Genomic DNA, 57,671 nt, shown 5'->3' with positions numbered 1-57,671 from the left:
ATCGAGATCACCAAGGACTCCGGGGTGTGGCGCAAGCTCTCCGGACCGGACGCACCCGCGTGGGCCAGGCTCGTCGCCTCGCACATGGCGCAGTGGTTCGACCGCTTCCACCCCGGCACGATCCAGCACGACGCGCTCACGCTGGCCGCCGCGCTGCAGCTGCCGTTCGTGGCGCTGCGCCGGGAACGCGTGGTGCTGGACGACATCGGCCGGATGACCACCGCACCGGACGGGCACCTCGTCCGGCTCAGCGTCAAGGCCGACTACCCGGCGTTCAGGACGTGGCTGGGCGGGAAGCTGGCCGCCGCACTCGAAGGGACCCGATGAACCGCGAGGAAGTCCTCCAGAAGGCCTGGGACTGGATCGTGCGCACGCACGGCGCCGCGTCCGAGGGCTTCCGGATCCTCACCGACGACGTGGTGCTGGTGCGCGGCCAGTGGTACGTGCCGTACGACGCGGTGGACGACGTCCTCGTCCCGCTGCCCGCGGTCGAGGTGCCGGACGACGGCGGCGAGCCGCACGCGTACGTCCCCGCCGGCCCGCCGTCGCCGTGGAAGCGGGGCGTGCCGCGCGGAAACCCCGGACCCGGCCTGTCGATCGTGGACCCCGAGTGGGACCAGGAAGCCTTCGCGCACCTGGGCGTGCCGAGCTGCGCGATCCTCGGCTGGCTGCGCGAGGAGGGCTCCGACGAGTTCCGCCCCAACAGCGAGCACACCATCGGTCCCGGCGCCCGCGGGTGGCCGCTGCCGCAGACGCCGGCGGACAAGGTCTACGCCTACTACCAGTGCGGCTGGCTCGACGAGGACGCCTCGTTCCTGGCCGGCCTGCTGGACGTCGTCGTGTACACGGCGGACGAGGTCGGCCAGGACGAGAACGGCCGCACCTGGCTCGCCGCCTACACGTCGGAACGCCTCCTGCCACCCGGCATCCGGCGGTGGCGCGGCGCCGGCGTGCGGGAGCTGATCACCACGACCACGGCCGACGAGGTGCGGATCAACCCCGGCCACGCGCTGCAGACCCCGCTGGGCAAGGACGTCCCGCTCGACCGCTGGCCCGCACCGTTCGACCTGCCCGCCTTCGAACGCGAGGAGCAGGGCAGCCCCGCGCTGCTCCAGCGCGTGGACGAAGCCAGGGCGCACGAGTTCGTGTTCACCGACGAGGAACGCTCGACGCTGGCAGAAGCCCTGCGGTGGCACGAGAACGGCCGCCCGGACCCACTCCCGTCCGGTGTCCAGCGCACCTGGGACAGCGACGGCGCACCCGCCTGGCAGGTGCCGACGTTCGGCAAGGCGAGCGGCTTCCCCGCCACACAGCCGAACGGCTGGCCGTGGGTCGCGGGCGTCTACGCGGGCTTCGCCCTCGACGGGAACCCGCACGCGGCAGGCCTGTTCAAGCTCACCGACAACCTCGTCCGCGCCGTCGCACAACGGTCACCGCGCCTGGCCGCCGAACACCCGTGGCTCCCGCGCCGCGAGGACTGGCTGCCGAACGCACCGGAACCCGCACGCGAGGTGCTCGCGCTGGTGGCCGGTCTCGGCGCCGGACACCCCGCGGTGAGGAGCACCGGCTGGGACGACGAGATCAGCCCGGTGTTCGCCCGCGCGGTGTCCCGCGACGCGTTCTCCCGGGCACCCCACTACATCCTGCAAGAACTCGGCATGCCGTGGCCGGACTCGACCACCCCGTGGGGCCAGGCCGTGCGCATCGTGAGCACGTACGGCCACCACCCGGCCACCGCGCTGGAAATGGTCAAGGTGCCGCTGGTCCGGGCATTGGTCGGCGCACTGCTCGGAGCCTGGCACGGCATCCCCGGCCTGCCCGGGAGCGACGACCGCGACCTGGCCGAATGCGTTGCCACGGAAGCGTTCCTCGCGTTCGACCCGAAGTACGCACCCGTCGAGACGACGCATCCGGGCCTGCCCCCGATCTCGGACGGGATGCGCGCCGAGGCGCTGAAGTCACCGGGCGGCTGGCTGTACTGCGCCGACCCGGACATCGACCCGCGCTACATCGAGGGCGCACCGCTGCACACCCTGCTCGGCGCCTACGAGATCGGCGCCGACGGCCAGTTCACCGGCCAGACGTGGGTGAACGACGAGTACCGGCCCAGCCCGCGCCGGCTCGGCCTCCCCGCCCCGGAGAACGAGTTCGAGGAGGTCCTCAACCTCGTCACCGCGGGCTGGCTGCCGTACGAGGCGATCCTGTCCGCCGCCCTGGAGTCCGAACTGCTGGTCCCGCCCGCCCCGGACGGCGGCCTGGCCGTGCTCCGCGACGAGCAGGGCAACAACGTGCTCGCGGTCTACTCGTCACCGCGCTACCTCCCGGCCGACGCGGGGACGCCGGAGCGGTGGGCGTTGAAGGAGCTGCTGTCGGCGTTGCCGGGGCTGCTGGTGCTGGTGAACCCCGGCGGGCGGGTGGGGGCGGACCTGGTCGGCGACCACCTGGTGCAGCTGTTCACCGGCAGCACCGGCTGAGACCACTCGCCATGACGGGGTGAGCTGCCGCATCACCCCGTCAGCGATCGCAGGTGGTCCTGGGTCTCCTCGTCCTCGGAATAGACGCAGACACCGCGCATTCCCCTGGTGAGCAGCACCTTGTAGGTGTTGCGGATCAGCCGGGCGAAGTGGAGCTCGTCGGCCTTCTTCACCGCGGGGTCGTGCGAGTGCTCGCGGCACGCCTCCCAGTGGTCGCCGCGCCAGACGAAGTCCTTCCCGAAGATCACACCCGCCCAGTCGTACTCGAAACCCTGCGCGGTGTAGATGCAGCCGACCTGTCCGAACCCGCGCTCGTCGCTGGCCCAGAAGTGCGACGCCGGAGCGTCCGGCACCCGCTGTTCGGGCTTGGCGTTCCACGGCCGGTGCCAGTCACCGATCCGCACGTCCGGCACCAGCACCTTCGTCCCGTTCTCGGTGACGGGATCGCTCCACTTCCAGCAGTACCCGGCCGCGATGCGCGCGGTGCCACCCTCTTTGGCCTGCCGGTCGAGCAGCCACGACTCCATCTCGCGCGGCGACTCGGCACTGCGCACGACGAACTCGTCGTCGGTGCGCGTCACCAGCGTCGACCACCGCGCGGGCCGGCCCGTGATGCCGAGCAGCCGGGCGACCCACGCGTCGAAAAACTCCGAGCCACCGCAGCGGAACTGGCCGCCGAGCTGCACCACCTCAACGTCGCAACCTGCCGCCCTGGCAGCGGCTGTGATCTCCGCCAGCGAGCCCAACTCGCCGGGTCGCACCGCCTGGTTCTCGTCCAGCATGAACACCGGCACCTTTGCGGCGTCGATCAGTTCCTCGATCTGCCTGCGTGCATTCTCCCGCACCTCCTGCTTCGTGTAGCGGTTCACGCTGGACTCCCGGATGCGGTGCGCCTCGTCGCAGATCAGCACGTCGAGCCCCATCCGCTCAGCGTCGATGAAGTTGTTGAAGTATTTGAACATCGTCTGCACCCGACGGTTGCGTCGTCCCGCGTGCTTGCGCAGGGTGCTGGTGAACGAACTGGAGCCCGTGGCGTGGAGAACCGTTCGACCTTGGCGTGCGAGCTCCCCGAGCAGGTGCAGCGCGATGACGCTCTTGCCTGAGCCTGGCCCACCGACCACGACCACGACGGTCTGTGTGCGGGAGGCGCCTGCCTTGTCGACGGCCTTCATGACGAGGCTGCATGCGACTTCCTGCTCGTCCAGCAGTACGAACTGAGCATGTTCCTGGATCTCCTCGGCTGCCATGGTCAGTAGCGGCTTCGACGGAGTGTGGCGCGCACGGAGGAACTCATCGGCGGCCTGACGGGCACGATCTCTGGTGGCCGCGTCGCTGTCGAGCACCGCGCGGAGCCGATGGACCAGATTGCTCTTGCTATCGCGCGTGAAAAGTTCGCCGAAGTCGTCGACCAGGTATTGCGATATGCCTGAGATCCCGGCCTCGTGAGCGTTGTGCAGGTACGCCACGCCGTGCACGGAACCATGTTCTTCAGCGAGGATGGGCGTCAAGTCGACGAGGTACTCGCAGTACCTCCGCACCTGCTCTACCGGGTGCAACACCGGTTGCGCGGACTGGCCGATCCGCACAAGATCGTCGCCGCAGGAGTCCGCGTGCGACCACTGCTTGAGCGTGACGAGTACATAGGTCGGCCTACCGCTCCGAGGATGAGTACCGCACAAAACGACGTCTACCTGCTTCGGGCTGTGGGGGAGCCGGTGGTTCAACAGCACCTCGACGTGCCCCAGTCCAGCATCCACCAGGTCGGCTACCAGCTGCTGTACACCATTGCCCGAGGCGCTGAAGTGAGTGTCAAGGTTCAGGTAGAGCCGATCAGTCCGAACGTTCGCGTGCAGCTCGTCGGCGCTCAGCCGCAACCGTGCCATAGCGCGGGACGCCTGCCAGCCGGGTTTCTCATCAGCGCGGCTCAGCAGATCTTGGGCTTGGGGCGTCGGTACAGCCGGCGGCTCGGGCACTTTGCGGATCAGCTGAACAAGATCAAGCGCTAGACGAGCATGGCTGGACATAGCCAGTTCCGTCAGCGCTGTCCTGGACTCAGCGGACAGCTCGTTGGTGCGCGGGACGAAGATCTTCCAGCCGATGCCGGTACGCTGCGCGGTTGCTCGGGACACGTGCTGCCAGTACACCTGCCGGTCGAGGTGGTTGACCAGCATGATGAGCACTGGCATCGGGTACCGCAGCCAGTACTCGACGTTCCTGTGGTTCTTCGGACGGTAGAACCACCCCTCCGGCACCTGCTCCCTGAACTCGCTCAGGCCCGTCTTGATCTGCGCCGCCAAGTGCAGACCAGTCGCCTCGGCGGCCTCGACGATCTCGATCTGGCCGTCGATGCCGACATCGGCCTGCGAGATACCGCGAAAGATCCACTTGAGATCTGCGTGCACGAGGAAGCTGACCAACGCCTCGCCGGCCGCACCCGTCAACTGGTTGTCTGGCACACGCACTCCTACAGTGTGCCCGGTGGGTCTGACAATTTCCGGAGCGGCCGACTGCATGAAGCGCAGCTGCGGATTCGTTGCGTGCTGGAGTCGCACAGGGAGTTGTCGCCTGCGAACGCCGCTCCGGCCGGTCCGAGCGTGACCGTTGCCGGCACCTGCCTGACGAGTGATGGGCTCGCGGACAAGACCTTGGCCGCCCGCAAGACCATGTCGTCGAGGCGGCTGATGAACCGCAACCTTGAGCACGCTCGCCGGGCGGTGGTTGGCGACGTGGTACGCGTGCCGTGATCACGATGTGGTGAAACGGTGAGCGGCGTGAAGCCAGAAAAGCGTGCCGTTGCGCCGATCGGGCTAACCTCCCGGCCGTGTGGACGAGGCTGAACCCGGTGCAGCAGGCGGTCGTGGACGCCGGGCGTCCGTTGCCGCAGCTGACCGACCCGTTGGAGGTCGAGTTGCTGGTCAGCGCGTTCATCGGGCCGTTCGCACACAACGAGGAGCTGTGGGCGGTCGTCGTCAAGCACCTGGCTGAGCGGCCGAGTCGGCGCAGTGGGGCGTTGCTCACGGCGTTGGGGCACCTGTTGCCGGACCGGCCCGGGCGGTGGGCCCGGGAGGCGGCGCGGGAGCAGTCGGCGCCGCGGTGGGATCTCGGGCGGCTCACGTTCGGGGAGTGCTGGGTCGGGGATCGGTCGATTGACGCGGGATACCTCGCGTTGATGTGCACGTACGCATATGGCGATGAGCCGCACGCCATGGTTTTCATGATCGATGAAATCAGCGGCAGCCTCACGCGGCACGCGTTCCTGACGCGGCAGGTGCGGGAGACGTTGGTGCGGCTCAAAGAGCAGGTGCGGTTGCAGGCGATTCCACCGGAAGCGGCGCACTGGCTGCTTTCCCGCAGCTACGACCGGTTCGAGCGGCGGCCGGAGCTGGCCGTGAGTCCGGACGTGCACCACACGCGGCTGGTCGCGCGCAGGCGAATTGGCCTGGCGATGAATTAGGGCTGTGCGAATCGCAACGTGGTGATTCGCCCGACTGTGCAGATTGTCTGTAGCCCGATCGTGACTCCGCCATTACTGTCCGAGTTGTCGATCACTGGGGCGGAGGGACGATCATGGCCGCTCTTCTCGGGTGTGACGACCAGGCCCTCTCCCGTGTCCCCGAGCAGGCGCGGCACCCGTGGTTGTCGGTCGCGACCCAGCGCTTCGGGCAGTCCTCCGCGCTGAGCCAGTTGCTGCTCGGCGCGACCCTCGGGTTCGGCATGCGGTTCTGGGACGCGGTCCTCGCGTTGACGCTCGGGGCCTTGCTGCTCAACGGGATCGCGATTGCGGTCGGAGTGATCGGGCAGCGCGAAGGGCTCTCCACGGCGATCCTCAGCCGCTGGACCGGGTTCGGGCACATCGGGTCGGCGCTGCTCGGGCTCGTCATCGCGTTGTCCGCCACCGGGTGGTTCGGGGTGCAGACGGGGCTCGCGGGGGTCGCGCTCGCCGACGTCACGGGGGTGCTGCCGGCGCCGGTGTGGTCGTTGGGGTTCGGACTGGCGGTGACGGTTATCGCGGCCTATGGCGTGCGATGGATGGCGTGGACGGCCTATCTGACCGTGCCCGCGTACCTCCTCCTCGTGCTGTGGGTGGTTTTCGCGAACGTCGGTGACCTCGCGGCTGCCGTGTCGAGTGCGGCGCCGGGGCCGCGGATCGGCCTGCTGATGGCCGTCACGCTGGTGGTCGGCAGCTTCGTGGTCGGTGCGGCCATCGCGCCGGACATGACCAGGTTCAACCGGTCGTCGTGGGACGTGGTGAAACAGACCGTCCTCGGCATCACGGCGGGGGAGTGGGTGGTCAGCTGTGCGGGCGTGCTGCTCGCACACGGGCTGGGCACCGTCGACGTCATGGGTGCGGTCGGCCGGTCGAGCGGCTGGATCGGCGCGCTGGTCGTGGTCACGGCCGGGCTGAAGATCAACGACTGGAACCTCTACTCGGCCTCGCTCGGGCTGGTCAACTTCTTCGACGCGGTGTTCGACCTGCGGATCAGCCGGCCGCAGGTGACCGTCGTGGTGGGCTGCGCGGGCAGCTTCCTGGCCGCGGCGGGCATCGTCGGCCAGTTCACGCACTTCCTGGTGCTGCTCGGCGTGGTGTTCCCGCCGGTCGCCGGGATCATGATCGCCGAGTACTACGTCGTGCGGCGCTGGCGCAAGGAGATCACCTCCACCCGGCCGCGCGTACCGAGGTCGGCGCCCGCGTGGGTGCCCGCGACCCTGGTCATCTGGCCGGCCTCCGCCGTCGTCGGGGAGCTGGTGCCGTTCGGTCAGTCCAGTGTGAACTCACTGGTGCTCGCCTTCGGCCTGTACGTCTCAGCCGGCAGGTTGGACCTGCTTCAGGTGCGGTGTCGGAAGGCCACCAACCGTAAGGTGGTCGGGGAAGCGTCCGCTGCCTGAGGGGTTCGTAGATGCACATCGGTATCGACGTCGGCGGTACGAACACCGACGCCGTTCTGGTCGAGGGCCGGGAGGTCCTCGCCGAGTGCAAGAGGGCCACCACGGCCGACGTCACCACCGGGATCGTGGCCGCGGTCAGCGGGTTGCGGGCCGCGCGCGCGTTCGACCCGGTGTCCGTGCGGGCGGTCATGATCGGCACGACCCACTTCGTCAACGCCGTGGTCGAGGGCAGGGGGCTCGCCCAGACGGCGGCCGTGCGGCTAGGACTTCCCGCCACCAGGGCACTTCCGCCGTTCGTCGACTGGCCGGAGCGGCTGCGCCGGGTGATCGGCGGGCACGGGTACCTCTGCCACGGCGGCCACGAGTACGACGGCCGGGTGATCTCGCCGCTGGACGAGGGCGAGCTGCGGGCCGTGGCCGCCGACATCGCGGCGAAGGGCGTGCGGTCGGTCGCGATCTCCTCGGTGTTCTCGCTGGTCAACGGTGACCTGGAGCGCCAGGCCGCCGAGGTCCTCACCGCGGAGGTGCCCGGCCTGCTGGTGAGCTTCTCCCACGAGATCGGCCGGCTGGGCCTGCTGGAGCGGGAGAACGCGACGATCATCAACGCCGCGCTGCGCGAGCTGGCCGAGCAGATCGCCGACGGGCTCACGGAATCCCTGACGGCACAGGGCATCGACGCGCCGCTCTACCTCAGCCAGAACGACGGCACGCTGATGGACCTGGAGTACGCGCGCTGCTACCCGGTCGCCACGTTCTCCTCCGGCCCGACGAACTCGATGCGCGGCGGCGCGTTCCTGTCCGGGCTGGCCGACTGCGCGGTGGTCGACGTCGGCGGCACCACGACCGACGTCGGCATGCTGCACAACGGTTTCCCGCGCGAAGCCTCCTCCGAGGTGCTGATCAGCGGTGTGCGCACGAACTTCCGGATGCCCGACGTGCTCTCGGTCGGCCTGGGTGGCGGCAGCGTCGTGCGCACCGGTAACGGCGTCAGCGTGGGACCGGACAGCGTGGGGTTCCGCCTGGCCCAGCAGGCACTGGTGTTCGGCGGTGACACGGTGACGGCCACGGACATCGCCGTCGCGGCCGGGCTCGCGGACATCGGCGACGCCTCGCTGGTGCGCCACCTCGACCGCTCGCTGGTCAGCTCGGTGCTCGACCACGTGAGCGACCGCGTCGCCGGGCTGGTCGACCGGATGCGCACGGGTCCCGAGCCGGTACCCGTGGTGCTGGTCGGCGGCGGCAGCGTGCTGGTGCCGGAGAAACCGGCCGGTGTCAGCGAGTTGATCAGGCCGGAGCACCACGGCTTCGCCAACGCCATCGGCGCCGCGATCGCGCAGGTCGGCGGCGAGGTCGACCGCGTCTTCACGATCGACCCGGCACGCCGTGACGAGGTGCTCGACGCGGCCCGGCAGGAGGCCGTGGACAAGGCGGTGGCCGCGGGCGCGCGGGCGGACAGCGTGCGGATCGTGGAGGTCGAGGAGATCCCGCTGGCCTACCTGCCGGGCAACGCGAGCCGCGTGCGCGCACGGGCCGTCGGCGACCTCGTGCTGGAGGGCGTGCCGAGGAGGGCCCGTGCGTGAGATCGGGACCGAGGAGCTGCGGTACCTCGCCCGCGGCGCGGCGATCCTGGGCGCCGGCGGCGGTGGTGACCCGTACATCGGCCGGCTCGTGGCGGAGCGGGCGGTGCTGGAGCACGGGCCGGTGCGCGTGGCCGAGCCGCACGAGCTGCCCGACGACGCGCTGGTGGCCGGGGTCGGCATGATCGGCGCGCCGACGGTGATGATCGAGAAGCTGCCCGCCGGTGACGAGGCGCTGACGGCTTTCCGGATGCTGCAACGGGAACTGGGCCGCACGATCACGCACGTGCTGCCGATCGAGGTCGGCGGGATGAACTCGCTGGCGCCGTTCCCGGTGGCCGCCGCGCTCGGGTTGCCGGTGCTCGACGCCGACTGCATGGGCCGCGCGTTCCCCATGGTGCAGATGGTGGTGTGCACGCTCGACGGCGTGCTGGCGAAGCCGCTCGCGATCGCGGACGAGAAGGGCAACTCGATCGTCCTCGACGTGCGCGACAACCACTGGGCGGAACGGCTCGCGCGGTCGGCGGCGGTCAGGATGGGCTGCACGGCGTTGCTGAGCACCTTTCCCATGTCCGGCAAGCAGGCCCGTGACATCACGATCCCGGGCACGTTGACGCTGGCGGCACGGCTCGGGCGGCTCGTCGAGCAGGCCCGCCGCGAGCACGCTGACCCGTGCGCGGCCGTCGCGGACTTCCTCGGCGGCCAGGTGTTGTTCACCGGCAAGGTGGTCGACGTGCTGCGGTCGGCCGATCCCGGGTTCGCCAGTGGCGAGGCGCGGCTGGAGGGGTTCGCCGCGCACGACGGGACGAGCTGCCGGCTCGCGTTCCAGAACGAGCACCTCGTGGCGTACCGCGACGGCGCGGTCGTGGCGTCGGTGCCCGACCTGATCTGCGTGCTGGAGGCGGGCGGCGAGCCCGTTCCCACCGAGCGGCTGCGGTACGGGCAGCGCGTCACCGTGGTGGGCGCGCCGTGCCACCCGCGCTGGCGCACACCGGAGGGACTTGCGCTGGTCGGGCCTTCCGCGTTCGGCTACTCGCACGAGTACGTGCCGCTCGGGCCGCGTTAGACGCGCGGTCGCGGGAGCTTCTCGCCGGACGGGTGCGGCACTACTGTCTCGCGCATGCATCTGCTGCAGCCCGACGAGGTTGACCGGCTCGCCCTCGGCGTGGTCATGCTCGGCAGCGGTGGTGGCGGCGGCGAGCACGAGACACACGCCTTCGCCGCCATGCTGCGGCAGGAGATGCGGCAGAGCGGGCCGGTCACCGTCCTGTCGCCCGAGGAGGCGGACCCGGACGGGTACGGCGCGCGGGTCGGCCTGATCGGCGCGCCGACGGTGATGATCGAGAAGCTGCCGTCGGGCCTGGAGGCGGAACAGGCGCTGAACGCGTTGCAGGGGCACGACGACACGGCCGTGACCGCCGTCATCGGGTGGGAGGTCGGCGGGTGCAACGGCCTGCTGCCGCTCGTGCTGGCCGCGCGGCTGGGGCTGCCGTACGTCGACGTGGACGGGATGGGGAGAGCGTTCCCACGGATCGACCAGACGACCTACGACGCGGCCGGGCTGCCCACGACCCCGTTGGCCATCACCGAACCCAGCGGTAACCGGGCGGTGCTCGACGCGACCGGCATCGAGAAGCTCGCGCGCACGGTCATGGTCGACTTCGGCGGCTGGGCGATGATGGTCGCGAAGCCGTTGCGGCTGGGTGACGCGCTCGAAGCGGGCGTGCGGGGCTCGCTGACGCGGGCGCTGCGGCTCGGTGAGATCTGGTCGGGCAGGGCCGACTCCGTCGAGCAGCGGGCGGCGGCGTCCGGCGGATTCCTTGTCGCGAGGGGGAAAGTCGTCGAGGTGTGGCGCGAGTCGGTGGGCGACTTCCCGCGCGGAACGGTGGCGTTGCGCCGCCTGGACGCCGACGATGCTTATGTGCGCCTGGAGATGCAGGGGGAGTACCTCGCCGCGCTGGCCGACGGCGAGACGCTCGTGACGACACCCGACCTGCTGTGCTGCCTGGACGCCGAGTCGGGGGCACCGGTGTCGGCCGAACGGCTCACGTTCGGTGCGGTGATCGATGTGGTAGCGCTCCCATCACCGGAGCAGTGGCTGCGGCGGGAGGTGCTCGGGCGGGTCGACCCGCGGGCGTTCGGCTACGACCTCGACTACGTGCCGTTCCGGGTGAGCGCGTGATCGACGACGCCGACGCGCTGACCGTGCGCGACCTGCTGGAGATCGGCGTGCTCGGCGACGCCGGAGTGCTGGCCGGCCACCGCGGTCTCGACGTCGAGGTCGCCGACGTGCGGCTGGCGGCGGACCTCACGGCCGTCGAGGCGTGCTCGGCCGGCGACCTGGTGATCCTGACCGGGCAGCAGCCGTACCTCGTGGAGGTGGCGTTGCGCCGTGCCTACAGCGCGGACGTGCGCGCGGTGGTGCTGGTGCGGCCGGTGTCGGCCACCTACCACCCGCCGTCCGCCGCGACGCTGTCGTTCGCGAACCGGCTCGGCGTGCCGCTGCTGCAGACCAGCGCCGAAGACCCGCTGCTGGTCGCCGACGCGCTGCGCACGGCGGTCCGCCGCCCCGAGGTCGCCGCCGCCCGCCTGCTCAACGCCGTGACCGCGCGCCTGGGCCGCTCCCGGCCGGACCCGCGCTCGGTCATCACGATCCTGTCCGGCGAGCTGCACGTGACGTGCGCGGTGATCAGCGCCGACGGCACCGCGATCGAAGGTGTGGCACCACCCGGCCTGCCCGCCGAGCTGCTGATGGGCTCGGTCGCCACGACCGTGGAACTGGCCGAGGGCGTCGCCGTGGCCGTGCCGGTGGAGACCGACCGCACCGGCCACGTGCACCTCTGGCTCGTCGCGCACGCCCGCGGCCGCAACAAGCGCTGGGCCGAGACCGTGCTGCAGATCAGCCAGGTCGCGTCCTGGGCACTCGGCAACTGGGTGGCCGCCGAACGCCTCGAAACCGAACGCCGCGCCCGTTCCCGCGGCTCGCTGCTGACCGAGCTGCTGGCGTCCGGCGACGACGTGCCGCCGCTGCTGGTGCAGCAGGCCGTGCTGGCCGGCTGGCGCCTCGACGGCTGGCACACCGGCGTCTACGTGGTGCCGACCCCGCCCGTGCCCGGCGTGCACGACCCCGGCCACACCGAACGCCTGCGCGTCGAGCTCTCCCGCCGCGGCCTGCACGGCCAGCTCGTCGAGGGCGCCGAGGGCTGGTCGTTCTGGCTCACCAACGACTCCGAGCCGCCGCAGTCGCAACACCGCGAGCTGACGGCGAAACTGGCCGCCGCGCTCGGGTCGAGCCGGTGGGTGGCGGGCATCGGACGGCCGCACCCCGGTGCCGCCGGCGTGGGCCGCACGCTGGCCGAGGCACGCGAGGCGGCGGCGATGACCGGCTCCGCGAAGGTCGTGCACATCGACGAGCTCGGCGTGCGGCGGTTGCTGTCGATGGCGGCGGAGACGCCCGCGCTGGTGGAGCAGGCCACGCGGCTGCTGGAACCGCTGGTGGGCGTGGAGGACGGGCAGCTGCTGCGGACGCTGGCGGTGTACCTGGACGAGGAGTCGGTGACGTCGTCGGCCGCGGTGCGGTTGAAGGTGCACCGCAACACCGTGTCGCAGCGGATCAGCCGGGCCGAGCAGCTGCTGGGGGTGAGCCTGCTGAACCCGGACGAGCGGCTGGCGGTGCACCTGGCCTGCCGCGCGGCACGGGCGTCAGACGAGGGTTAGCTCTTCAACGAGTTTTCGTTGCAGGGTGCGGTGGATGAAGGCGTGGCCGTCGAGCTTGCGCTGGGTGATGACGCGGTCGTCGGTGTGGGCGAGGAAGGCTTCCAGGTCCTTCGGCAGCAGGTCCTTCTTCACCACCGCCCGCAGCGCCGCGCGGTTGCTCCACCAGCCGTACATGGACGTGCCGAACCCCGCGAGCCAGACACCGGTGGTCGCGGCGACGGTTGCGTACAACAGGATGGGACGGGACGGCCCTTCCACCCCGGCGACGAGCCAGGGCAGCGCCACCAGCACGGCGAGCGCGGCGGCACCCGCGCCGAGGCGGACCACCAGCGTGCGGCGCGCGGCGGACACCGGCCGGCCACGTCGGGCGACGCGGTCGCTCGGCCGGCCAGGCAGCGCCAGCACCCCGGCGGTGATCCCGGCGCACAACGAGGGCAGCAGTGGCAACGGCATCGTGTCGGTGATGAGGCTCAGCCACGCGGAGTTGCCCCAGAGCAATCCGCTGATGAGCAGACCGAGCGCACCTGCCCGCGCCGCCGCCGCTCGTGCCGCCGGCCAGTCGAACCGCCAGTGCGCGGACACGAACTGGGCGCTCTCCAGCCGGGACCGGCCCGTTCTCCTGTTCGGTCCCAGCTCCGTCAGCGTGCCGGCACCGAAGTACGTCAGCCACACCAGTGCGCAGACCGCGGCGGCATCCCGTCCTCCGGCCGACCACGCCATGCCGGTCAGCGCGGCGCCACATGCCGTGGCGGTGACCAGGTAGGCGAGGAACACGCCAAGGCTCGTGTCCCTCCTCAACCAGGACAGGTTCAGCGCGTCCACGGCGAAGCTGTCGTGGCCGGTCGACTCCAGCAGTGCGGCGAGCGATCGCAGGTAGTGCCGTGACTTCTCGTGGTCGTACCGGGTGTTGCTCGTCAGACCTCGTTGCCGCGGAAGGGCTTCTTCGAGGTACACCGACCACAGGTCTTCCAGCTGGTTCGCCAGCAGCTCGTCGACGGACCGGTTCCGGTACGTCAGCACGGCCACGGTCAGCGTCAGCGGCTTGTCCAGCAGCTTCGCCAGGGAGGGGTCGCGCCGACAGGCCTCGCGCAACGAGGCGAGGTCGGGGCCCGCGTCGCGCAGGTAGTCATCGACGTCGTCCGGGCTCAGCGGCATGATCTCGACCGCGGTGCCGAACGCGAGTCGCTGGTCGGACCGGAAGTACTCGTCGGTGCGGCTGCACACCACCATGCCCGGCTTGAGCCGGGACCGCAGCAGGGACAACACCTCGACGCACCGGTCGCGGGCCTCGGGGTCGTGGATCTCGTCCAACCCGTCGAACAGGAGCACGAGCGGGCTCCGGTCGGAGCACAGCCACCGTTCCACGTTCCGCGCCGGTAACCGGTAGAGCCGGCCGATCTCCCAGGCCAGCCACCGCACGGCCTCGTCGACGGTGCGCTTGATCCTGGCTTCCTCGCTCTCGTCCGGCGGCGTCGCCGGTCTGTTCTGCCTTTCGGCTCTGACCAACCGCAACCCTCTGCGCAGCCAGCCCAGCGTCAGCTTGTCCTCCTGCTCCTTCCACTCGCTGCCGTACAGCGGCACCACCACGGGGACGAGACCGCCGGGGGCGTTGAGGAGGTGTTCGGCGAGGCGGAGCAACTGGGTGGTCTTGCCGGCACCGGGCGCACCGAGCACGAGCAGGCTGCGTTCGGTGCGCGGGTCGGCGAAGACCGCTGCGATGTCGGTGGCCACCTCCGAGGTGCCGAGCACCTGCAACGGGCTGGTGATCGCGTCACGGCGTTCCTGGAAGCCGAGCCGCGCGTGCACGACCCGTTCGAGCGAACGGGACAGGAACTGGTCGATCCACCTGACCCTCACCCGCTGACGGAGGTCCTTGAGGAACCCGTCGGTGCCCGGGTCGAACGTCTGGTCGGGCGGGTCGTTCGCGGCCGGTTCGGAACGGGGCGAGCCCAAGATCCCGATCACCGCCATGACCAGCAGGAACAGGGTGGCGCCCCAGAAGGTGTTGTCCTTCATCCAGGCCTGACCGGGCAGCGGGTTCGCGGCCAGCCAGTCGCCCAGGGGCAGGAAGTACACGGCGGCCACCGGGCTGACGACGAGGGCCGCGGTCACCCAGCCGCGTCTCGCCATCGGTCACCTCCGCGCTTCGGGCAGCCAGCGTAGGTGTCGTTCGGCGTGGGCCAAACGTTTCCGGCAGATGATCACCCGAGCGGCCCAGGCGGGTCAGCTCGGCACGAACGCCGGCAGGACCGCGTCGACCTCGTAGCCGCCGTCGGAGGTGGGCCCCGCGGTCAGGGTGCCGCCGACCATCTCCACGCGGCCGCGCAGTCCCAGCAGACCGGTGCCGGGGCTGGTCAGCGCGTCCGGGAGCGCGGGCGGGGCGGTGTTGCGGATGATCGCGCGCACGGTGTTCGGACCACTGTGGACGGTGATGGTGGTCTCGGCGCCGGGGGCGTGCTTGTGGACGTTGGTCAGTGACTCCTGGACCACGCGGTACATGGTGCGGCGGACGGCGGGGGAGACGGTGTCGGCGTCGCCGTGCTCGGTGAGGGTGACGGTGAGACCGGTGGCGGCGACCAGGCTGGAGAGCTCGTCGGGCAGGACGTCGGGGATGCGGGCGGTGCGGCCCGCGCGCAGGACGCCGACCATGTCGCGCAGCTCCGCCAACGCCTTGAGGCCGGCGGCGCGGAGGTCTTCCGCGGCTTTGCGGACCTCGGCGGTCTGGGCGGCCACGCGCAGGGCTCCCGCGTGCAGCACCACCAGGTTCAGGCGGTGGGTGACGACGTCGTGCATCTCGGCGGCCAGGCGGGCGCGTTCGTCGGCGCGGGCCCGTTCGGTGAGCAGGGCGTGGTCGGCGAGCAGCGCGTGCTCGGCCTGGGTCCGCAGCAGGCGGCGGGTGCTCAGGTGCAGGCCGGTCAGCGCGGCGATGGTGATGAGCGCGGGGGTGGTGAGGTCAGCCGACCAGGTGCCGATCGACCAGCCCACGGGCAGCGCGGCGGCGAACCAGCGGTGGCGGGCGTGGGCGGCGACCGAGAACGCGGTCGCGAAGCTCGCGTAGGTCGGGGTGAGCAGGGACAGGAAAGCGATTGCCACGGCCGTCCGCAACGGGTGCTTGCGGCGCCACCACAGCGTGGCGGCGCAGAGCAGGTGGATCGCGAGGTAGCACGCGGCCGGTGCGGTCACCAGGTGGGGCGGCGCGGGCGGGGTGAGCTCGCGCCAGGCGCCCAGGGCTGCCACGAGCAGCATCAGTGCCAGGTCGCCCGCCGGTTTCACCTTCCTGACGATACTGCGCGGAAGTGGCCTGGATCACCTACGTCAGCAGGCTGTGGACCCTACTTTCGCAGGTGGCGAAAGAGGCTGTTTCCGCCTGTCGGACACCGTTGTCCGGCAGGCGGTGCGAAGTCCTGTGTGGACCTCAGCGGATCGTCCGCGCGAGGCCCGGAGGTGAGCGTGCCGTCCGGATTACGCTGGACCGCGCTACGACCTCGGGTCGGCGACTGTTCGGGGAACGGGGACATGAGGAATCTGCTGGTCTTGATCGCTGGTTTCACCACCCTGTCGGCGATGTACACGCCGTGGTCGCTCTGGGGCGACATCGAGTTCAGGCTGGTCGACCTGCCGTTCTGGTACGGCTACCCCGTCCTCGTCCTGGTGATGGTCCTGGCGGCGCGGTGGAGCCGCGTGGCGGCGGCGGTGTCCGGGGCGGTGACGCTCGCGGTGGCGGTCGCGCTGTACCTCCAGTACGACAACGCCGAGGTGCTGTTCCCCGGCGGCCCGGTGCCGGCGGTGGTGCCCGCGCCAGGGCCGGGCGGGACGATGGCGGTGGTCGGTGTGCTCGCCTTCTGGGTGCTGCTCGCCCTGCGACGAGCGGCACCGGCGGGTGCTACAGACCGCCCTCGCTGAGCCGCTTGCGGTAGCCGCGCGCGCCCTCGGAGCCGACGTTCTCGTGGTGGTCGATGCCGGAGGGGTTGGTCTGCACGTGGTAGTACGTGGCGCCCCACAGGTTCCCGGCGACCGAGTCGTCGAAGTGGATGAGGTTTCCGTACCTGTACCCCTTCTGGTACGGGGTGAGGCGGGTGGTGCGGATCGAGTACTCGGTGGCGATGACCGGCTTGCCCGGCCACTTCGCGGCGGCGCGGGAGAGGGTCTCGGCGTAGGTCAGCTCGTTCCAGTCGCCCTGGCGGGTGAAGCTGCCGTCGTCGGGGTTGCTGTAGAAGTGCACGCCCACGAAGTCGCACTTGGCGACGGCGTTGACGAAGTTCGGGTTGCCGTACCAGGTGTCGGGGTTGGTGCCCTTGTTCGGCGAGAGGGCGGTGCCGCAGATCTTGGCGCCGGGGAAGGTCTCGCGGATGCGGTCGATCGTGACGCCGAGGTTGTAGCCGTAGACCCACGGGTCGGTGACGCGGATGTTCGGTTCGTTGCCGAGTTCGATGATGCACCTGTCGGCGCCGGAGCGGAGGCGCTTGTACTCGAACCAGCGGGAGTCGCGGATCTCGGCGACGGCCTGGTTGGGGTCGATGACCTTGTCCGTGTCGCCGGTGGTGGTGCGGGCGATGAGGAAGTTCGTCGCGCCGCAGGCGGTCCACACGTGGTCGGGAAAACCGGCCCACGGGCCTGATCCGGGCATGCCCCAGCCGGTGACGACCTTCGCGAGGTTGGCGCCCTGGTTGGTGATCGCGTCGAGCCACGTCTGGTAGCCGTCGGTCAGCAGGGGGCCGTGGGCGCGGTAGAACGGTGCCGCCGCTGCCTGTCCCGGCACGGACGCCAGGCCCGCGGCGGCGAGCGCGCCCGCCGCCAGTTTGCCCACCGCACGGCGGCTGTACTGCTTCTCGCCGGCCATCGCCGGTCTCCCTTCGTCGAGGTACGCGGTGCAGCCAACAGCCGGCGGGTATGAGGACCGGTATGCGAGCGGTATGCGGGTTGCGCTCTCGTACGGTGTATGGGAAGGTCGTCCGGTGATCCTCTGACACCGCTTCCAGCACGCGTCCGCGGCCGATGCCCGGCGTGCACACCCTTTTCATCCGGGGGAGCAGGTATGTCAGGTCAGTTGACGTTGCGGCACATCAGCAAGAGCTTCGCGCACCGGCGGGTCCTCCAGGACGTCTCGCTCACGGTGCGGCCGGGTGAGAAGGTCGGCGTCGTCGGCGAGAACGGGTCGGGCAAGTCGACGTTGCTGCGGCTGGTCGCCGGGGTGGAGGTCCCGGACGACGGCGAGGTCACCGTGGTGGCAAACGGGATCGGTCACCTCGGGCAGGTGCTCGACCTGCCTGACGGCGCGACGGTCGGTGACGCGGTCGACGCCGCGCTGGCCGACCTCCGGTCGCTGGAGCGGCGGCTCGTGGCCGCGGCCGAGGAGCAGCGGCTCGGCGAGTACGGCGACCTGCTCACGGCGTTCGAGCTGCGCGGCGGGTATGCGGCGGACGCGCGGGTCGAGGCGGCCAGGTCGGCGCTCGGCATCGGCGGGATCGGCCGGGACCGCCGGCTCGGCACGCTGTCCGGCGGTCAACGGGCGCGGCTCGCGCTGGCCGGTGTGCTGTCGGCGGAGCCGGAGCTGTTGCTGCTGGACGAACCGACCAACCACCTCGACGAGGACGCGTTGCGGTGGCTGGAGAACCGGCTCCTGGCGCACCGCGGCACGGTGGTCGTGGCGACGCACGACCGGCTGCTGCTGGAACGGGTGGCGACCGCGATCGTCGAGGTCGACGGTGACCGGCGGACCATCGCCCGCTACGGCAACGGGTACGCGGGCTACCTCGCCGAGCGGAAGGCGGCCCGGCAGCGGTGGGAGCAGGCCTACGCGCGGTGGACCGGCGAGATCGGCCACTGGACCGAGTGGCGTGGCACGACCGCGCACCGGGTCGCACCGGGCCGGCCGATCCCCGACCACAACAAGTGCAAGTACAACGGCGACGGGCGGCGCGTGCAGGCGTCGGTGCGGACGCGGGTGCGCAGTGCCTCCGAACGGCTGGAGCGACTGCGTGCCGACCCGGTGCCGCGGCCGCCGGAACCGTTGCGCCTCACCGCTCCGCTCGACGCGGCGGTGCGCGAGGGCGTGGTGCTGGAACTGGCGGGCGTCGAGGTCGGGCAGCGGCTGCCGCCGACCGGGCTGACCGTCGAGGCGGGACAGCGGCTGCTGGTGACCGGTCCGAACGGCGCGGGCAAGTCGACGTTGCTCGCCGTGCTGGCCGGGGTGCTGGAGCCGGACCGCGGCACGGTCGCACGGCACGGCGCCGTCGGCTACCTGCCGCAGGAAACCGTGGTCACGCGACCACGGCAGCCGGTGCTGGCGGCGTTCGGCGGCAGCGCGGAACGGCTGGCGGCGCTGGGGTTGTTCCGGGAGGCCGACTTCGCGACGCCGGTGGGTGCGCTGTCGGTCGGGCAACAGCGCAGGCTCGCGCTCGCCAGGCTGTTGCGCACGGAATCGGACGTGCTGCTGCTCGACGAACCGACGAACCACCTGTCGCTCGCGCTGGTGGAGGAGCTGGAGGCGGCGCTCGCCGACTACCCCGGCGCCGTGGTCGTGGCCTCGCACGACCGGATGCTGCGGCAGCGGTGGAACGGTTACGAGCTCGGCATGGGCTCGTAGCAGTCGAACGTCTCGATCGAGGTGATCAGGCCGTCGGCGGTCTCGACGAACTGCGCGATGTGCGCGACCAGCTCGTCGCCGGCGCGGTAGGGGCCGGTGTCCCGGGCGATCACACCCGTCCAGGTCAGGCGGAGGATCGCCGTGGCGCCGGCCTCGACCGCGGCGTGCACGTCGTACTTCTGGCCGGCCAGCAACCCCGCGCCGGCAACGGATGCCGCGAGCATCTCGGCCAGGGCCAGGCGGCCTCCGGTGGGCCGCACGAGGTTCGGGTGCTCGACGGTCACGGCGTCGGGTGCGAAGTACCGGCGCAGCTCGTCGCCGGAGCGACCGGCTTCGAGCGCGCGGTGCAGGGACAAGGCGATAGCGGTGGGCGTCATAAGCACAACCATAGTTGTACAATCTTGGTTGTACAATGGCCGGGTGATCGATCCGTACGACATCGACCTGCCCACCCTCGCCTGGCTCGCCGGCAGCTCCGCGAACCGGGCGGTCCTCGCCGAGCTGCACGAGCTCGGTCACGAAGGCGTGCGGAACTCCCACGGGTACGTCGTGCAGCACCTCGTCGCGGGCAGCCCGACCGTCGGCGAGCTGGCCGAGGCGCTCGGCGTCACCCAGCAGGCCGCGTCGAAGCACGTGCTGGAGCTGGAACGGCTCGGGTACGTCACCCGCGTGCCCGACCCCGCCGACAGCCGGGTGCGCCGGGCGTCGCTCACCGCGGACGGACGGCGGCTCGTCGAGGACAGCCGCCGGGTCCGGGCCCGGCTCGACGAGCGGTTGCGGGCCACGAAGGCGGCCAAGGAGGCGTTGGTGCGCCTGCTCGACCTGACCGGCGGCATCGAGAACGTGCGACACCGCCGGGTCGGGCTGCCGGGCGACTAGCGCGCGGACCTCGGCCGAACGGCTGACCCGGCGCGAGGTTGCCGTCTGAACGGCCGGTGTTTCCCGGCCCGCCGACCGATCCGGTGCTGGCCGGGCCACCGGCATCGTCGTCCACATCGGACGGCGAGAGGTGCTGGCAGTGCTGGATCAGGCGGTTCCGCGGCTGATGGCGTCGCGTCTGGCGCGGACCGATCTCCGCTGGGTGTGGGCGGTCGTCGTGGCCGGGCTGCTGGTGTGGGTGTGCGTGCGCAGCTTCCACGGCGGGGCGCTGGACCTGCGGGTCTACCTCACCGGCGGGGAGGTGCTGCGGTCGGGCGACGGCCTCTACCGGCCGGACTTCCCCGGCCCGGACGGCCTGCCGTTCACCTACCCGCCGTTCGCCGCGGCGCTGTTCAGCGTGCTGTCGCCGGTGCCGCTGGCGGTCGCCGCGGTGGTGTGGACGGCGGCCGGGATCGTGCTGTTCACGCTCGCGTGCCGGGTGGCGGCGAGCCGGGTGAGCACGGTGCCGCAGGCCGGGTTCGGGCTGGCCGCGGTGTGTCTGCTGCTGGAGCCGGTGCGCGGCGGGACGGACCTGGGGCAGATCAACCTGGTCCTGCTCGGGCTGGTCGTGCTGGACTGCCTGCTGCCGCGCACGCCGTGGCCGCGCGGGCTGCTGGTCGGCATCGCCGCCGCGGTCAAGCTGACGCCCGCGATCTTCGTGCTGTTCTTCCTGTGCCGCGGGCGGTGGCGGGCCGCGGTGACGGCGGTGGCGGCGTTCGCGGGGTGCGGGGCGCTCGGCTGGGTGCTGGCGCCGGTGGAGTCGCGGGAGTTCTGGTTCGCCGCGGTGTTCGACCCGCACCGCGTCGGCGGGCTCGCCTACACCGCCAACCAGTCGTTGCGCGGGCTGCTGGTCCGGTTGCAGGCGCCCGAGGCGGTGTGGATCGTGCTCTGCCTGGCCGTGCTCGCGGTGCTGGTGCTGGTGGTGTCCCGGCTGGAGGACGACCTGACGGCGCTGGTCGCGGTCGCCGTGGCCGGGCTGCTGGTCTCGCCGGTGTCCTGGTCGCACCACTGGGCGTGGGTCGCGGTGGCGCTGCCGGTGCTGTCCGGCCCGGTCCGGGTCGCGGTCGTGGCGGTGTTCGCGATCGGCCCGCACTGGTACCTGCCGAAACTGGGGGACCGCGAGCTGGAGTGGACGTGGTGGCAGCACCTGGTCGGCAACGCCTACGTCTGGCTGGGACTGGCGTTCCTCGGGTGGTGTTGGATGCGATCACGCAAACTTGCGCGTACGCAAGAATGGCGACTACTCTCGGCGGCGTCGACCGACGAAGAGGAGCACGGCCATGCGGGGCAGGGGAATCGCGTACAGCACGGGGTTCGTGGTCAAGGGGGAGAACTCGCTGCCGGAGCTCGACCCGGAGGCGGTGCGGCGTGACCTGACGGTCATCCGCGACGAGCTGCACTGCACCGCCGTCCACCTGGTCGGGGGCGATCCGGAGCGCCTGGAGCAGGCCGCGCGGGCCGCCGCCGGGCTGGGGCTGGAGGTGTGGTTCTCGCCGTACCCGCTGGAGCTGACGCCCGCGGAGATCTCGGCGCTCTTCCTGGACTGCGCGCGGCGGGCGGAACGGGTGCGCGCGGACGGCGCCGAGGTGGTGTTCGTGGCCGGGGCCGAGCTGAGCATCATGAACAGCGGTTTCACGCCGGGCAGTGACGTCTTGGACCGCGTGGGGCAGCTGCTGGGGAACCCCGCGCGGATGGCCGAGGCGGCCGCACGGCTCAACGAGTTCCTCGCGGAGGCGGTCACGGCGGTGCGCGCGGAGTTCCACGGCCGGGTCACCTACGCGGCCATCCCGTTCGAGCGGGTCGACTGGGAGCTGTTCGACATCGTGTCGCTGGAGCTCATCCGGTCCGCCGAGGTCGCCGATCGCTACGTCGAGGGCGTGCGTTCCGTGGTGGCGCAGGGGAAACCGGTGGCGATCACCGGGTTCGGCACGGCGGCGTGGCGCGGGTCGGGTGCGGTCGCGCCGCGCAGCATGGAGATCGTCGAGCACGACGCGGGCGGGCGGCCGGTCGGGATCAAGGACGGCTACGTCCGCGACGAGGCCGAGCAGGCGGCGTACCTGCGCGACCTGCTCGCGATCTTCGAGGCGGAGGGCGTGGACAGCGCGTTCGTGTACCTGTTCGCGCTCAACGACTTCACGCACCGGCCCGACGACCCGCGACGGGACCTCGACATGGCGAGCCCCGGGATCGTGAAGGTCTTCGAGGACGGGTCGTGGGCGCCGAAGGAGGCGTTCGCGGCGGTCGCCGAGCACTACGCCCGGACCGCGGCCCCGGCCTGAAACTCGCTTGGCCGCGGCGAACCGCACGCCCACAATCGGCTCATCATGAGCACGAGGCTGAAGGCGATCGCCCGCGAGACGGTGGCGATCGTGGAACGCGGTTCCTACCGCACCGCAACGGGAACGGTCACGTTCGACGTCACCCCGGCGGTGACCGGAACCCGGTTGTACACCCCCGACGACGTCCTGGAGCTGCCCGAACAGGGCGAGCTCCCGCGCGTCGACGTGACCGACGAGTCCACGCTGGCGGCGACGCGGCGGCTGGGTGGGGACGTCGCGGCGCTGGTGTTCGCCTCCGCCCGCAACCCCGGCGGCGGTTTCCTGAACGGCGCGCAGGCACAGGAGGAGAGCGTCGCACGGGCGTCGGCGCTCCACGCCTGCCTGCTCGCGGCGGGTGACTTCTACGCCCACCACCGCGCCCACGACGACCTGGGCTACAGCGACCGGGTCATCCACTCGCCGGGCGTGCCGGTGTTCCGCGACGACTGGGGAGAGCTGCTGCCCGCCGCCTACCCGGTGTCGTTCCTCACCGCGGCGGCGCCGAACCTCGGCGCGATCCGGCGCAACCAGCCGGAACGCGCCGCCGCCGTGCCCGGCCAGCTGCGCCGGCGCGCCACCCGCGTGCTCCAGGTCGCGGCCGCTCACGGGCATCGGCGGCTCGTGCTGGGCGCGTGGGGCTGCGGTGTCTTCGCGAACGACCCCACGACCGTCGCGCAGGCGTTCCACGGCGCGTTGCGGGACTGCCGGTTCTTCGACCACGTGGTGTTCGCCGTGCTCGACCGGCAGCGGGACACCCCGACGCTGGCCGCGTTCACCAGCGTCTTCGCCGCGCGCTGAGCACGCGGGGAACTTCCCGAAGATCAGTGTGAACCGCCGCGGCCTCCCATCCGTGTAGGTGGCGTCGGGCCGCGAAGCCGGCCTCTGGACGAACCTCAGGGAGCAAGCCGATGCCGGCCACCACGTTGGCTCTACTCGCCATGCCCTTTTCCGCTGCCGAGCAGGGCGGGGCGCGGCGATGACCGATTACGACTTCGTCGTCGTGGGCGGCGGCACGGCCGGATGCGTGCTGGCCGCCCGGCTGTCGGAGAACCGCGCGCACACGGTCCTGCTCCTCGAAGCCGGCCACCACGACACCCCCGCCGCGCCCACGGCCCACGTCCGCGCGCACCGCTCCAGCTACGACGCGTGGGAACGGGCCGGTGCGACCGGCTGGAACTTCCAGAACCTGTTACCCCACCTCAAACGCGCCGAGAACGCCGCGGGCACGGACCCGCGCTGGCGTGGCCACGACGGCCCGGTGGTGGTGGCGCCGGCACCCGCGGCCGAGCCCGGTTCGTTCTACGACGCCTGCTACCGCGCGGCCGAGGAGGCCGGTGCGCCGTTCACCGCGGACGGCAACGGCCGGGTGGCCGAGGGGGTGGCCCGCACCGAGCTGAACCTCGTCGGGTTCACGCCGCAGAGCGCGTACGCCGCCTACCTGAAACCGTTGCGCCGCAGCAACCTCACCGTGCTGACCGGCGCACGGGCCCGGCAGCTGCTGTTCGCCGGCCGCCGCTGCACCGGCGTCGAGTACGTCGTGGACGGACGGCCGCGCATCGCGTTCGCTTCGCGCGAGGTCCTGCTCACGGCCGGTGCGGTCGGCTCGGCGCAGTTGCTGCTGCTGTCCGGCGTCGGACCGGCGGAGAGGTTGCGGCGCCTGGGCATCGACGTCGTGCGGGACCTGCCGGGCGTCGGCGAGAACCTCCAGGACCACCCCTTCGCGTACGTCACGTTCACCGCGCGGATGTCCGCCGACGACGGCCGGGTGCCCGACACCCCGCAGGTGCTGCTGCGCAGCGACCCGATCGAGGACCCGGACCTGCGGCTGGTGTTCACGCACTTCCCGCTGCCGCACGGCGAACCCGAGCACGGCTACTCGGTGCTGTTCTCGCTGCAACGCCCGCACAGCCGCGGATCGGTGCGGCTGACGAGCGCCGACCCGCACGAACCGGCGCTGGTCGATCCCGGCCACTACCGCGACCCGCGCGACCTCGGCCTCATGGTGACCGCGTTGCGCCGGGCCCGTGCGATGGGCGGGGCGCCCGCGCTGGCCCGGTGGCGGGCCGGCGAGTCCGCACCCGGCGCGGGACTGACGTCCGACGCCGAGCTGCGGGCCTACCTGCGCCGGGCGACCGGCACGTTCCTGCACTTCGCCGGCACCTGCGCGATCGGCAGCGTGGTCGACCCCGCGTTGCGTGTGCGCGGCGTGGACGGGCTGCGGGTTGCCGACGCGTCCGTGATGCCCACGATCGTCGCCGCCAACCCCAGTGCGTCCGTGCTCGCGATCGCCGAGCGCGCCGCGGCGATCGTGGCGCACGAGCTGGCGGCCGAGCACGTGGTGCGTGCGACCGCTTAGAGCCCGCCGGTGCTGGTGCGGCCGCGATCGTGGCGCACGAGTCGGCTGGCGAGCACGCGGCTGGCGGGCGACACGCACCAGGACCTGTCCCGTGATACCGCGCCCGGTCGCGACGGCCGCGCTGCCGCCGCGACCGGGCGCGAGTCAGGCGGCCGTCGACAACCCGGCCGCGCGGTCCAGCAGGTCGGTGTAGACCGACGGGTCGTCGGCGTCGATCACCGGGAACCCGACGCCGAACCCGCCGTTGACCCAGCGGGTGCGGATGCCGGGATTCGCCAGGTTCGTGCCGTCGTGCAGGAACACGTGCGGGCTGCAGTTCACCCGGCCGTCCTTCGCGGCGGCGTACTGGCTCATCACGGCCGAGCGCGCGCGTCCGTCGTCGAGGGCTTCCGCCAGCGAGTCGACGTCCACGGCACCGGTCGACGCGGCGACGTCCAGGATCTCGTGGCGCAGGGAGATGCAGCGTCCCTCCGCCCAGAAAGCCCGGCGCAGCGCCAGGTCCAGCTGTTCGGAAGCGTGCCAGCCCTGTTGTTTGGCCGCCTGCACGGCCTCCAGCGGCGGCAGCATCGTGACCGGGTAGGTCCAGTCGGGACCCTGCCACAGCCGCCAGCCCGCGTCCGGTTCCAGCGCGCCGATCACCGCGACCTCGGAGTCGACGCCGGGTCGTTCGTTGACGGTGCGGTTGAACAGCTCCAGCGGGAACGCCCGGTGGTCGAACCAGATCCGGCCCTCCAGCCCGAGCCGGCGTCGCGCCTCGTGCAGGCGGTACACGGCGAGGTGGGCGAAGGAGCAGTTGAGGTCGGTGAACACCGTGATCGTGTCGTGGCTCAGCGGGAGCCTGGGGTCAGTCGGCATGCGCGAGAACCCTTTCCGGGAACAAGCGGCACAACAGCTCGTACAGCAGGACCGCGGTGACGAACGGGACCACCGCGCTCAGGTCGATCCCACCCGCCAGCCCGGCCAGCGGGCCGGTGTACAGGGTGTTGCCGACGAACGACAGTCCCAGCAGGACGGACGGCACGAACGCGCCGACCGCGCGGAGGTTGAACCCGCCGGTGTACCAGTAGCGGCCCTGGCCGGTGGAGGTGAACGCGAGCAGGTCCGCGGCCGAGTAGCGGCCACCGTGCTGCCGGTAGCCCACCAGCATGATCGCGGCCCACGGCGCCACGAACACGAGCAGCACCAGCACGAACGCCGAGATCGAGTCGATCGCGTCGTACACCACCGCGCCGACGTACAGCGCGCTGACGCCGACCACGGACACCAGGACCGTCGCCACCGGCCGGGAGAGCCGCCAGAAGATCGACTGCGCCGACAACCCGGCCGCGTAGATGCACAGGCCACCCTGCGGCAGGGTGCCCGCGAGCCCGTAGGCCACCACGACGACCGCGAACCACGCCGGCACCACACCGGCCACGCCGATGATCCACGGCGTGCCGGGATCGGTCAGCAGCGTGGTGACGAACGCGCCGACGCCGAGCGCGACCGCGTTGCTCAGGTACATCGCGGACCCGTTCCACCACACGGCGGACCGGTCGCTCACGGACCTGGGCAGGTAGCGGCTGTAGTCGCCCTGGAAGGTCGAGTACGAGATCGGCACCGTCGCGCTGAACGTGACCGCGAGCAGCCACGTCCTGGTGAAGTCGCCGAGCGCGTACGCACCGCCCGCGTAGCCGGGGTCGAACTTCGGCAGCAGCACCACGACGAGCCCCAGCAGCACCGCGGCACCGATGATCGTCATCACCCGGTAGGTGGCCAGCAGCACGGCGTGGCCGTACACCGCGACGAGCACCACGACCACCGCCACGACCGGTGCGACCACGGCGAGCGCCGCGCCGTCCGCCGGCGTGCCGAGCAACCGCTGGCCCGCGAAGAGGATCGCCGTCGCGCCGGTCCACACGGCGATCGAGAAGAACCCGATCGCCGCGCAGACCGTGATGACGTTGCCGATGACCCGCCCGCGCACGCCGAAGTGCGCGCCGCTCGACACCGGGTCGTTGGCGCCGGTGGCCTTGCCGAACCGGACCAGCGGCGCGACCACCGCCGTGCCGATCAGCAGCCCGATCAGCAACGAGCTGATGCTCGCCCACCAGCCGAGCCCGAACGCCACCGGCACCGAGCCGAGCACGACCGTGCCGAGAGAGAACTGCGCGGAGTTCCAGATCCAGAAGAACTCCTGCGGCGACGACGTCCGCTCCTCGTCCGGGACGACGTCCACACCTCGTGTCTCCACCGCGACCTTCTGCGGAGTGCTCATCGGGCCTCCTCCGCCGCGGCCAGCAGTGCGCGGGCGGTGTCGGCGTCCGGCACCTCGGCACCGTCGGCCAGCGATGCCACCACGAGCTCACGGCACGGCGGCCCCGTGACCTGCCTGCCGGTGGTGAGGTCGAACGAGGAGAGGTGCAGCGGGCAGGTGATCCGCAGGGTGCGGCCGTTGACGTAGCCGTATCGCAGCCGGCCCCTGCGGTGCGGGCACTCGGACTCCGTGAGGATCCGCCTGCCCGCCACCTCCACCAGGATCAGGTCGTCGGCGAGCTGGCGCACCACCGGTTCGGCGGCGGGGGTGCTCATGCCGCCCTCGCCCGGTCGATCGCGGCCGCGGTCGCCTCGGCCACGACCCCGCTGGTGAGCGTGACGCCCGTCCACACCTTCGCGAGGTCGACCGGCCGCTCGTCGGCGAGCGCCTTGACCGCCCCCTGCATCTGCTTGCTGTGGAAGGCGTCGATGTACAGGTGCTCGTCGTAGTACTTGCGGTTCACGACACCCAGCCGCTCGCACGCCTGCGCGTAGCACCGGAACGCGTACAGCACGCTCGACTCGAAGTAGGTGTACGCGCCGAGGAAGTACTCCGGCGCGGGCGCCCGTTCGGCCAGCCAGTGGAACAGGTTGACGTAGGCGAAGCTCTCCTCGCCGGCCCGTTCCACGTACCAGTCGAGATCGACCGGCATGCCCAGCTCGGTGACGAGCTTGCCGTACAACGCCGAGTGCTCCTGCTCGTCGTTGCCGCAGCCGAACTCGTCGATCAGCACGCGCAGCACGGCCATCCGCGCCTTGTGCGGCAGCCGCGGCAGGATCCCGAGGTGCGACTGGGACTCCACGAGCCCGTCGACCGCGAACTCCCGCACCACCACGCGGAACTGGTCGAGCGTGGCCTCTTCGGCGAGGAACCGCTCGTGCTCGGACGGACCGGCGGCCTCCTCCTCCTTGAGGAACGCCTCGATCGCGTCCATCAGGTCGCGGCGGTCGGAGAACGCCGGTGCGGCGGCCTCCAGCTCGGCGGCCTTGGGCACCACCCAGCGGCTTTCGATGTCGAGCAGGTCGGCGTAGGCGTCCGCGCCGAGGACCGAGCGGTTGTGCACGTAGAGCCGCCGCTGCTCGCTCATGTGCCCACCACCCGGTCTGTCTTGATGATCCCGCGCTCGCGCAGGGCCGTCTTGACGTGGCGGTACCAGTCGTCCTCGAACACGCCGTACTGCTCGCACAGCGCGTTGATCTCGTCCTGGCGCTCCTGGGTGGGATCGGCGAGCATCTCCGTGCACACCTTCGGTTCCAGGTTGGCGAGCGGCCCGATGAACCCCGCCACGCCCCGCGCCTCGAGCAGCAGGTTCTCCCAGCCCTCGAACACCGGCAGGCCGGGGCACTCGGCGACCAGCTCGCGGGTCAGCTCCGCGGACCCACTGGACTCCTTGACGCCGACGACGTTCGGCAGCTGCGTGCAGACGCGCCGCAGCGTGGCGGGCTCGATGCTGTTGCCGGACACGGCTTTCTCGTTGTACAGGAAGAGACCGACGTCGAGCGCCTCGGAGACCTCCCGGTAGTGCTGGAAGATCTCGTCCTGGCTGATGTCCGCGCGGAACGGCGTCGTGACCACGACGGCCGACACGCCCAGCCGTTCGGCGAGCCGCGAGCGCTCGACGACCGACCCGGTGTCCGGCAGCTGCACGCCGGCCAGCACCGGCAACCCGCCCGAGTGCTCCACGACGGTGCTCACCATGTCGGTCCACTGCCGCGTGTCGAGCAGCCAGCCTTCGCCGGAGCTCAACGTGGGCATCAGCCCGGAGACGTTGCCGCGCACCGACTCCACCAGCCGCGCGACGCTCTCGCGGCACACCTGCCCGCTGTCGTCCAGCGGCGTCACCAGCGGCACGATCGTTCCGGAGTAAGCCATTCGTCCTCACACCCTCTCCGGAGCGACCCGCAGGGCCAGCGAGTCGGCGTAGAGCCGTTCCAGCGGTTCAGGGAAGTCCACCGCGGAGTCCTGCGCGGTGTTGAGCACCGACACGACCGCGGCGGGCAGGTCGGTGCGGCCGGTGAGCCGGCTGCTGGCCGTGTGCACCACGGCGCCGAGCCGCGTCGCCATGGCCAGCAGCAGCCGTTCGTGCCAGGGCAGGTCGGGCGGCCACGCCGTGTCGAGCGCGAACTTCAGGTCCGTCTCCTCGTAACCGATGCGGTCGATCCGCATGTCCGTGTGGAGGACGTCCATGAACGGGTAGTAAGCGTCCTGCTCCGCTCGCGGGTAGGACCACACCAGGTTGTCGCAGAACCCCACATGTTCCAGGCTCATCGAGACCCGGCCCGTCAGCCGCTGCGCGAAGAAGCTCTTGCAGCGGCCGCGGACCGTGTCGTCGGTGCTGTGCATGCCCATGAACAGCGAGGCGTCGATCATCGCCTCAGCGCTCATCGGACAGCAGCACCTCCCGCATCTTGCGCGCGGCGCCGGCGAAGTGCTCCGGCTGCCGGGCCAGGGCGATGCGGACGTACCGCTCGCCGCGGCTGGGCTCGTTCCAGTAGAAGAACGTGCCGGGCAGCACGTAGACCTCGTGCTCCAGCATCGTGGCCTGCAGCTGGGTGGCGGTCACCTGCTCGGCCTCGATGCGGAACCAGGCGACGCTGGTGTCCACGACCGGCTCGACGTAGGACAGGATCGTGCCGTCGAGCGCCTCTCGGATGGTGGCGCGGTTCTCGCTGATCACGTCGCGCACCGACGCGAAGTCGTCCGCGATGGAGTCCTCCACGTACTGGGTGAGGACGTTGAGCACGAACGGCGAGACGTTGAGCAGCACCGCCGTGTGGATGTTGTAGACCTCTTCGCGGATGTTCTCGCTGACCGTGATCATCGCGCACTTGGCGTCCTGCACCGGCCAGGTCTTGCCGGTGTCCTCGATCGCCATGTACGTGACGCCCGAGTCCTCCAGCAGCTGGTAGACGTCGAAGCGGTCCATGCCCTGGTCGCACAGCGCGAAGGAGGCGAAGCAGAAGTCGATGACGAGCAGCTTGTCGTGGTCGACGCAGTAGCGGACGACCTCCTCGAAGCCGCTGCGGCCGTCCTTGAGCAGCGTGAAACCGGTCGGGTTGTTCGGGTCGACCAGGTAGATCGCGTCGGTCTCGACGACCTTGAGGTTCTCGTAGATCGAGCCGACGTCGTGCAGCGTTTCCTCGGCGAGCGGACGGGTGTCCACCCGCATGCACTTCAGCAGGTCCACCAGGTTGTCGAAGCACGGTTCGACCAAAGAGACGGACATGTTGCGCTGCATCATGTACATGGCCGCGACCATGGTCGAGACGCTGGCCGAGTAGGAAAGCCAGGTCTTTCCCATCGACGCTGCGGTGGGCTGTTTGTGCAGCCGGAAGAAAGCCTCGATGAACTTCTGCTCGAAGTGGGCCTGCTGGTCGCGTTCCGCCTCGTACCACAGGTCAGGTAGCCGGGAAACGATCTTGTCCTGGCTCGGTGACTGGTACTGGTGCGTGTGCGCGTCAGCCAGGTTGAACCTTGTTCGGAGAGCCAGCAGTTCGTGCTGTGTGAGGTCGACGAAATCTTCCACAGCATTGTTGTTACTCACAGTAATTCCCCCGAGGAATTGTTGTGGGTTGGTTCGCGAACTCCCCAGCCGCGATGGGCCAAAGCTAGCTGAATGGCCCGAGAATCGGTGTAACAGAACGGTAACGGCGATATTTCTGCAAAGTTGCCTATAGTCTTTATGACCCGCTTTTCCGGGAACGCCGAAATGGCGCGACCCCGAAAGGGGTGCGCCAGGCCGGTTTCTGGTGTTCTGCTTGGTATTTAGCGGAGGATGGTTAAGTTTTTTCCGGGGTGGGCAGCGGTCAGGCCGCGGAACGCTTCAGCAGTTCCTCGTAAACGGTCGCGTCGTCGGCTTCCACGACCGGCCAGCCGACGCCATAGCCGCCCTCCCAGCGCACCTGGATGCCCGGGTTGGCGTGGTCGGTGCCGTCGGGCAGGAACAGGTGCGGGCTGCAGTTCACGACGTCCGTGGCCGCGATGGCGGCCTGGTCGGCCAGCGTGCGCCGGGCCCTGCCGTCGTCGAGCGCCTCGACCAGCTCCGCCACGTCGACCGCACCCGTGCTCTCGGCGCAGTCCACGATCACCCCGCGGTTGCTGATGTTTCGTGACTGCGCCCAGAAAGCCTTGCGCAGCGCCAGGTCCAGCTGCTCGGAGGCGTGCAGGCTCTGCAGCTTCGCCGCCTGCACGGCTTCGAGCGCGGGCAGGACGGTCGACGGGTACAGCCAGTCCTGCACCTGCCACAGCTGCCAGCCGGCGCCGGGTTCCTGCGCCGCCATCCGGCCGACCTCGCTGTCGGTGCCCGATCGCGGGCTGGACGCGTTGTTCAGCAGCTCCAACGGAAACGCGCGCAGGTCGAACTGGACGCGGTCCTCCAGGCCGAGGCGTTCCCGCGTGGTGTGCAGGCGGTGGATCGCGATGTGGGCGAAGGAGCACCAGATGTCGGAGAACACGACGATGGTGCCCTGCTCCGGCGTCAGGTCTGCTTTGCTGGCGGTGGTCACTGCGAGCTCCTCTGCTGTTCTGCTTCGTACTGGGCGAGCACCGACTCGACCTCGACGTCCTCGTCGGGCAGCCACGGCTCCATCGACGGCACCGCGCGCACCGTCTCCAGCAGCCGTTCGGTGCGGTCGGTGGCCGTCGGGCCGTGCGAGCTGAGGATCCGGCGCGGCCGCAGCCGGCCGAGGTCGTCGAGGTTGCGGTCCCACTTGGCCTGGTCGACCAGCGCCGTCCACGGGGCGTTGGCCCGCGTGAAGAGCGCCATGCCGTCCAGATAGTCGTTCTCCTTGGCGTCCACGGCGTCGTCGACGAGCTCCGGCAGGATCGTGCCGAAGCTGTCCGCGCTGAAGAACGCCTCCTCCCGGTGCTCGTAGACGGCGAGCGTGGAGGGCGAGTCGTAGGAGGGCGGCCGCAGCAACGTGATCCTGCGGTCGCCCAGGTCGAGCGTCCGGCCGGGGTTGACCGTGCGCACCCGGTTCGGTGGCACGTCCCACTCCTCGCCCAGGCGCGCGACCGCGAGGCCGTTGGTGAGCAGCATGGCGTTCGGTGCCGCCATGAGGACTTCCTTGAGGTTCCCGGCGTGGTCGCGGTCGTCGTGGGTGAGCACGATCCACCGCAGGTCCACCGGATCGACCAAAGACCACAGCGACTCCAGGAAGTCGCTGCGGTCGATGCCCATGCCGGTGTCGACGAGAACGGGTTCCCTGGCGCGGATCAGGTGCGCGTTGACGGGCAGCAGGCCCGCGCCGGGGATGGGTAACCAGGACGGGAGGGTGAAGATGTCGGGAGCTGCGCGGTAGGGCTTGCGCATGTTCGGCGGCACGGGATTTCCCCCCAAGGGCTCGGCGGGTCAGGTGAGTTGGACGAGCGCGGACCCCACGACCAGAAGCGCGAGTCCGGTGATGCGAACCGAGGTGAACGGCCGGCGCGGCATCTGAAACAGGCCGCGGCTGTCGATCAGCGCGGAGGCCAGCTGCTGGCCGGTGACGGTGAGCGCGACCGTGGTGGCGGCGCCGATCTCCGGGATGAGCATGAACGTCGCGGTGACGTAGGCCGCGGCACAGGCACCGCCGAGCCAGCCCCACCACGGCATCGTCCGCAGCGGCGCGAGCTTCGGCGCCGGGGTGCGGTTGAGCGCGCGCATGACGAGCAGCACCACGGCGATGGCGAGCGTGGCCACGATGAAGCTGATCATCGCGACGGTGATCGGTGCCTTGAGGTCGGCGCGCAGCTTGGCGTTGACCGCGCCCTGGATCGGCAGGACCGCGCCCGCGACGATGCCGAGGACGATCCAGCCGGCCTGCTTCACGCCGGTGCCGGTCGCGGCCTTGGTGGCGGTCGCGGTGCCACCACCGGCCGGTGCGGCGGCGGGAGCGGGTGCGACGGCCTTCTGGGCCTTGAGCTGACCGCGGATGATCACGGTGATGCCGGCCAGCACGGCGATGGCGCCGACCGCGATGCCGATGGTGAGCGGCTGCCGCGGCACGCCGAACAGCCCGAACAGGTCCAGCGCGAGCGAGGCGAACATCTGGCCGGTGACGAAGAGCCCGACAGCGGCCAGTGCGCCCAGTCGTGGGAACAGCAGGATGCCGCTGGTGATGTAGAGCGGGCTCGCCAGGCCACCGAGCAGGTGCCACGGCTCGACGTCGGGCACGAGGCCGACGGCCCCGATCGTGCCCACCGCGACGGCGAGGACCGCGAGCAGTGCGGTGGCCACGCTGAGCTGCAGCGTCGAGGCGCCGTACGGCGTTCCGACCGCCTTGTTCAGCTGAAGGTTCACCGACGCCTGCACCGCGAGCAGACACCCGACCAGCAGCGCTGCCGCCAAGAGTGCGAAGTACACGGGACTACCCCCAACCTGCATAAGTGGACAGCGTGTCCATATGTCGTGGTCAGCCTAAGGGGGAAGTGGACGCGCTGTCCACTTCCTCGTGGTGCGCGTAGGATCCGGGTATGGCCATCAGGGGCGGACAGGGTGAGTCCCTGCTCGCGGTGACGACCGGGCAGCCGGAGGTCAGGGAGCGCGTCGACGCCGCGCGCAACCGTGCGCGCGTGCTCGCGGCCGCGGAACAGGTGTTCGCGGCCAAGGACGCGCGCCAGGTCACGATGGAGGACATCGCCCGTGCGGCCGGCGTGGGCAGAGCGACGCTGTACCGGCGTTATCCCGACCCGGCGTCGATCGCCGCGGCACTGCTGGACGAGCACGAACGGCAACTGCAGGAGCAGTTGCTGCGCGGTGAGCCACCGCTCGGGCCGGGCGCGACGCCGTCCGACCGGCTCGCGGCGTTCTACGGCGCGATGACCGCGTTGCTGGATCGGCACCTGCACCTCGTGCTGGGGGCCGAGGTCGGTGACGCCAGGTTCGGCACGGGTGCCTACGGGTTCTGGCGGATGCACGTGCGGGCGTTGCTGGTCGAGGCGGGCGTGCGGGAGCCGGACGGCCTGATCGAGGTGCTGCTCGCCCCGCTGGCACCGGAGGTCTACCAGGAGCAGCGCCGCCGTGGCGTCACCCAGGAGCAGGTCGCGGACTCGCTGACGTGGCTGAGCCGCCGCCTGCTCACGCCGTGAGCCACGCTGAGCCATCGCGAGTCACCGTGTCTCATCCTTCTGACCTGCGCTGATCTGCTCACGGCGTGATATCTGAGCCATGATGATGCCAAACTGAGCCAAGAAGGCTTGTAGATGGCACCACCGTGTGCCATAGTGGTGCCATGGATCTGACGCCGTATGTGGCTTCCCTCGGCCGCGAACTGCTGACCGCCGCCGAGCTGGGCGGTGGCGAGGACAGCGCGCTGGTCGAGCGGTTGACCGTGTCGATGGAGTCGGCGATCCGGCTGGCGCTGCTCGAAGCGCTCTCCGCCGCGGCCGACGAGATCACCGCGGACCTGGCACCGGACTCGGTGCAGGTGCTGCTGCGGGGCCGTGACCCCAAGTTCGTCGTGAACCGCCGGCCGGTCGAGCCGCAGCCAGCCGAGGCCGCGCCGGAACCGGCACCCGCCGAGGACCCGTCCGGCTACGAGGACGGCGCCACCGTGCGCATCAACGTCCGCCTGCCCGAACAGCTCAAGGCCGCGATCGACGAGGCCGCCGCCAAGGAGGGCCGCTCGGTCAACGCGTGGCTGGTCCGCGCCGCGACCGCGCAGCTGGCTCCCAAGCGCGAGACCGCCGCCGAGTCGTGGCTCGGCGGCGTCGCCCAGTCACAGCGGTTCACCGGCTGGGTCCGCTGACCCTGCCCCGTTCCACTTCACGTCTCTGACCTGCGGAGACGGTTTTCCGACACCTTCTGAGGGGACAGCCATGCCTTCTTACGACACGCCAGGGCCGATTTCGGTGCTGCTCGACATCTACGCGGGCCACGTCGAGGTGAGGGCGAGCGACCGCACGACCACCTCGGTCGAGGTGCGGCCCTCCGACCCGCGCGACAACTCCGACGTCGAGGCCGCGCAGAAGACCCGCGTCGACTTCGCCGACGGCACGCTGACCGTCCGCGGCCAGAAGCGGACGTTCGACTTCTCCAAGAAGACCAGGAGCGTCGACGTGGTCATCGAGCTCCCGACCGGTTCGAAGGCCGACCTCGACGTGACCGCGGGCGGCATCCGCACCACCGGTGTCCTCGGGGAGACCGCGGCCGACATGTCCGCGGGGCACGTCCACCTCGACCGGACCGGCCCGCTGAAGGTCGACACCGGCGCCGGCCAGATCACCGTCGGCGCGGCCGACGGCAACGCCGACGTCAAGTCCGGCAGCGGCAGCATCCGCGTCGGCACGGTCTCCGGGTCGCTGACGGTCAAGAACTCCAACGGCAACACCGAGATCGGCACGGTCGGGGGCGAGCTGCGGGCCCGTGCGGCCAACGGCGACATCACCGCCGAGCGCGTGGGCGCGTTGCTGGACGCCAAGACCGCCATGGGTTCCATCACCGTCGGCGCAGTCGTCCGCGACGCCGCCACGCTCAGCACCGCCATGGGCAGCATCGAGCTCGGCATCGCCGCGGGCACCGCCGCGTGGCTCGACGTCAAGACCGGGTTCGGCCGCGTCACGAACACGCTCGACGGCAGCGACGGCCCCGGCAACTCCACCGAGACCGTCAAGGTCACCGCCAACACGTCGTTCGGCGACATCACGATCCGCCGGGCCTGAGGAGCAATCCCGATGAACGCGATCAAGGCAACCGGCCTGCGCCGCTCGTACGGTGACACCGAGGTGCTCAAGGGCGTGGACCTGACCGTCGCGCGCGGCACCGTCTTCTCGTTGCTCGGCGCGAACGGCGCCGGCAAGACCACCACGGTCAAGATCCTCTCCACGTTGATCCGCGCCGACGGCGGCAGCGCTTCCGTTGCCGGGCACGACGTCGCGGCCGACCCGGACGCCGTGCGCGCCGCCATCGGCGTGACCGGCCAGTTCTCGGCCGTCGACAACCTGATGACGGGCAGGGAGAACCTGAAGCTGATGGCCGACCTGCACCACCTCGGCAAGGCCGACGGCAGGCGCAGGGCCGAGCAGCTGCTGGAGCAGTTCGACCTCCTCGACGCGGCGGACCGGTCGGCGTCGACCTACTCCGGCGGCATGCGGCGCCGGCTCGACCTCGCGATGACGCTGGTGGGCTCGCCGCAGGTGATCTTCCTGGACGAGCCGACCACCGGGCTGGACCCGCGCAGCCGCCGCGCCATGTGGCAGATCGTGCGGGAGCTGGTGGCCTCCGGCGTCACGATCTTCCTCACCACCCAGTACCTGGAGGAGGCCGACGAGCTCGCCGACCGGATCGCGGTGCTCGACCAGGGCCGGGTCGTCGCGGAGGGCACCGCCGACGAGCTCAAGCGGCGCATCCCCGGCGGCCACGTCCTGCTGCAGTTCACCGATCCGCGGCACCTGGAGTCCGCCCAGCGGCTCGTCGGCGACGCCTCCCGCGACGGGCTGGCCCTGCGCGTGCCCAGCGACGGCAGCGTCGGCGCGCTCAAGGCGTTGCTCGACCGGCTGGACGACAACGCCGTCCCGGTCGACTCGCTCAGCATGCACACCCCCGACCTCGACGACGTCTTCCTCGCCCTCACCGGCAACCCCGACAAGGTGGCCCAGCGATGACCCACGCACTGACCGACTCGGCGACGATGGTGCGCCGCAACCTCAAGCGGATGGTCCGCTACCCGTCGATGACGTTCCAGCTGCTGATCATGCCGGTCGTCTTCCTGCTGCTGTTCGTCTACGTCTTCGGCGGCACGCTCGGCGCCGGCCTCGGCGGGCCGTCCGGCGGCCGCGCGGAGTACCTGAGCTACGTCACGCCGACGATCATCCTGATGTCGATCACCGCCGCGGTGCAGGGCACCACCATCTCGATCGCGATGGACATGACCGAGGGCATCGTCGACCGCTTCCGCACCATGAGGATCGCACGGGTGTCCGTCCTCACCGGACACGTCGTCGGCAGCCTCGTGCAGACCGTGCTCGCCATGACGTTCGTCTTCGGTGTCGCGGTGGCCATCGGGTTCCGGCCGCAGGCGAGCGTCACCGACTGGTTCGCGCTGGCCGGGTTGCTGGTGGGCATGGCGTTCGCGCTCATCTGGTTCTCCGCCGCGCTGGGCCTCGCCAGCAAGTCCGTCGAGTCGTCGAGCAACGTCGGCCTGCCGTTGATCCTGCTCCCGTTCTTCGGCAACGGTTTCGTGCCCACCGACTCGATGCCGGCCGTGCTGCGCTGGTTCGCCGAGTACCAGCCCTTCACCCCGTTCATCGACGCGCTGCGCGGCCTGCTGATGGGCACGCCGATCGGCAACAGCGGCTGGATCGCGCTGGGCTGGTGCGTCGTCATCGGCACCGGCGGCTACCTGTGGTCCAAAAAGCTCTTCAACCGCGAATCCACCCGCTGACAAGGAGAACCGACCATGTTGCACGGCCTTCCCACCGACCGCGACGTCACCCCGTTCGTCCCGCCCAGCGCCATCACGGCGGTGCGGTCGACCCGTCCGGTCAGCCCGATGCTCTTCCCCGACGGCCACGAGGGGTGGCTGGTCACCGGCTACGAGGCCGTCCGGCAGGCGCTCGCGGACACCAGGTTCAGCTCGCGGCAGGACCTCGGCATCCTGCACGTGCCGTACCCCACGCCCGGCATGCCGGAGCAGACCGAACCGTCCCCGCAGGAGCCGGGCATGTTCCTCAGCATGGACCCACCGGACCACACCCGCTTACGCCGCAAGCTCACCGGCGCGTTCACCGTGCGGCGGATGAAGGCGCTCGAAGAGGGCATCGTCGCGATCACCGAACGGCAGCTCGACGCGCTCGCCCAGCTCACCCCGCCGGTCGACCTGGTCGCCGAGTTCGCGCTTCCCGTGCCGTCACTGGTGATCTGCGAGCTGCTCGGCGTCCCGTACGCCGACCGCGAGACGTTCCAGAAGAACTCGTCGAAGTTCATGGAACGGGACGTGACGCTGGAGGACAAGATCGCGGCCTACACGGCGATCTACACCTACCTGTCCGAGCTCATCACGGCGAAGCGCGCCGACCCTGCCGACGACCTGCTGTCGGACCTGGCCCGCGACGAGGAGCTGAGCGTCCCGGAACTGGTCGGCATGGCGTTCCTGCTGCTGCTCGCCGGTCACGAGACGACGGCGAACATGCTGGCGCTGGGCACGTTCGCGCTGCTGGAGCACCCGGACCAGCTGGCGGCGCTGCGGTCTGAGCCGGAGCTCGTCCCCGGCGCCGTCGAGGAGCTGCTGCGCTACCTGGCCGTCGCCGACGTCTTCTTCCGCTACGCGGCCGAGGACATCGAGTTCCACGGCGAGACGATCCCGAAGGGGTCGACGGTGATCCTGTCGCTGCTGGCGGGCAACCACGACCCGGCGCGGTTCGCCGGCGCGGACCGGCTGGACGTGCACCGCAACGCCCGCGGGCACCTGGCGTTCGGGCACGGCATCCACCAGTGCCTCGGCCAGCAGTTGGCCCGCATCGAGATGCGCGCCGGGTTCGAGGGGCTGCTGCGCCGGTTCCCGGCACTGCGGCTGGCCGTTCCCGCGAACGAGGTCCGGCTCCGCACGGACATGAACATCTACGGCGTGCACGCCCTGCCGGTCACCTGGGCGTGAACCGCGGCCGGGTGCGCCATGGGCACCCGGCCGGCGGCCTGGAGCAGGTCAGGCGGTGAACCCGCCGTCCGCGTTGATGGAGGCACCGGTGACGTACGCACCGGCGTCCCCCGCCAGCGCCACCACCACCTCGGCGATCTCCGCCGCCTCCCCGTAGCGCCCCAGCGCGGTCAGCCCGCGGATCGTGTCCGCCATCGGCCCGTCCGCCGGGTTCATGTCCGTGTCCGTCGGACCGGGGTTGACGATGTTCGCGGTGATGCCCCGCGGCCCGAGCTCACGCGCAAGGCCCTTCGTCATCCCGATGAGCGCGGTCTTGCTCGCCGAGTACAACGCGAAACCGGGGAACGGCGCGTACACCGCGACGTTGCTGCCGATGCTGATGATCCGGCCACCGTCGTGCATGTGCCGTGCCGCCGCACGTGCCGCGAGGAAGGGCGCACGCACGTTCACCGCCATGGTGTGGTCGAACTCGTCGGGGCCGATCTCGTCCAACGGTCCCACGTGGAACACGCCGGCGTTGTTCACGAGCACGTCGAGCCGGCCGAACTCCGCGGCGGCCGAGTCGACCGCCGCGACCACCGCGTCCGGGTCGGCGCTGTCCGCCCGGTACGCGATCCCGGTGTCGGGCTTGGTGTTCTGGTAGGTGACCGCCACCCGCGCACCCAGCGCGGTGAGCCTGGCGGCCACGGCCGCCCCGATCCCGCGGCTGCCGCCGGTGACCAGAGCCGCTTTGCCTTCGAGTGATCCCATGCGGCAAAGACTGGTCGAAGCGGCGCCGCGGGTCTGGCGGGAATCAGACCGCGGGTTCGGCGCGCAACGGCGCCGAGACCTCGTGCAGGTGCTCCAGCACGTGACCGTACGAGCGGAACAGTCCGCATTGGGCGTAGGAGATGCCGTTCTGCTCGCAGAACTTCTGCACGATCACCTGCGCGTGCCGCAACGCCGGCCGCGGCATGCTCGGGAACAGGTGGTGCTCGATCTGGTAGTTCAGCCCGCCGAGCAGGAAGTCGACGAACGGGCCACCGGTGACGTTGCGCGAGGTCAGCACCTGCTTGCGCAGGAAGTCCAGCGAGTGACCGGCCGACAGCACCGGCATGCCCTTGTGGTTGGGGGCGAAGGAACACCCCATGTACAGGCCCCACAGGCCCTGGTGCACCAGCACGAACGCGATGGCGTACGCGGGGGAGAGCACCCAGAAGACCACACCGAGGTACACGACCACGTTCGCGATCATCAGGTACCGCTCGCGCCCGGAGTGCCGGATCGAGTGCCAGTGCAGCGCATAGCCTTCCAGCAGCAGCAACGGGAAGAACAGCACGGCCTGGCGTGCGGCGATCCACCGCAGCGCGCCGCTCTTGGCCGCGCCCTGCCGCTGGGTGAACGCCAGCACCGAGATGTCGACGTCCGGGTCCTCGTCCTCGTGGTTGGGGTTGGCGTGGTGGCGGCTGTGCTTGCCCACCCACCAGTCGTAGCTGACCCCGATCAGTCCACTGTGGAAGTAGCCGGTGATCTCGTTCCAACGCCGGGACGCGAAGATCTGCTTGTGACCCGCGTCGTGGCCGATGAACGCCAGCTGCGTCGTCATGACCGCCAGCACGACCGCCACCGCGAGCTGCCACCAGGAGTCGCCCAGAACGCCGAACGCCGCCCACGCCGCGGCGTAGACCAGCAGGTTCGCGCCGATGCGGAGGTAGTAGTAGCCGCGCCGTCGCCGCAGCAGGCCGGCCTGCTTGATGAGGACGGACAGCTGGGCGAAGTCGCTCGCCTGCCGAAGCACCATTTGTGCAGTTTGACGTGCTTCGGCGGCAAGTCAATGCACAACCGGTGAAGGAGCCGCAAAGGCCGCGCAACCGCCGCCTGCCCGGCCTCGTTCCGTGGCCGGAGTCACAGCACCGGATCGCCGGGCCGGTGCCGGTCACCGTAGGTTACGCCCTGTTCTCAGCCGAGCGCGCCCGGCTCGCCCTCGCGGGGTGGTGTTCGTCGCGTCACGTTCGCCCGGCTGTACTTCGCCGGAATCGACCTCGAATGGGCGTTCTGAAAGAGGCGGATCTGAGAACTCCGCTGTCCGGCAGAATTGCCGCGGTGGTGTTGTTCGGGTGGTCGTCAATCCATTGCGAAAAAACATCCGGAATGGTTTTTCGGACCTCGCGGATGTTGATCTTGAAATCACCCGGTGTGCGTCCGGAGGTCCCCACCCGGCTCGGGCTAGGCTGTGCGTCTGGTCCGTGCTGGGTCCAGCACAGTCGATGACCACGATGTCGGGAGGTCTCCGCCTTGTCTGGGCAGTCGTTCGTCCACCTGCACGTGCACACCGAGTACTCGATGCTCGACGGCGCGGCCAAGGTGGCCCCGCTGTTCGAGGAAGCCGAGCGGCTGGGCATGTCCGCGGTGGGCATGAGCGACCACGGCAACATGTACGGGGCCGACGAGTTCTACCAGACGGCGACCAAGACCGGGATCAAGCCGATCATCGGCATCGAGGCCTACCTCGCGCCGCACAACCGGCTGCACAACAAGCCGGTGTTCTGGGGCGACCCGTCCCAGCGCGGCGACGACATCTCCGGTGCCGGCGCCTACACCCACATGACGATGTGGGCGAAGAACGCCGTCGGCCTGCGCAACCTGTTCCGGCTGCACACCGAGGCCAGCAAGACCGGCTACTACTACAAGCCGCGCATGGACCGCGGGCTGGTCGCCGAGCACTCCGAGGGCATCATCGCCACGACCGGGTGCCCGTCCGGTGAGGTGCAGACCCGGCTGCGGCTCGGCCAGGTCGAGGAGGCCTACAAGGCCGCCGGCGACTACCAGGACATCTTCGGCAAGGAGAACTTCTTCCTGGAGCTGATGGACCACGGTCTGAGCATCGAGACGCGGGTCCGCGAGGACCTGCTCGCGATCAGCAAGAAGCTCGGCATCCCGCCGCTGGCGACGAACGACAGCCACTACGTCACCAAGGAGCAGGCGGACACGCACTCGGCGTTGCTCTGCGTGCAGTCCGGCAAGATGCTGACCGACCCGAACCGGTTCAAGTTCGACGGTGACGGTTACTACCTGAAGTCGGCCGCGGAGATGCGCGAGGTCTTCAAGGAGCTGCCGGAGGCCTGCGACAACACGCTGCTCGTGGCCGAGATGATCGAGTCGTACGAGGACGTGTGGACCCCGCGCGACCGCATCCCGAACTTCGAGGTCCCCGAGGGCGAGGACCAGGCGTCCTGGTTCCGCAAGGAGATCCAGCGCGGCCTGGAGTGGCGGTTCAAGGGCGAGCCCGTCCCCGACGAGTACATCAAGCGCTGCGACTACGAGGCCCAGGTCATCATCGACAAGGGCTTCCCGGCGTACTTCCTCATCGTCGCCGACCTGATCAGCTACGCCCGCAGCGTCGGCATCCGGGTCGGTCCCGGCCGCGGCTCCGCGGCAGGTGCCGCCGTGTCGTGGGCGATGGGCATCACGAACATCGACCCCATCCCGCACGGTCTGCTGTTCGAGCGGTTCCTGAACCCCGAGCGCACCGCCATGCCCGACATCGACATCGACTTCGACGACCGCCGGCGTGGCGAGATGATCCGCTACGCGAGCGAGAAGTACGGCGCGGACAAGGTGGCGCAGGTCATCACGTTCGGCACCATCAAGACGAAGGCGGCGTTGAAGGACTCGGCGCGAGTGCACCACGGCCAGCCGGGCTTCGCGATCGCCGACAAGATCTCCAAGGCGCTGCCGCCACCGATCATGGCGAAGGACATCCCGCTCAAGGGCATCGTCGACAAGAGCCACCCGCGCTACGGCGAGGCGGCCGAGGTCCGGTCGCTGCTGGAGACCGACGTGCAGGTGAAAGAGATCTTCGACACCGCGCTCGGCCTGGAGGGCCTGATCCGCAACGCCGGTGTGCACGCGTGTGCGGTCATCATGTCGAAGGACCCGCTCACCGAGTCGATCCCGCTCTGGTACCGCCCCGACGGCTCGTTCATCACCGGCTGGGACTACCCGTCGTGCGAGAACATCGGCCTGCTCAAGATGGACTTCCTCGGTCTGCGGAACCTCACCGTGATGGGTGACGCGATCGACAACATCAAGGCGAACCGCGGTGAGGCCGCCGTCCCCGACTTCGACAACCTGTCGCTGGACGACCCGGAGACCTACGCCCTGCTCGGCCGCGGTGACACGCTCGGCGTGTTCCAGCTCGACGGTGGCCCCATGCGCGACCTGCTGCGCCGCATGCAGCCGACGACGTTCGAGGACATCGTCGCCGTCGGCGCGCTGTACCGGCCCGGCCCGATGGGTGTGAACGCCCACAACGACTACGCCGACCGCAAGAACGGCCGCCAAGAGGTCAAGCCGATCCACCCGCAGCTCGAGGAACCGCTCAAGGAGATCCTCGGCGAGACGCACGGCCTGATCGTCTACCAAGAGCAGATCATGTTCATCGCCCAGGAGGTCGCCGGTTACTCCATGGGCCGCGCGGACGTGCTCCGCAAGGCGATGGGCAAGAAGAAGGCCGAGGTCCTCGCGAAGGAGTTCGAGGGCTTCCAGGCGGGTATGCGGGCCGACCCGCGCGGCTTCTCCGACGAGGCCATCCAGGCGTTGTGGGACACGATTCTCCCGTTCGCCGGCTACGCGTTCAACAAGTCGCACGCGGCCGCGTACGGCCTCATCTCGTACTGGACCGCCTACCTGAAGGCGAACTTCCAGGCCGAGTACATGGCCGCCCTGCTCACCTCGGTCGGCGACAACAAGGACAAGTCCGCCGTCTACCTCGCCGAGTGCCGCCGCCTGGGCATCAAGGTCCTCCCGCCGGACGTCAACGAGTCGGCCCTGCGCTTCAGCGCGGTCGGCACCGACATCCGCTTCGGCCTCGGTGCGATCCGCAACGTCGGCGCGAACGTCGTCGAGTCCATCATCAAGACCCGGCAGGAGAAGGGCGCCTACACGTCCTTCACGGACTTCATGGACAAGTCCGAGCTCGTGGTCTGCAACAAGCGCGTCATCGAGTCGCTGACGAAGGCCGGTGCGTTCGACTCGTTCGGCCACCCGCGCCTGGGCATCTTCCAGGTCCACGAGGACGCGGTCGACGCCGTCGTGCCGATCAAGCGCAAGGAGGCGGAGGGCCAGTTCGACCTCTTCGGTGCCGACAGCGCCGACGACGCCGACGACAGCACCTCGCCGCTCGCGCACCTCAAGATCGGTGCCGACGAGTACCCGCGCAAGCAGATGCTCAGCTACGAGAAGGAGATGCTGGGCCTCTACGTCTCCTCGCACCCCCTCGACGGCGCCGAACGCATCCTGCGCAAGCACGCCCCGCGGCCCATCGCCGTGATCCTGGACGACCCGCCCAAGGAGGGCGAGCTGATCGTCTCCGGCATGATCTCGTCGATCGAGCGCCGGGTGAACAAGAACGGCCAGCCCTGGGCGATCACCGTGATCGAGGACCTCGACGCCTCCATCGAGGTGTTGTTCTTCCCGAAGTCCTACGAGGTGCTCAAGGACGACCTGGAGCTCGACTCCGCCGTCTGCGTCAAGGGCCGCGTCAACTGGCGCGAGGACAAGATGGCCATCTTCGGCGACGGCGTCATCCCGCTCGACATCAGCGACGCCGAGCTCAACCCCGACGCCGACCCGCCGATCGTCCTGGGCCTGCAGGCGAAGAACCTCACGCCGGAGATCGTCGAGGAGCTCAAGCTGACGCTCAAGTCGCACGAGGGCCACGTCGCCGTGCACCTGGAGGTCCAGCGCCGCGACAAGACGAAGGAGCTGCTGGTCGTGGACAACTACCGGGTCCAGCCGACGCCGTCGTTCTTCGGTGACCTCAAGACGATCCGCGGTGTGACCGTCCAAAGGTGACGGTCCACCGCTGACACCGCACCGCTGGAGGGGACGGCCGCTGCCACGCGGCCGTCCCCTTCACCGTTGATGGAATGCAACCTGCCGGGCCCCTCCTGGAGTTGTGTCCAGGTGAGCGGTTGACACCGTCTCATCACCTCTGGGGAGGACACGTGCGCAAAGCACGCTGTTTCACGGTCGCCGCGCTCGTCGCCGGGCTGCTCAGCCCGATGGCGACCGCGCAGGCGGCACCGGAACCCGCCGGGTCCGGAGCAGGACCGGCCGAGGTCATCACGCTGATCAGCGGTGACGAGGTCGTCGTGAACGAGAGGGGCGAGCTGGTCAGGGTCGAGGGGCGGCCCGGCATGACGTTCGCCCAGTACGTGCGGAACGGCCACCAGTACGTGGTGCCCGCGGACGCGGTCGGCGAGGTCGCGCAGAACCGGGTCGACAAGCGGTTCTTCGACGTCACCGCGTTGCACGCCTACGGCTACACCGACGCCAAGACCGACCGGATCCCGTTGCTGGACAACGGTTTGCGGACGGCCGGGGCGGTGCGGAAGAAGGAGGCGGCCCAGCGCTGGACGCAGCGCGCCGCCCGCACGTCCGGCGCGGGGAAGCTGTGGCTCGACGGCAAGGCCCGCGTCTCGCTGGACGTGAGCGTCCCGATGGTGGGCGCGCCCGCCGCGTGGGAGGCGGGGTTCGACGGCACCGGCGTCACGGTCGCGGTGCTCGACAGCGGCTACGACCAGCAGCACCCCGAGCTCAAGGACGTCGTGCGGGTCGCGAAGGACTTCACGGCGAAGGGCATCCAGGACGACGTCGGCCACGGCACGCACGTCGCGTCCATCATCGCCGGTCACGGTGAGAAGTACCGCGGTGTGGCCAAGGGCGCGAAGCTCGCGGTCGGCCGGGTGTGCGAGAGCGACGGCTGTTCCGAGAGCGCGGTCATCGCGGGCATGGAGTGGGCCACGCGCGAGGTCGGCGCCAAGGTCGTCAACCTGAGCCTGGGCGGCTACGAGAGCGACGGCACCGACCCGTTGTCGCTCAAGCTCAACCAGCTCACCGCGGAGACGGGCGCGTTGTTCGTGGTCGCGGCGGGCAACTACGGCGGCTGGCAGAAGGTCAGCACGCCCGCTGCCGCCGACGCCGCGCTGGCCGTGGCGAACCTGACCAAGTTCGGCGAGGTGCACGAGTCGTCGTCGCGTGGTCCGCGTGCCGGTGACCTGGCGATGAAGCCGGACATCGCGGCACCCGGTGAGGACATCGTGGCGGCGCGGGCGGCCGGCACCTACCCGGACGCCGCCGTGGACGACCTGCACGCGCGGCTGTCCGGCACGTCGATGGCGGCGCCGCACGTGGCGGGTGCGGCGGCGATCGTGTTGCAGCGCGACCCGTCCATCAGCGCGGCGGAGCTGAAGGCGCGGCTGATGTCGACGGTGAAGCCGCTCGCGTTCTCGCCGGACGACGGCGGCACCGGGCTGCTGAACGTGGGCCGCGCGGTCACCCAGCAGGTGACCGCGGACGCGGGCAGCCTGTCGTTCGGGCTGGTGACCTGGCCGCACGCCGAACCGGTGACGAAGAAGGTCACCTACCGCAACGCCGGTGACCAGCCGGTGTCCCTGACCCTGCGGCACGACCTGGGTGCCCGGTTCGCGGTCGCGCCGTCGGTCGTCGTGCCCGCGCGGGGGTCGGCCACCGTTGACGTCGTGCTGGACCCCGGCAAGGGCCTCGGCGCGTTCACCGGACGACTGCGTGCGACCGCGGCCGGTGTCGAGCTGACCACGTCCGTCGGCGGCACCGTCGAGCCGGAACGGCACGGCCTGTCGCTCAAGGCCACCGGCCGCGACGGCAAACCCGTCGGCAACGGCTGGGTGGTCCTGGTCGACCTGGCCACGAAGAACTCCTCGGTGCTGGAGCTCGGCCAGGACGGCACGCTGTCGGCACGCCTGCCGGTCGGCGACTACGCCGTGCTCGCCCGGTTCGCCGAGGGCGCGCGGACCCGCACCTGGTACGCGCCGGCGTCGGTGACCGACGTGTCCGGCCGGGTGTCGATGACCGCGGACGTCGCCGTGCACCTCGACCTGCGCCAAGCGCGCCCGATCTCGTTCGAGCTGGACGACCACCGCGTGACGCCGCTGTACCGGCAGACGATCATGAAGGTGCCGGTGAACCCGGCGTTCCGCGACTCGATCTGGTCCAGGATCGACGGCCGCGTGCCGGTCTACGGCCTGTCGTTCGGCGAGCCGCTGCCCGACCTCGCCTACGACACCGTGCTCGTCGCCGCCCAGCCGAAGATCACGGCCGTCGGGGGCCTGCCGGTGAACTACTTCGCCGACAGCCCCTACCTGCCGCAGGGCGACCACAGCTACGACGTCGTGGAACGCGGCAGTGCCGACGTGCGCGGCAAGATGGTGCTGGTGCGGCCCACCGACGAAATCCCGTTCATCGTCGCGAGGGATCTCAAGCAGGCCGGTGCGGCCGCGGTGCTGTGGGCGAGCCCGGTGTCGATGGCGTTCGGCGACCGCACCGAGCTGCCGGTGGTCACGGTGGCCGAGCACCTCGAAGCGCAGGTGCCCGCGAAGCTCACGTTGCGCGCGCTGACCACCTCCCCGGTGTCGTACACCGTGCACCAGGGGGAGAAGGGCGGCTTGCCGGCCGGGAAGACCTACCGCGTCCAGCGGTCCGCGCTGGCCGAGGTGCGGGCGCGGTACGCCACGTCCGGCGCGGACAGCACGGTGACCACCCGCAACTACCCGGTCGTCGACGGCGTGCTCAACCCCGACCTCTACGTCGACGAGCCACTCGGCTCGCCCGCCACGCGCGTCGAGTACTTCTCGCCGGGCCGCTGGTTCAACGAGGGCGTCGTCGGCCGGTTCGCCGACGACGGTGACGACGCGCTGACGCACTCCTGGGCCAACCTGCGCATCGACCGGTTCGAACCGGGCCGCAGGTACGAGCGCTCGGCCCTGCGCGGGGTCGCCGCACCGCGGCTCGGCAGGTCGGACGCACCGTGGCCGCAGGGCGGCGGCGTGTTCCGCGAGCACCCGCACCTCAACGCGAACATCTCGCCGTTCGGCCTGACCACGTCGGTCGAGGGCCGTGTGCGCAACAGCAGCGTCCTGATGGAGCTCAAGCGCGACGGCGTGTCGCTCGGCACGGACTTCCTCTACAACAGCCGTTTCTACGCACCCGCGCGGGACGGCCGCTACACGCTGGACCTGCACGCGACGCGTGCCGCCGTGGCGCTGTCCACGGACGTGCGGGCGACGTGGGAGTTCTCCTCGCCGGCCGACGGCAAGCTGCCGTTGCTGGAGGTGGACTACGCGCTGCCGCTCGACCAGCGCAACAGCTGGAAGGCGGGCGTGCCGATGCCCGCGAGGTTCACCGCGGCCCGGCAGGCCGGGGCAGGCCGGGCCGACGTGCGCGACCTGCGCGCCTACGCCTCGTTCGACGACGGCGCCACCTGGGTGCCCGTCACCGGTCTGGTGCCCGCGGGCGGAACGGTGGGCGGGTTCGTGTCGTTGCGCGTGACCGCACGCGACAGCGACGGCAACACCGTCGACCAGACGGTGCTGCGCGCCTACCGCCTGAGGTAGTCCTCATCGGCGGAGGAGCAGGCACGCCCTGCTTCTCCGCCGGTGCCGGCGGGCAATCCGGTCAGCGGCCCGCTCCGAACCACCGGTGTGAAGGCAACACGAACCATCCTCATCGGCCTGGTGTCGGTGGCCGCGGCGCTGGCCGCGGGGCATCTCGTCGCGGGGCTCGTGAGCCCGCTGGCGTCTCCGTTCCTCGCGGTCGGCAACACCGCGATCGACCTGACGCCGCACCCGGTCAAGGACTTCGCGGTCCGCACGTTCGGCGAGAACGACAAGCTCGTGCTGCTGGCCGGCATGGCGGTCGTGCTCGCCGGACTCGGCGTGGTCGCCGGGCTGGTGTCGCGCCGCAGCCCGTGGCCGGGCACCGTCCTCGCCGGGGCGCTCGGCCTGCTCGGTGTCGCCGCGGTGCTCGCCAGGCCGACGACGACCGGCTGGTCGGTGATCGCCCCGCTGGCCAGTCTCGTGGTCGGCGTCGCGGCGTTCCGCTGGCTGTGGTCCCAGGCGCCCGCGGTCGCGCCGGGCAGACGACGGTTCCTGCTGTCGACCGCGGCGGTCGCCGCCGGTGCCGGTGTGGCCGCGGTGGGCGGCCAGTGGCTCGCCGGCCGGGTGGACGTGGAAGCCTCGCGGCGCGGCATCACGTTGAAGCCGGGCGACACCGCGCCGGAGATCCCGTTCGGCGCCGACTTCGCCCGCGAGGGCACACCGCCGTTCATCACGCCGAACGACAAGTTCTACCGCGTCGACACCGCGCTCAGCATCCCGCGCCTGCGCGCCGAGGACTGGCGCCTGCGCCTGCACGGCATGGTGGACAACGAGATGGTGCTCACCTACGACGACCTGCTGCGGCGCCCGCTGGTGGAGAAGACCATCACGCTGGTGTGCGTGTCCAACGAGGTCGGCGGCCCGTACATCTCCACGTCGAACTTCATCGGCATCTCCCTGCCGGACCTGTTGCGCGAGGCCGGTGTCCGCCCCGGCGCCGACCAGCTCGCGACCCGCAGCGTGGACGGCTGGACGTGCGGCACCCCGGTCGCCTCGATCATGGCCCCGGGCTCGAACGCGATGCTGGCCCTCGGCATGAACGGCGAACCGCTGCCACTCGAACGCGGCTTCCCGGTCCGCATGGTCGTTCCCGGCCTCTACGGCTACGTCTCCGCGACGAAGTGGTTGGTGGACGCGGAACTCACCACCTTCGCCGCGTTCGACCCGTACTGGGCCCAGCGCGGCTGGGGCAAGAAGGCCCCGGTGAAGGTGATGTCCAGGGTGGACCGCCCGAAGTCCTTCGAACGCGTACCGGCCGGCCGCTTCGTCGCGGCGGGCATCGCCTGGGCCCAGCACACCGGCATCGACCGCGTCGAGGTCCGCGTCGACGGCGGCCCGTGGCAGCAGACCACCCTGAGCACCGAGGTCAACGTCGACACGTGGCGCATGTGGCGCATCGAGCTGGACCTGGCGCCGGGCAACCACACCGTGGAATGCCGCGCCACCGACCGCAAGGGCTACACCCAGACCAACGACCGCGCCGCCCCCATCCCGGACGGCGCCACGGGCTGGCACTCGATGGTGTTCACCTCGGTCTGACCCATCCGTTGTTCCGGCGCCTCACGCCCGCCTGACCAGCGCGCAACTCCGGGAACAGCACCGCTGTTCCCGGAGTTCTCCGTGTCTGAGGTTTCCGTTTCAGGCCAGGACGATGCTGACGACCGGAGCACTCGTCGGCCCCGGAGACCCACCCGCGGGCTCAACGGTGACGAGCGCTTCGCCGACCTCACCGATCCCTGCCACGAGCAGCGAGGCCGCCACACCGTCCGACCGCAGCGTCCCGGCCGACCGCGGCCCGTGCCCGTCCACCAGCCACAGCTGGTAGACCCGGCCACGCGGCAACGTCCGAAGCCCGTTCGCCAGGAACAGCATCTCGTTACGGCTGCGGGACATCGCCGCGGTCACCGCCGAACCCCCCGTGGTGACGAGCCGCAAGTCCTGCGCCGCCAGCAGATCACCGACCCGCGTGCGCGGCACCACCACCGGCGCGATCGTCGAATCGCTCAGCACACCCTGCACACCGCCCACGGCCCCAGCAACCACACAGGCCACCGCGACAACCACCGCAGCCCGCCGAACCCCGCGCCGCCGCGACAACGCCGTCCCGACCTCGGACACCGGCGGCACCTGCCACACCCGCCGAACCCCGGCCAGCACCCGCGGCCTCAGCGCACGCGGAACCACGTGGCCGACCCCCATGCCCAGCCGGGCCACGGTCTCCCGCAGCTCGGCCACCTCGTCGCAGCAGCTGCGGCACCGGCCCAGGTGCGCCTCGAACTCGGCTTCTTCGGCGTCGGGCAGCGCGCCGAGCGCGTGAGCACCGGTCAGCAGGTGCGGGTTGATCGCACGTGTTCTCCCCGGTTTCACGCTCCTACTTCGGCGCCGGGCGATCAGCGGATTGCCCGTGCGACCCTTCGGCGGCTTCCGGCTCCACCACGGCCGTCGAGAGCCCGGATGCAACGTTGGGGCTCACTTCTTCCTCAGGGGGTGGGCAATCGACAGGCTCGTCGATCGAGAGTGGTCGCCTGCGCGGCTGTCACCGGCGGCGGTTTCCGCTCGCGATGCAGGCGAGCGGAAACCGCCTTCGCGGTCGCGATGACCTCAGGACGCTTCAACCAGTGGCTTAGCGGGCTGTTGGCCGTTGCTGCGGACGCGGCGCCAGACGTCCTGGGCCGATTCCGGTGGCCCGACCAGCGGCCCTTGGATAAGAGTCGCTCCCATGGTCTGGGCCGCTTGGACCTGTTCATCGGTGGAGACTCCTTGCAGGGTCACGTTGAGCTTGAGCGCTTTCGCCATGGATATGAGCGCGGTGGTGATGTCACGGGAGCACTTGTGTCCCGGACTGTCTCCGCCGAGCCCGGAAGTGAGGCCGGGTGGGATCGCGATGCCCTCGAAAGTGACCTGGGGGAGCAGGTCGAACCGCTGGAAGCTGCTGCCGAAGTCGTTGAGACGCAGGGAGATGCCGAGCGCACTCAGTTTCATCAGGTGCTCTGCTCGCACTCCGTGCGGCATGGGTGTTCCGGTTTGGTTGAGCGCCAGGCGGAGGTGTTCGGGTTGAGCACGAGTGGTGAGTAGTACCTGACGCACATCCTCGACGAGCTGATCACCGTGCACCAGGCACCGTGGGACGTTCACGACGATGTACGGCGCGGTGGAGCCGAGCGACTGCGCCCACTTCCTGGACTGCTCCGCAGAGTGGTTCAGGATCCACGATGTGAGCGCGAGGTCCAGTCCGATCTCGTCGGCGAGGACGAGCAGGTGGTCTGCTGAGAAGAGACCGCGGGTGGGGTGCCGCCACTGCACGCTCGCTTCCACGCCCATCACCCTGCCGGTGCCTGGATCTGTGATCGGCGCGTAGGCGAGCTCGAGCTGCCGACCGCGGACCGCGGCAGGAAGCTCTGCGAGCAGCTGGTTGTGTCTTCCTTCGTCGGATCGTGTCGCCACGAACACTCCGCGGTGAACCGGTTCTGCCGACTGTCGCAAAGCCTGCTCCGCGCTTCGCAGCAGTTGTCCGGACGTGACGGAGCTGTGAGACGCGCGGACGATCCCGATTCGCGGCTTGACCGCCAGGTCGTACTTTCCCATGTGGACGGTCTCGCCCAGCCAGGAGTCCACGTGAGCCACCAACTCGTCCATCCGGTTCCACACGGCGGGATCGGTGACGACCGCGCAGAACGTGGCGCTGTCATGGCGTGCCACCATGTCCACGGCGCCGCCGACCGCACCACGCAGCCGGGCGGCCAGCAGGCGCACGAGGTTCTCGCCGACCTCGGAGCCGAGCTCCTCCGAGATCTTGTCGAGCCCGTCCAGGCCGACGACGCAGAGTCCCACGGTGTCCGTCGGTCCCGCTCCGTCCAGGACGTCGTCGAGCCGGCGCTCCAGACACTGCCGGTTGGGCAGATCCGTGGTGTCGTCGCGGGATCCGACCTGGTCGAGCCTCAGGTGCCGCTGGTGTGAGGTGGTGACGTCGGCCAGCACCACGTGCGCGTGTCCGGTGTCGCGGTCGTGCTTCGACATCCACCGCACGGTGACGCTGACCCATCGCGGCACCGGGTCGTCGCGGCGGCTGACCTCGATCTCGTCGAGCACCGTGGTGTGCAGATGGGCGGCGGCGTCGTGGCAAGCCTGTTCGACCTCCCGCGCCTGGGCGTCTTCGGGCACGAACGCCCACAGTGGCTGCCCGACTATCAGGTCCTCCGGTCGGCCAAGCAACAGCCGCAACGCCGGATTGGCTTTCGTGATGACGCCGTCGGCGTCCAGCAGGCACATCCCGAGTTGGGAGTCCGCGAACTGCTGCTCGAACCGGGCTTCGCTCGCCGCGAGCTTCTCGTGTTCAGTGCGGCGGGCGCGATCCAGCGCGACGGAGAGTTCCTTCTGCTCGTCCAGGATGCGCCGGCGTGCGCCGTCGGTGAAGCCCTCGGCCAGGCCGCCGAGCAGGCGTGCTCTTTGTTCTGGGGCTGAGCCGCCGAACTCCTCGTGCACCTGCTCGGCGAACGGCGCCAGCACCTCCAGTGTGTGGCGCAGTGCCGGCGTCGAGAGTTCCAGGTCGTGGGCGAGTTGCCGGCCGATCAGTTCCGGGGACAGGCGGGCGCTGACCGGGTCGAGCAGCCACCGTGCCAGTTCCCGGGTGAAGTCGGCGAGCCGCGTGCGCAGCAATGTGCGGTCGGTCGCGACGAAGCTGCTGCGCAGGATCGCTGCCAGCCAGGCATCGGTGGTGCGATCGAGGTACTCGGTTCCCGGGATGGGTGCGGCAGGCGCCGGAGGTGGAGGAGCGTCGTCCTGTGCGAGGATCGCCTCCAGCACCCTTTCCCGCCTGGCCTGCTCTTTCGCCTCGCGGATCCGGGCGGTGTACACCGCGAGGTGCACGTCGAGCCTGCGGTGCGCGTGCGCCTTCGTACCCGGAATCCGTCCCAGCAGTCGTCCGATGAGATCCACGAGTCAGTCCTCCTCGTCTTGGTCGTGCCTGGGCTTGGGTTTCATCGCACCGGGGTCTTCGCGTGCGCCGCGCTGCCTGCGATGAACCGGTGTGCCGAGGTCTTTGGCCATGAGACCGCGCGCCCGCGAGAGGTACTGGGAGACGGATGTGACGGTGCAGTCCATCTCACGGGCGATGCGCTCGTTGTCGAACTCGTTGAGCTTCATGCGCATCGCGGTCTCCAAGTGCGCGGGCAAGCGGTTCAGGGCGTTCTCGACCCGCCGCACCATGGCGTCGTCCGGGTCGTCCGAGTCAACCGGAATTTCCGCACTGATCAGTCGCAGATGTATCTCGGCCGGCTCCAGCAGGAGTTCGCGAGGCTTTCTGTACTCGTCCATCACCAGGTTTTTGGCGGTGGCCTTCGCATACGCGATCCATTCGCCGGAGATCTTGTCCCGGTACTGCCACACACGTTTGAGGGTCTCGTCGACGATCGACGTCGCATCGACATGAGGCCATTTGTGGCGCACGTAGCCAAGCAAGTCGTCGTACTTGGTGGAGTAGAACTGGCGGAACTCAATCACGGCGCGGTCTTCCTGGCCCGGCCGTCCATCACCGGTCACGCCGCGTTGTCCTCATCCGGATCGCCGCTGAGAGACAGCCCCCCGCCGGGCGTGGCGCCGACCAGCCGCACGCCGTGATCAGTTGTCACGGTGGCGGTGCCCATGCCTGCCAAGTCCGTACCCCCTTATGAATGCTGGTTATGTCACGGGCTCGACGGTGGAGCCCGCTCTATCTCCAGCACGGGAAACAAGGCCTCGGATTGACGACATCGTTGCCCTATTCACTCGATCGAGCGAACGTTTGGAAGGATTCCTTCGTGTATGGACAGAGACTCCGAGTACTGGGCATCAGGAGGAACTCCGCCCGTCCAGCGGAATACGAAGGCCGACCGGCTCGATACGATGATCATCAACGGACGAGGGAGTGCCCGTGGCCGGACAGAGCGATCCCACCGCCGACCTGGCCCGGGCAAACGCTGCGCGAGTGCACGACTGGTTGCTCGGAGGCTCCTTCAACACGCCGATCGACCGCGTGGTCGCGGCCCAGATCGAGTCGATCTGGCCGTCGCTCCGGCAGATCCTCCGAGCGAGCCGAGCGTTCCTGGGGCTCGCGGTGGAGCACATGCTCGAACGTGGCGTTCGGCAGTTCGTGGAGCTCGGTGCGGGCTTGCCGATGAGCGGGCACGTGCACCACCTCGTGCGAGATCAGGACGAAGCAACCGTTGTGTATGTCGACAAAGACCCGGTGGTGGCCGCGCACGGCGACTCCGCTCTCCGTGGAATCCCTGGAACCGCCTACATCCAGGCCGATATCGCCGCACCCCAGGAAGTGCTCGCGCACGAGGCCACCCGTCGACTGATCGACTTCGAACGGCCCGTGGGCGTGCTGATGATCGAGATCCTGCACCTGCTGCCGGATCAGGCTCGTCCTGGTTCGTTGGTCAACTCCTACCGCGAGTGTCTGTGCGCGGGGAGCGGCATTGCCCTCAGCCACGTCACCTCGGAGTGGGCGCCGCAGATCGAGCTGCTCAACACAGTGCACGGCGATCTGCTCGGACGGGCGACACCACGCGATCGTCCTGACCTGATTCCGTGGATCTCCGGGTTGTCACTCGTCGAGCCTGGCCTCGCCTCGTTGTCCGACTGGCCACTCCCGCACGGCGAGGACCACGGACAGACCGAGCCGCTGCGCAACACACTCGCCGCGATCGGCTACACGCCGTGAGGGCAAGTGGGGAGTGTCGTCGCCGGGTCGGCGAGATGCTGAGTCAGGCTCTGCGCGGGCTCCAAGTGCCGGAGACTGGGCTGCCCGCATCCTGGCTTTGATCCCAGGGAGGTCCTCGGGCGCACAAGTCATGATCCACAACGCACACAGGGGAGATCTCAGATGACTGCCCGAAAAGCAGAGAAGCAGGTAGAGACGAATCTCTACCTGCTTCTTTCTCTGGAGTACGCCGCCAGGGACTCGAACCCCGGACCCGCTGATTAAGAGTCAGCTGCTCTAACCAACTGAGCTAGCGGCGCTTGTTTGTGTGCCGGTGTCCTGCTCGTTCCGACGGGAAGAACATTAGCACACACCTCCGAGCCCCTCTTCACGCGGGCTCCCCTCCACCTTGCTCGAACCCGGTGTGCAGCAGCCACTGCGCGGCGGCGTACGTCGGCATCACCCCGGCCGACGCGATGCGCGCGGCGCGTCCCTTGAGGACGAACCGGCTCGCGCCCAGCAGGGCGTCCGAGGCCATGAACAGCGCCGCACCACCGAAAACTCGCCGTGCGCCGGTGCCGCGGGCGGTGGAGGCGGCGGCGACCATCGTGCCGAGGGTGAGGGCGTAGAGGGTGACCGGGCGGCCCAGTGGGCCGGCCGCGCGGCCGAAGAGGACGGCGGCGAGGGTGGAGGCGGTCACGATCGGCAGCACGGCGCCGCGGGTGCCGGGGCGGGAGCGGCGGGCCAGGGCTGTGGTGTAGCCGACATGGGCGGCCAGGAAGGAGAACAGGCCGGTGCGGAAGGCGCGGTCCGAGTCGCCGAGCAGGGCCACGTCGCCTGCCCACGAGCCGGCGAGGCCGAGGGCCATGCCGGGGTCGCGGGGTGGGGTGGCGACGGCGAGTGCGGGCATCAGTGCGGTTTTCGTCACCTTGCGCGCGCGGGTGGAGCGGCGCGCGGCCGCGATCGAGTCCACGACCGCGGCCAGCGCGTAGGCCTGGTTCTTCATGCGCCACAGCCTAAAGCGGCCGGGGAGCGGTCAGGCGACTGTGATCACCATCACCGGGTCGGTGGTGGGCGTGGGCGAACCTCCTTGTGGCTCAACGGTCACGGCGACGCGTTGCGCGTCGGGCACGCCCGCGGCCAGCAGTGGGGCCGAGCCAGAGGGGAGGACGCCGGCCGAGTGCGGGCCCGTGGGGTTGATCAGCCACAGCTGGTAGACGTGGTCGGCCGGCGGGGCGGGCATGGCGCGGGTCACGAACAGCACCTCGTTGCGGCTGGGGGAGATGACGGCGGTGGCGGTCGAGCCGCCGGGGCCGTTGGCGCTCACGAGGCGGGCGTCCGGTGTGGACAGCAGGTCGGAGAACCGGCCGTACTCGCTCGCGAGCTGGGTCAGCCGGCCGCTGTCGGGCTGGGTGACCTGCACGGTGAGCACGACCGCGGCGACCAGGCAGGCCGCCGCGAGCAGGGCGCCGCCCGCGGGACGCCAGTTGCGTGCGGCGCGCGGGGTGCGTGGCGGGAGTTGGCGGGTTTCGCCGGCCGCGGCCAGCACTCGGGCGCGCAGGTGGGGTGGTGGCGGGAACTCGACGGCGGTGCCCAGGCGGGTGGCGGTGGCGGCGAGCTCGGACACCTCGGTGGCGCAGCTGGTGCAGCGGACCAGGTGGGTCTCGAACGCCGCGCGTTCGGTTTCGGACAGGGCGTTCACGGCGTAGGCGCCGGTGAGCGTGTGCAGGTCCGCGGACGTGGTCCTCATCCGGTCACCCCCATGCAGTCGCGGAGCCGGATCAGGCCGTCGCGCATCCTGGTCTTCACCGTGCCGAGCGGCAGGCTCAGCAGGCTCGCCACCTCGGGGTAGGAGTAGCCCTGGTAGTAGGCGAGCAGCACGGACTCGCGCTGCAGCTCGGTCAGGAAGCTCAGGCAGCGGCGCACCTGGCGTTGTTCGAGCCGGCCGGAGACCTGTTCGCTCACCTCGTCGAACGGCCGGGTCTGGTCGAGGCGGGCCACGTGCTCCTCGCGGTTGGTCGCCGCCTGCGCGGAACGGACGCGGTCGACGGCACGGCGGTGCGTCAGCGTCATGATCCAGGTGTTGGCGCTGCCCCTGCCGGGGTCGAACCTGGTCGCGGTCCGCCACACTTCGAGCATCACCTCCTGGAACACCTCCTCCGACTGCGCCTGGTCCCGCACGACGCGCCTGATCAGGCCGAACACCGCGCCGGACACGACGTCGTAGAGCCGTTCGAACGCGGCCTCGTCGCCTCGCGCGACCAGGGCCAGCAGGTCGTCTGCGGACGGCTCGGCCGTGCGGGCGGCATCCGGCGGAAGGCTGTGCAGCGGCCGCTCGAGCTTCGGCATCCTGCGTCCTCTCCTCAACGTTGTCCCCTGGTGTTCGCAGCGGGAGCGCCGATGGATCGGTTTCGGACGCACACCACACCAAGGGGGCGTCTCCAGCGCAGTGGATAACGGATTGATAACCCCACCCATCCGTCTCCGGGAGGGCGGCGAATCACCGGCAGCAACCGGTCGACCACTCCTTGGAGATGTCCTGTCATGAACAAGTCCGTCCGCAACACCGCCCTGGCCATCGGCGCCGCTTCGCTCGCCCTGTTCGGAGCTGCGTGTGGCTCGGGCGACATGGCGAACAGCAGCAGCTCCACCACCGCCACCACCCCGGCCACCACCTCGATGGCCCCGTCGTCCTCCGCGATGGCGGACCCGGCCCGTGACCTCGTCGGCCCGGGCTGTGCCGACTACGCCAAGCAGGTCCCGTCCGGCTCCGGTTCCGTGTCCGGCATGGCCGCCGACCCGGTCGCGGTCGCCGCGAGCAACAACCCGCTG

General features: G+C 70.3%; 49 protein-coding genes, 1 tRNA gene and 1 pseudogene (1 of these 51 running past the window's edge). 27 read left to right on the top strand and 24 right to left on the bottom strand.

Annotated features, from left to right (window positions below; translation table 11 throughout):
* Positions 1–327 carry the final stretch of a nucleoside hydrolase gene (locus tag ADL03_RS17950; RefSeq protein ID WP_053734626.1) on the top strand. Its footprint begins 642 nt before the window's first position, so the window shows 327 of its 969 coding nt (coding positions 643–969); the start codon falls outside the window, past its left edge; the stop codon is at positions 325–327.
* Positions 324–2,474, top strand: coding sequence for a type VII secretion system-associated protein (locus ADL03_RS17945; protein WP_053734625.1), 2,151 nt, complete (start codon positions 324–326; stop codon positions 2,472–2,474). Before ADL03_RS17950 ends, ADL03_RS17945 begins: the two co-directional genes overlap by 4 nt.
* Positions 2,475–2,506: 32 nt before the next feature.
* Here the strand turns inward: ADL03_RS17945 and ADL03_RS17940 are convergent, their stop codons facing one another.
* Positions 2,507–4,930 (bottom strand): DNA/RNA helicase domain-containing protein, encoded by a 2,424-nt coding sequence (locus ADL03_RS17940; RefSeq protein ID WP_197288423.1) that lies wholly within the window; start codon positions 4,928–4,930, stop codon positions 2,507–2,509.
* Positions 4,931–5,011: 81 nt separating this feature from the next.
* Here ADL03_RS17940 and ADL03_RS17935 point away from each other — a divergent pair, with 81 nt between their 5' ends.
* The 7 genes from ADL03_RS17935 (at position 5,012) to ADL03_RS17905 (ending at position 12,655) form a co-directional block, all read left to right on the top strand.
* Entirely contained in the window at positions 5,012–5,218 is a 207-nt protein-coding gene (locus ADL03_RS17935; protein WP_053734624.1) for a hypothetical protein, read from the top strand.
* A 77-nt stretch (positions 5,219–5,295) separates the two neighbouring features.
* Positions 5,296–5,928: a hypothetical protein gene (locus tag ADL03_RS17930; protein ID WP_157528865.1), complete on the top strand. Its 633-nt coding sequence runs from the start codon at positions 5,296–5,298 to the stop codon at positions 5,926–5,928.
* A gap of 113 nt (positions 5,929–6,041) precedes the next feature.
* Entirely contained in the window at positions 6,042–7,361 is a 1,320-nt protein-coding gene (locus ADL03_RS17925; protein ID WP_053734622.1) for a cytosine permease, read from the top strand.
* A gap of 11 nt (positions 7,362–7,372) precedes the next feature.
* The gene (locus ADL03_RS17920; RefSeq protein WP_053734621.1) at positions 7,373–8,941 is read left to right on the top strand and encodes a hydantoinase/oxoprolinase N-terminal domain-containing protein; all 1,569 of its coding nucleotides are present in this window, start codon (positions 7,373–7,375) and stop codon (positions 8,939–8,941) included.
* On the top strand, positions 8,934–10,004 hold the full coding sequence (locus ADL03_RS17915; protein ID WP_053734620.1) for a DUF917 domain-containing protein: 1,071 nt from the start codon (positions 8,934–8,936) through the stop codon (positions 10,002–10,004). The genes ADL03_RS17920 and ADL03_RS17915 overlap by 8 nt, the downstream gene beginning before the upstream one ends.
* Before the next feature lie 54 nt (positions 10,005–10,058).
* On the top strand, positions 10,059–11,120 hold the full coding sequence (locus ADL03_RS17910; RefSeq protein ID WP_053734619.1) for a DUF917 domain-containing protein: 1,062 nt from the start codon (positions 10,059–10,061) through the stop codon (positions 11,118–11,120).
* Positions 11,117–12,655: a helix-turn-helix domain-containing protein gene (locus tag ADL03_RS17905; RefSeq protein ID WP_053734618.1), complete on the top strand. Its 1,539-nt coding sequence runs from the start codon at positions 11,117–11,119 to the stop codon at positions 12,653–12,655. Before ADL03_RS17910 ends, ADL03_RS17905 begins: the two co-directional genes overlap by 4 nt.
* Here the strand turns inward: ADL03_RS17905 and ADL03_RS17900 are convergent.
* On the bottom strand, positions 12,641–14,785 hold the full coding sequence (locus tag ADL03_RS17900; RefSeq protein ID WP_053734617.1) for an NACHT domain-containing NTPase: 2,145 nt from the start codon (positions 14,783–14,785) through the stop codon (positions 12,641–12,643). The genes ADL03_RS17905 and ADL03_RS17900 overlap by 15 nt on opposite strands.
* 93 nt (positions 14,786–14,878) lie before the next feature.
* Positions 14,879–15,928, bottom strand: a complete 1,050-nt coding sequence (locus tag ADL03_RS17895; protein WP_053734616.1) for a sensor histidine kinase — start codon at positions 15,926–15,928, stop codon at positions 14,879–14,881.
* A 243-nt stretch (positions 15,929–16,171) separates the two neighbouring features.
* Between ADL03_RS17895 and ADL03_RS47125 the strand changes: the two genes are divergently transcribed.
* Complete coding sequence (locus tag ADL03_RS47125) at positions 16,172–16,558, top strand: hypothetical protein (protein WP_053734615.1); 387 nt, start codon at positions 16,172–16,174, stop codon at positions 16,556–16,558.
* Here the strand turns inward: ADL03_RS47125 and ADL03_RS17885 are convergent.
* On the bottom strand, positions 16,539–17,495 hold the full coding sequence (locus tag ADL03_RS17885) for a hypothetical protein (protein ID WP_053734614.1): 957 nt from the start codon (positions 17,493–17,495) through the stop codon (positions 16,539–16,541). The two genes, ADL03_RS47125 and ADL03_RS17885, sit on opposite strands and share 20 nt — an antisense overlap.
* Before the next feature lie 195 nt (positions 17,496–17,690).
* On the opposite strand from ADL03_RS17885, the gene ADL03_RS17880 reads away from it, so the two are divergent.
* Complete coding sequence (locus ADL03_RS17880; protein WP_053734613.1) at positions 17,691–19,241, top strand: ABC-F family ATP-binding cassette domain-containing protein; 1,551 nt, start codon at positions 17,691–17,693, stop codon at positions 19,239–19,241.
* Here ADL03_RS17880 and ADL03_RS17875 read toward each other — a convergent pair.
* The gene (locus ADL03_RS17875) at positions 19,217–19,618 is read right to left on the bottom strand and encodes a nuclear transport factor 2 family protein (RefSeq protein WP_053734612.1); all 402 of its coding nucleotides are present in this window, start codon (positions 19,616–19,618) and stop codon (positions 19,217–19,219) included. The genes ADL03_RS17880 and ADL03_RS17875 overlap by 25 nt on opposite strands.
* Before the next feature lie 43 nt (positions 19,619–19,661).
* On the opposite strand from ADL03_RS17875, the gene ADL03_RS45510 reads away from it, so the two are divergent.
* The 5 genes from ADL03_RS45510 to ADL03_RS17850 all read left to right on the top strand — a co-directional run bounded on the left by ADL03_RS45510 (position 19,662) and on the right by ADL03_RS17850 (position 24,833).
* Positions 19,662–20,120 carry a MarR family winged helix-turn-helix transcriptional regulator gene (locus tag ADL03_RS45510; RefSeq protein ID WP_053734611.1) on the top strand — a complete coding sequence of 153 codons (459 nt, stop codon included), beginning with the start codon at positions 19,662–19,664 and terminating at the stop codon, positions 20,118–20,120.
* Between the two features lie 139 nt (positions 20,121–20,259).
* Complete coding sequence (locus tag ADL03_RS17865) at positions 20,260–21,531, top strand: glycosyltransferase 87 family protein (protein WP_053734610.1); 1,272 nt, start codon at positions 20,260–20,262, stop codon at positions 21,529–21,531.
* A complete protein-coding gene (locus ADL03_RS17860; RefSeq protein WP_053734609.1) occupies positions 21,440–22,438 on the top strand; it encodes a hypothetical protein in 999 nt (332 codons plus the stop codon). Before ADL03_RS17865 ends, ADL03_RS17860 begins: the two co-directional genes overlap by 92 nt.
* Positions 22,439–22,483: 45 nt before the next feature.
* Entirely contained in the window at positions 22,484–23,275 is a 792-nt protein-coding gene (locus ADL03_RS17855) for a TIGR02452 family protein (protein WP_053734608.1), read from the top strand.
* Positions 23,276–23,453: 178 nt separating this feature from the next.
* Positions 23,454–24,833, top strand: a complete 1,380-nt coding sequence (locus ADL03_RS17850; RefSeq protein ID WP_053734607.1) for a GMC family oxidoreductase — start codon at positions 23,454–23,456, stop codon at positions 24,831–24,833.
* Positions 24,834–24,977: 144 nt separating this feature from the next.
* Here the strand turns inward: ADL03_RS17850 and ADL03_RS17845 are convergent, their stop codons facing one another.
* From ADL03_RS17845 to ADL03_RS17800, 10 genes are all read right to left on the bottom strand, one after another.
* Complete coding sequence (locus ADL03_RS17845) at positions 24,978–25,688, bottom strand: DsbA family protein (RefSeq protein ID WP_053734606.1); 711 nt, start codon at positions 25,686–25,688, stop codon at positions 24,978–24,980.
* Complete coding sequence (locus ADL03_RS17840; RefSeq protein WP_053734605.1) at positions 25,678–27,090, bottom strand: cytosine permease; 1,413 nt, start codon at positions 27,088–27,090, stop codon at positions 25,678–25,680. The genes ADL03_RS17845 and ADL03_RS17840 overlap by 11 nt, the downstream gene beginning before the upstream one ends.
* A complete protein-coding gene (locus ADL03_RS17835; RefSeq protein ID WP_063798623.1) occupies positions 27,087–27,404 on the bottom strand; it encodes a Rieske 2Fe-2S domain-containing protein in 318 nt (105 codons plus the stop codon). Before ADL03_RS17835 ends, ADL03_RS17840 begins: the two co-directional genes overlap by 4 nt.
* Positions 27,401–28,216, bottom strand: a complete 816-nt coding sequence (locus tag ADL03_RS17830; protein ID WP_053734604.1) for an iron-containing redox enzyme family protein — start codon at positions 28,214–28,216, stop codon at positions 27,401–27,403. The genes ADL03_RS17835 and ADL03_RS17830 overlap by 4 nt, the downstream gene beginning before the upstream one ends.
* Entirely contained in the window at positions 28,213–29,001 is a 789-nt protein-coding gene (locus ADL03_RS17825; protein ID WP_053734603.1) for a dihydrodipicolinate synthase family protein, read from the bottom strand. The genes ADL03_RS17830 and ADL03_RS17825 overlap by 4 nt, the downstream gene beginning before the upstream one ends.
* A 6-nt stretch (positions 29,002–29,007) precedes the next feature.
* Positions 29,008–29,514 carry a DUF6190 family protein gene (locus ADL03_RS17820; protein WP_053734602.1) on the bottom strand — a complete coding sequence of 169 codons (507 nt, stop codon included), beginning with the start codon at positions 29,512–29,514 and terminating at the stop codon, positions 29,008–29,010.
* The gene (locus tag ADL03_RS17815) at positions 29,504–30,655 is read right to left on the bottom strand and encodes an aminotransferase class I/II-fold pyridoxal phosphate-dependent enzyme (protein ID WP_157528861.1); all 1,152 of its coding nucleotides are present in this window, start codon (positions 30,653–30,655) and stop codon (positions 29,504–29,506) included. The genes ADL03_RS17820 and ADL03_RS17815 overlap by 11 nt, the downstream gene beginning before the upstream one ends.
* 280 nt (positions 30,656–30,935) lie before the next feature.
* A complete protein-coding gene (locus ADL03_RS17810; protein ID WP_053734600.1) occupies positions 30,936–31,634 on the bottom strand; it encodes a DsbA family protein in 699 nt (232 codons plus the stop codon).
* Positions 31,631–32,452, bottom strand: a complete 822-nt coding sequence (locus ADL03_RS17805; protein ID WP_197288422.1) for an MBL fold metallo-hydrolase — start codon at positions 32,450–32,452, stop codon at positions 31,631–31,633. Before ADL03_RS17805 ends, ADL03_RS17810 begins: the two co-directional genes overlap by 4 nt.
* 27 nt (positions 32,453–32,479) lie before the next feature.
* Positions 32,480–33,472: a DMT family transporter gene (locus ADL03_RS17800; protein WP_053734599.1), complete on the bottom strand. Its 993-nt coding sequence runs from the start codon at positions 33,470–33,472 to the stop codon at positions 32,480–32,482.
* Between the two features lie 110 nt (positions 33,473–33,582).
* Between ADL03_RS17800 and ADL03_RS17795 the strand changes: the two genes are divergently transcribed.
* The 6 genes from ADL03_RS17795 (at position 33,583) to ADL03_RS17770 (ending at position 38,702) form a co-directional block, all read left to right on the top strand.
* Positions 33,583–34,197 (top strand): TetR/AcrR family transcriptional regulator, encoded by a 615-nt coding sequence (locus ADL03_RS17795; RefSeq protein ID WP_053734598.1) that lies wholly within the window; start codon positions 33,583–33,585, stop codon positions 34,195–34,197.
* A gap of 143 nt (positions 34,198–34,340) precedes the next feature.
* Positions 34,341–34,856: a YlcI/YnfO family protein gene (locus ADL03_RS17790; protein WP_053734597.1), complete on the top strand. Its 516-nt coding sequence runs from the start codon at positions 34,341–34,343 to the stop codon at positions 34,854–34,856.
* A 70-nt stretch (positions 34,857–34,926) separates the two neighbouring features.
* Positions 34,927–35,769 (top strand): DUF4097 family beta strand repeat-containing protein, encoded by an 843-nt coding sequence (locus ADL03_RS17785; protein ID WP_053734596.1) that lies wholly within the window; start codon positions 34,927–34,929, stop codon positions 35,767–35,769.
* A 12-nt stretch (positions 35,770–35,781) separates the two neighbouring features.
* Complete coding sequence (locus ADL03_RS17780) at positions 35,782–36,711, top strand: ATP-binding cassette domain-containing protein (protein ID WP_053734595.1); 930 nt, start codon at positions 35,782–35,784, stop codon at positions 36,709–36,711.
* Positions 36,708–37,490 (top strand): ABC transporter permease, encoded by a 783-nt coding sequence (locus tag ADL03_RS17775; RefSeq protein WP_053734594.1) that lies wholly within the window; start codon positions 36,708–36,710, stop codon positions 37,488–37,490. Before ADL03_RS17780 ends, ADL03_RS17775 begins: the two co-directional genes overlap by 4 nt.
* Before the next feature lie 15 nt (positions 37,491–37,505).
* Positions 37,506–38,702, top strand: coding sequence for a cytochrome P450 (locus tag ADL03_RS17770; RefSeq protein WP_053734593.1), 1,197 nt, complete (start codon positions 37,506–37,508; stop codon positions 38,700–38,702).
* A gap of 48 nt (positions 38,703–38,750) precedes the next feature.
* Here the strand turns inward: ADL03_RS17770 and ADL03_RS17765 are convergent, their stop codons facing one another.
* Both ADL03_RS17765 and ADL03_RS17760 read right to left on the bottom strand, forming a co-directional pair.
* Positions 38,751–39,452, bottom strand: a complete 702-nt coding sequence (locus tag ADL03_RS17765; RefSeq protein ID WP_053734592.1) for an SDR family NAD(P)-dependent oxidoreductase — start codon at positions 39,450–39,452, stop codon at positions 38,751–38,753.
* A 43-nt stretch (positions 39,453–39,495) separates the two neighbouring features.
* Entirely contained in the window at positions 39,496–40,482 is a 987-nt protein-coding gene (locus ADL03_RS17760; RefSeq protein WP_053734591.1) for an acyl-CoA desaturase, read from the bottom strand.
* 542 nt (positions 40,483–41,024) lie between these two features.
* Here ADL03_RS17760 and dnaE point away from each other — a divergent pair.
* The 3 genes from dnaE to ADL03_RS17745 all read left to right on the top strand — a co-directional run bounded on the left by dnaE (position 41,025) and on the right by ADL03_RS17745 (position 49,696).
* Entirely contained in the window at positions 41,025–44,537 is a 3,513-nt protein-coding gene (dnaE, locus tag ADL03_RS17755) for a DNA polymerase III subunit alpha (RefSeq protein ID WP_231641981.1), read from the top strand.
* Between the two features lie 152 nt (positions 44,538–44,689).
* Positions 44,690–48,115, top strand: a complete 3,426-nt coding sequence (locus ADL03_RS17750) for a S8 family serine peptidase (protein ID WP_053734589.1) — start codon at positions 44,690–44,692, stop codon at positions 48,113–48,115.
* A gap of 87 nt (positions 48,116–48,202) precedes the next feature.
* Positions 48,203–49,696, top strand: coding sequence for a molybdopterin-dependent oxidoreductase (locus ADL03_RS17745; RefSeq protein ID WP_197288421.1), 1,494 nt, complete (start codon positions 48,203–48,205; stop codon positions 49,694–49,696).
* 99 nt (positions 49,697–49,795) lie between these two features.
* Here the strand turns inward: ADL03_RS17745 and ADL03_RS17740 are convergent, their stop codons facing one another.
* From ADL03_RS17740 to ADL03_RS17730, 3 genes are all read right to left on the bottom strand, one after another.
* Entirely contained in the window at positions 49,796–50,524 is a 729-nt protein-coding gene (locus ADL03_RS17740; RefSeq protein ID WP_053734588.1) for an anti-sigma factor domain-containing protein, read from the bottom strand.
* A 234-nt stretch (positions 50,525–50,758) separates the two neighbouring features.
* The gene (locus ADL03_RS17735; protein ID WP_053734587.1) at positions 50,759–53,092 is read right to left on the bottom strand and encodes an EAL domain-containing protein; all 2,334 of its coding nucleotides are present in this window, start codon (positions 53,090–53,092) and stop codon (positions 50,759–50,761) included.
* Between the two features lie 3 nt (positions 53,093–53,095).
* Positions 53,096–53,695, bottom strand: coding sequence for an RNA polymerase sigma factor (locus tag ADL03_RS17730; RefSeq protein ID WP_053734586.1), 600 nt, complete (start codon positions 53,693–53,695; stop codon positions 53,096–53,098).
* A gap of 370 nt (positions 53,696–54,065) precedes the next feature.
* Between ADL03_RS17730 and ADL03_RS17725 the strand changes: the two genes are divergently transcribed.
* Positions 54,066–54,860 (top strand): SAM-dependent methyltransferase, encoded by a 795-nt coding sequence (locus ADL03_RS17725; RefSeq protein ID WP_197288420.1) that lies wholly within the window; start codon positions 54,066–54,068, stop codon positions 54,858–54,860.
* A 225-nt stretch (positions 54,861–55,085) separates the two neighbouring features.
* Here ADL03_RS17725 and ADL03_RS17720 read toward each other — a convergent pair.
* The 4 genes from ADL03_RS17720 to ADL03_RS17705 form a co-directional block, all read right to left on the bottom strand.
* Positions 55,086–55,159, bottom strand: a tRNA-Lys gene (locus tag ADL03_RS17720).
* 68 nt (positions 55,160–55,227) lie between these two features.
* Complete coding sequence (locus tag ADL03_RS17715; protein WP_053734584.1) at positions 55,228–55,845, bottom strand: lysoplasmalogenase; 618 nt, start codon at positions 55,843–55,845, stop codon at positions 55,228–55,230.
* Positions 55,846–55,875: 30 nt separating this feature from the next.
* On the bottom strand, positions 55,876–56,589 hold the full coding sequence (locus ADL03_RS17710) for an anti-sigma factor domain-containing protein (protein ID WP_053734583.1): 714 nt from the start codon (positions 56,587–56,589) through the stop codon (positions 55,876–55,878).
* On the bottom strand, positions 56,586–57,188 hold the full coding sequence (locus ADL03_RS17705; protein ID WP_053734582.1) for a sigma-70 family RNA polymerase sigma factor: 603 nt from the start codon (positions 57,186–57,188) through the stop codon (positions 56,586–56,588). Before ADL03_RS17705 ends, ADL03_RS17710 begins: the two co-directional genes overlap by 4 nt.
* Positions 57,189–57,383: 195 nt before the next feature.
* Here ADL03_RS17705 and ADL03_RS17700 point away from each other — a divergent pair.
* Positions 57,384–57,671, top strand: a pseudogene (locus ADL03_RS17700) (fasciclin domain-containing protein); the annotation flags it as partial.

The organism is Nocardia sp. NRRL S-836, from assembly GCF_001279525.1.
Lineage (GTDB): Bacteria > Actinomycetota > Actinomycetes > Mycobacteriales > Pseudonocardiaceae > Lentzea.
The sequence above is the reverse complement of the archived record's forward strand: the minus strand, read 5'-3'. Positions and strand labels throughout refer to the sequence as shown.

Bases quoted from the DNA above. Each gene is read 5' to 3' on its own strand.
- ADL03_RS17705 (WP_053734582.1), bottom strand. From the start codon at position 57,188: ATGCCGAAGCTCGAGCGGCCGCTGCACAGCCTTCCGCCGGATGCCGCC.
- ADL03_RS17840 (WP_053734605.1), bottom strand. From the start codon at position 27,090: ATGAGCACTCCGCAGAAGGTCGCGGTGGAGACACGAGGTGTGGACGTC.
- ADL03_RS17790 (WP_053734597.1), top strand. From the start codon at position 34,341: ATGGATCTGACGCCGTATGTGGCTTCCCTCGGCCGCGAACTGCTGACC.
- ADL03_RS17910 (WP_053734619.1), top strand. From the start codon at position 10,059: ATGCATCTGCTGCAGCCCGACGAGGTTGACCGGCTCGCCCTCGGCGTG.
- dnaE (WP_231641981.1), top strand. From the start codon at position 41,025: ATGCTCGACGGCGCGGCCAAGGTGGCCCCGCTGTTCGAGGAAGCCGAG.
- ADL03_RS17860 (WP_053734609.1), top strand. From the start codon at position 21,440: ATGCGGGGCAGGGGAATCGCGTACAGCACGGGGTTCGTGGTCAAGGGG.
- ADL03_RS17925 (WP_053734622.1), top strand. From the start codon at position 6,042: ATGGCCGCTCTTCTCGGGTGTGACGACCAGGCCCTCTCCCGTGTCCCC.
- ADL03_RS17855 (WP_053734608.1), top strand. From the start codon at position 22,484: ATGAGCACGAGGCTGAAGGCGATCGCCCGCGAGACGGTGGCGATCGTG.
- ADL03_RS17845 (WP_053734606.1), bottom strand. From the start codon at position 25,688: ATGCCGACTGACCCCAGGCTCCCGCTGAGCCACGACACGATCACGGTG.
- ADL03_RS17765 (WP_053734592.1), bottom strand. From the start codon at position 39,452: ATGGGATCACTCGAAGGCAAAGCGGCTCTGGTCACCGGCGGCAGCCGC.
- ADL03_RS17850 (WP_053734607.1), top strand. From the start codon at position 23,454: ATGACCGATTACGACTTCGTCGTCGTGGGCGGCGGCACGGCCGGATGC.
- ADL03_RS17875 (WP_053734612.1), bottom strand. From the start codon at position 19,618: ATGACGCCCACCGCTATCGCCTTGTCCCTGCACCGCGCGCTCGAAGCC.
- ADL03_RS17780 (WP_053734595.1), top strand. From the start codon at position 35,782: ATGAACGCGATCAAGGCAACCGGCCTGCGCCGCTCGTACGGTGACACC.
- ADL03_RS17795 (WP_053734598.1), top strand. From the start codon at position 33,583: ATGGCCATCAGGGGCGGACAGGGTGAGTCCCTGCTCGCGGTGACGACC.
- ADL03_RS47125 (WP_053734615.1), top strand. From the start codon at position 16,172: ATGAGGAATCTGCTGGTCTTGATCGCTGGTTTCACCACCCTGTCGGCG.
- ADL03_RS17945 (WP_053734625.1), top strand. From the start codon at position 324: ATGAACCGCGAGGAAGTCCTCCAGAAGGCCTGGGACTGGATCGTGCGC.
- ADL03_RS17885 (WP_053734614.1), bottom strand. From the start codon at position 17,495: ATGGCCGGCGAGAAGCAGTACAGCCGCCGTGCGGTGGGCAAACTGGCG.
- ADL03_RS17880 (WP_053734613.1), top strand. From the start codon at position 17,691: ATGTCAGGTCAGTTGACGTTGCGGCACATCAGCAAGAGCTTCGCGCAC.
- ADL03_RS17900 (WP_053734617.1), bottom strand. From the start codon at position 14,785: ATGGCGAGACGCGGCTGGGTGACCGCGGCCCTCGTCGTCAGCCCGGTG.
- ADL03_RS17710 (WP_053734583.1), bottom strand. From the start codon at position 56,589: ATGAGGACCACGTCCGCGGACCTGCACACGCTCACCGGCGCCTACGCC.
- ADL03_RS17825 (WP_053734603.1), bottom strand. From the start codon at position 29,001: ATGGCTTACTCCGGAACGATCGTGCCGCTGGTGACGCCGCTGGACGAC.
- ADL03_RS17770 (WP_053734593.1), top strand. From the start codon at position 37,506: ATGTTGCACGGCCTTCCCACCGACCGCGACGTCACCCCGTTCGTCCCG.
- ADL03_RS17920 (WP_053734621.1), top strand. From the start codon at position 7,373: ATGCACATCGGTATCGACGTCGGCGGTACGAACACCGACGCCGTTCTG.
- ADL03_RS17775 (WP_053734594.1), top strand. From the start codon at position 36,708: ATGACCCACGCACTGACCGACTCGGCGACGATGGTGCGCCGCAACCTC.
- ADL03_RS17785 (WP_053734596.1), top strand. From the start codon at position 34,927: ATGCCTTCTTACGACACGCCAGGGCCGATTTCGGTGCTGCTCGACATC.
- ADL03_RS17760 (WP_053734591.1), bottom strand. From the start codon at position 40,482: ATGGTGCTTCGGCAGGCGAGCGACTTCGCCCAGCTGTCCGTCCTCATC.
- ADL03_RS17820 (WP_053734602.1), bottom strand. From the start codon at position 29,514: ATGAGCGCTGAGGCGATGATCGACGCCTCGCTGTTCATGGGCATGCAC.
- ADL03_RS17835 (WP_063798623.1), bottom strand. From the start codon at position 27,404: ATGAGCACCCCCGCCGCCGAACCGGTGGTGCGCCAGCTCGCCGACGAC.
- ADL03_RS17830 (WP_053734604.1), bottom strand. From the start codon at position 28,216: ATGAGCGAGCAGCGGCGGCTCTACGTGCACAACCGCTCGGTCCTCGGC.
- ADL03_RS17715 (WP_053734584.1), bottom strand. From the start codon at position 55,845: ATGAAGAACCAGGCCTACGCGCTGGCCGCGGTCGTGGACTCGATCGCG.